Below are 56,427 nucleotides of genomic sequence, written 5' to 3'. Positions count from 1 at the left end.
GCCGTGCCTCGTGATGATCCGACGGTCCGTGATGGTGTAGCTGGAGGTGATCCAGCGCAGGAACGGGATGAGCACCAGGAACAGGAACAGCACCAGCGCCACGGCGATCGCCACCCACGTGGCCCACGGCTGCCACGCGGGCGGCAGCAGCGCGATGGACACGCCGAGCCCGGCCCCCAGGAGGATGAGGATCAGCGCGGGGCCGATCAGCGCCTTGACGTGGGTGTGCATGGAGGCGATGACCACCTCGTCGCGCCCGAGCTGGTCCTTGTCGATAGCCATAGCGCCCAGTCTGGCACGCGCCACCGACGAATCAGCCCAGCTTCGCGTGCACGACGTCGCCCACGGCGAAGGTCTCGATGCCGGTGGCTGTGGTGACCTGCAGCCGCCCCCACTGATCGACGCCCCTGCCGGTCCCTGAGACGCGGCGGTCGCCGTCGAGGATGACGGTCAGCTGCGCCCCGACGGAGGCGCACCGGGCCTCGTACTCCGCGCGCAGGTTGCCCCGCAGCTGCCAGGACCGGTAGAGCCGCTCGAAGTGGCTCAGCACCCCGGCGACGATGCGGTTCTGGTCCGTCGGGAGTCCCTCGAGGGCGAGCGATGTCGCGTTGGGCACGGGAAGCTGGTCCGCCGACAGGTCCACGTTGATCCCGATGCCGACGACGGCACGCGCCCCCTCCGGGTGCTCGATCCGCTCCGAGAGGATGCCGCAGACCTTGCGGCCGCGGATGAGGACGTCGTTGGGCCACTTCAGCGACACCGGCGCCGCGCCGTCGGCGAGCTCGGCCACCGCCGACGACACGGCCATGCCCGCCAGCAGCGAGAGCCAGCCCCACTGTGGGAACTCCGGCTGAGGGGTCAGCAGCAGCGACATCGAGATCGACGCCCCCGGCGGGCTCACCCACTGGCGGTCCAGCCTCCCGCGCCCGGCCGTCTGTTCCATGGACACCAGGACGGCACCCTCCGTCGCCCCCGCACGCGCCCGCGCCGCGAGGTCCGCGTTGGTGGAGCCGGTGGTCTCCACCACGTCGACGGAGCGCCACAGTGTCGCGGCGGGGAGCAACGCCACGATGCGGCCGGCGTCGGAGAAGGTGGGAGTCACCGCCACATCGTAGCCCGGGGGCACAGGGCCGGCGGGGACGAGACGACCTCCTCAACGAGGGCAGCACCCCACATGGGAGCGGCACGAAACCTGGGGCGATTCACCCCCAGCCATCCAACAATCTGAGCGGCCACCGGGACTGACCGGTTCCGCCGCTATGGTGTCGGCATGGAGATCGACATCCACACCACTGCCGGTCGGATCGCCAATCTCGGAGTGCGCATCGACGAAGCCGTGCACGCCGGTTCGGCCGAAGCGGTGGAGAAGCAGCATGCCAAGGGGAAGATGACCGCCCGAGAGCGGATCATGGCCCTCCTCGACGAAGGAAGCTTCGCCGAGTTCGACCAGTTCTCACGTCACCGCACGACCGCCTTCGGGATGGACGCGCGCCGCCCGTTCGGCGACGGCGTCATCACCGGCACCGGGTCCATCCACGGCCGCCCGGTGTGCGTGTTCAGCCAGGACGTGACCATCTTCGGCGGCGCCCTCGGCCAGGTGTACGGCGAGAAGATCGTCAAGATCCAGGACTTTGCGCTCAAGACGGGAGTGCCGATCATCGGCATCAACGAGGGCGGCGGCGCGCGCATCCAGGAGGGTGTGGTCTCGCTGGCCCTGTACGGCGAGATCTTCAAGCGCAACACCCGTGCCTCGGGCGTGATCCCGCAGATCTCGCTCATCATGGGCGCGGCGGCCGGCGGCCACGTGTACGGCCCGGCGCTGACGGACTTCGTCATCATGGTGGACAAGACCTCGCAGATGTTCATCACGGGCCCGGAGGTGATCAAGACCGTCACGGGCGAGGACGTCTCCATGGAGGAACTCGGCGGCGGCCGCACCCACAACACCAGGTCCGGCAACGCCCACTACCTGGCCGCGGACGAGAACGACGCCATCGAGTACGTGCGCGAGCTGCTCACCTACCTGCCGCAGAACAACCTGGAGGACGCCCCCGTCTTCGACGACGACCACGCGGACCTCACCATCACGGACCACGACCGCGAGCTGGACCTCCTCATCCCGGACGCGGCGAACCAGCCCTACGACATGCGCGAGGTCATCCGCAACGTCCTCGACGACGACGAATTCCTCGAGGTGATGCCCCTGTTCGCCGGCTCGATCATCGTGGGCTTCGGCCGCATCGAGGGCCGCTCGATCGGCATCGTCGCGAACCAGCCGACGGTGTTCGCGGGCTGCCTGGACATCGATTCGGCCGAGAAGGCCGCCCGGTTCGTCCGGACGTGTGACGCCTTCAACATCCCGGTGCTCACGTTCGTCGACGTGCCCGGCTTCCTGCCGGGCGTCGGCCAGGAACACCAGGGCATCATCCGCCGCGGCGCCAAGCTGATCTACGCCTACGCGGAGGCCACCGTGCCGCTGCTGACCGTGATCACGCGAAAGGCCTACGGGGGCGCCTACGTCGTGATGGGGTCCAAGCATCTGGGTGCCGACATCAACCTCGCCTGGCCCACCGCGCAGATCGCCGTCATGGGCGCGCAGGGCGCGGTCAGCATCCTCTACCGGAAGCAGCTCGCTGGCGCGGAGAGCCCGGAGGTGGAGCGCGCCCGGCTGGTCCAGGAGTACGACGACGAGCTCACCAACCCCTACGTCGCGGCGGACCGCGGCTACATCGACCAGGTCATCTACCCGCACGAGACGCGGGCCCAGGTGATCCGCGCGCTGCGGCTGCTCCGGACCAAGCGCGAGGTCCTCCCGCCGAAGAAGCACGGGAACATCCCGCTGTGACCGGGCACCTGGAGTTCCGGGGCGCGAACCTGACCGAGGAGGAGATCGCCGCCGTCGTGGCGGTGATGACCGCCTCGTCGGGCCCTGAGCAGCTGCATTCGGCTGACGCACGCCCCACGGCGGGCGGCTGGACGTCCTACTACCGCACGGTCCGCTCACCGCTGGTCGGGGGGCGCGACGCGTGGCGCACCTACCACCGCATGTGACCATGCGGCTGATCCTCGCCTCGAAGTCGCCGGCTCGGCTCACGGTCCTGCGCCGCGCCGGCCTCGAACCTGAGGTGATCGTCTCCGGATTCGACGAGCGGCAGATCGCCGACCCCGTCCCCGCCGCCCTGGCCGGCCGGTTGGCCGAGTGCAAGGGCACTGCGGTTCTGCCGCACCTGGAGGGCGACTTCGTGCTGCTCGCCTGCGACTCGGTGCTCGAGTTCGAGGGCCGCTCCCACGGCAAGCCACGCTCGGAGGAGGCCGCCGTCGAACGCTGGCAGCGGATGCGCGGCCGGGAGGGCCTGCTGCACACCGGCCACTTCGTCGCGGTGCGGCGCGGCGCCGAGGACATCCGCTACACGCGGGTGGGATCGACCCTGGTGCGGTTCGCGGACCTTCCCGACGACGAGATCAGGGCCTACGCCGCCACCGGGGAGCCCCAGCGCGTGGCCGGCGGCTTCACCATCGACGGCCGCGGTGGCGCGTACGTCACGTCGATCGAGGGGGATCCCTACAACGTGGTGGGCGTCTCGCTGCCCATGTTCCGCCAGATGGTGATCGACGCCGGGGTGCCCTGGCAGTCCCTGTGGCGTTGAGCCCTGCGGGTACAGTGGCGGGCGTGAACCGGATCGCTCTCGCCCTGGCGTGCGCGCTCGCTCTCACCGGCTGCACCGCGTCCCAGGCCACCACCCCCGCGCCCTCGGCCACTGCCGTCGCGGTGGCGTCGGCGCCGCCCGACGGCGTGCTCCTGTCGGATCTCGGCTTCACCAACGCTCCCCCCGGGTTCTCCCTCCCCGCCGGTGCCGCCGTCGAGCAGCGGATCGACAGCCCCAACAACGTGACCGTCATGCTCACCTCGCCGGGCGCGCCGGAGATCATCGCCTACCTGCGCCGCGAGCTGCCCGCCATGGGCTTCACCGTGACCGCGGACGCCAACGGATCGCTGCTGTTCGAATCGGCCGGCCACGACGGCGCCTTCACCGCCACTGGTGACCTGGCCGCGCTCAGCCTCCGCACAGACCGCGCCTCGTAGGCTGACCCCATGGAACTGCTGACACTCGCCGCGTACGCCGCGGCCGGGTTCACCGCGGGCGCGGTGCTGTCGATCATCATCTCGGTGGCGATGCGCTTCGTCGTGCGTCGCAGGACGGGGCTCGGGTTCGTGTCGCGGCGCCTCAAGGTGCCCCAGCGTCTCTTCCTCACGCTGCTCGGCGCCGGGATCGGCGTGGGGCTGGCCACCGCGACGACGCCCACGCACGCCGCCCCCGAGTGGCGCCCGGTCTTCATGCAGGGGTTCCTCATCGTCATGATCCTCGCCGGGGCCTATCTGGCCACGGGTGCGATGAAGGCCGTGGAGGACGCGATCGTCGCCCGGGCACGCGCGGACGAGGGGACCCCCCACTTCCGGCGGGTCCGCACGCAGATGCAGGTGATCACCCAGGTGCTCATCGCGGTGCTGTGGATCTGCGCCGTCGCCTGGGCCCTGTTCACCTTCCCGCAGTTCCGCGCCATCGGGGCCTCCCTCTTCGCCTCCGCGGGCCTGCTCTCCATCGTCGCGGGGCTCGCGGCGCAGTCGTCGCTGTCCAATGTGTTCGCCGGCATGCAGATCGCCTTCAGCGATGCGCTGCGCGTGGGGGACCTGGTGGTGTTCGACACGCAGATGGGCACCGTCGAGGAGATCACCCTCACCTACGTGGTGGTGCGCACCTGGGATGACAGGCGGTGGATCGTACCCAGCACGGCCTTCACGACGAAGGCGTTCGAGAACTGGACGCGCGGCGAGGCGCAGATGCTGGGCACCGTGGAGCTGGACCTCGACTGGCTGGTGCCGGTGGAGGCGATGCGCGTGGAACTCACCCGCATCGTGCAGGCCAGCGCCCTCTGGGACGGCCGCAGCGTCAACCTGCAGGTCACCGACGCCGTCGGGGGGCCGGTGCGCATCCGCGCCGTCGTCTCGGCATCCTCGTCCGGCGAGCTGTGGGATCTGCGCTGCCACGTGCGCGAAGAGCTCATCGGCTGGGTGCAGCGGCACGCCGTCTACGCGCTGCCGCGCACCCGGCTGGAGCCCGAGACCACGACGGCGCCGTCGATCGAGGAGAGGGAGGAATACGTCGAGCAGGTGCTCACCGAGTGGGAGCAGGAGAAGGCGCTCGAGGAGTCGGCGAAGGAGACCGTCGTCATGCCTCCGATCACGCAGGACTCCCCCAAGCCCATGCCGCGGTCCTGGTTCCAGGCGTTGCGGGACCAGCGAGGCGTGGACTAGAGAGTCAGCGCCACGTCGCGGGGGTCATCCAGGGCGAGGCGCACCATGGACTCGAGACGCGGTTGTCGCGGCTCGGGAAGCGCGCCGACCGGGAACCAGGCCACCTCCGTGGACTCGTCGTCGGCCACCCGCGCCTCGCCGCCGATCCACCGGGCCCGGAAGCCGTGGTCCAGGTACTGGCAGCGGTCGCCATTGCTGTAGGTCAGCGGCTCGTTGACCACCAGCCACAGCATCCGCTCCACCTCGATGCGCACACCGGCCTCCTCCAGCGCCTCCCGGGCGGCCGTCTCGGCCGGGTTCTCGCCGGGATCGACGATGCCGCTGATGAGGGCCCACTCACCGGTGTCGGCCCGTCGAACCAGCAGAACCTCGCCGTCGCGCAGCACCGCGACGTTGGCGCCCATGAGCCAGAGCTGGGCGGTGCCGATGTGGCGGCGGAGATGGGCGATGAAGGGCGGAACCGGCATGGGCCCAGTGTCACAGGCTGTGGACGCGGCGTCCATGCACCTGCCGCGCGGATACACTCGCGTCAAAGCCGAATACAGGAGGGTCCAGAGTGGGCAACGTCGCCATCTCGAAGGTTCTGATCGCCAATCGTGGGGAGATCGCCGTCCGTGTCATCCGAGCCGCCCGGGACGCGGGCATAGCGTCGGTTGCGGTGTACGCGGATTCCGATTCAGAGTCCCTGTTCGTCAAGCTGGCCGACGAGGCGTTCGCCCTCAACGGTGCCACCCCAGCGGACACCTACCTCAACATCCCCAAGCTCCTGGATGTGGCTCAGCGCTCCGGCGCGGACGCCGTGCATCCCGGATACGGCTTTCTCGCCGAGAACGCAGGCTTCGCCCAGGCGATCATCGACGCCGGCCTGATCTGGATCGGCCCGCCGCCCGCCGCCATCGATTCGCTCGGGGACAAGGTCAAGGCACGCCACATCGCCCACAAGGTGGGGGCGCCGCTGGTGCCGGGTACCGCCGACCCGGTGGCCAACGCCGACGAGGTGCTCACCTTCGCCCGCGAGCACGGCCTCCCCATCGCCATCAAAGCCGCCTTCGGCGGCGGCGGTCGCGGCCTCAAGGTGGCCCGCACCATGGAGGAGGTGCCGGAGCTGTTCGAGTCCGCCACCCGCGAGGCGGTCACGGCGTTCGGTCGTGGGGAGTGCTTCGTCGAGCGCTACCTGGACAAGCCCCGGCACGTGGAGACCCAGTGCCTGGCGGACAGCCACGGCAACGTCGTCGTCGTGTCGACGCGCGACTGCTCCCTGCAGCGCCGACACCAGAAGCTCGTGGAGGAGGCCCCCGCGCCGTTCCTCACCGAGGACCAGGTGACCCGGCTGTACGAGTCGAGCAAGGCCATCCTCAAGGAGGCGGGGTACGTCGGGGCCGGCACCTGCGAGTTCCTCGTCGGCCTCGACGGCACCATCTCGTTCCTCGAGGTCAACACCCGCCTTCAGGTGGAGCATCCGGTCTCCGAGGAGGTCACCCGCATCGACCTGGTGCGCGAGATGTTCCGCATCGCCGCCGGCGAGGAGTTGGGCTACACGGACCCGGAGGTGATCGGGCACTCCATCGAGTTCCGGATCAACGCCGAGGACGCCGGCCGCAACTTCATGCCCGCCCCTGGCACGCTGGTGAAATGGCACGCCCCGTCGGGCCCGGGCGTCCGGGTGGACGAGGGCTACCACGTGGGCATGACCGTCCCCGGGGCGTTCGATTCGCTCGTGGCCAAGGTGATCATCACCGGCGCGGACCGCGATCAGGCCCTGGCCCGCTCGCGTCGCGCCCTGGCCGAGTTGAAGATCGAGGGCATGCCCACCGTCGTCCCGTTCCATCAGGCCGTGCTGAACGAGCCCGCCTACACCGCGCCGGACGGCGTGTTCGCGGTGCACACACGCTGGATCGAGACGGAGTTCACAGGCGAGATCGCCGCCTACACCGGTGTGCTGGGCGAGGCCGAGGACCTGCCGGAGCCGGAGGTCGTGACGGTCGAGGTCAACGGCAAGCGCGTGGAGGTCAAGCTGCCAGGCGGCTTCGGAGCCCGTCCGGCGGCGTCCAAGGCCGTGAAGAAGCCCGCCAAGCGCGATCGTGGGGGCAGCAGGGTGTCGGCCCCGTCGGGGAACGCACTGGTCACGCCCATGCAGGGCACCATCGTCAAGGTGTCGGTGCAGGAGGGTCAGCAGGTGGGCGAGGGCGAGACCATCGCCGTCATCGAGGCCATGAAGATGGAGCAGCCGCTCAACGCGCACCGTGACGGCGTCATCGTCGGACTGAAGCTGGAGGCCGGGCAGGCCGTGAGCGCGGGTGAGGTGCTCTGCGAGATCGTCGACGCGGAGTGAGGTCGCCTTGGGGCCGGGGCTATTTGATCGCGCACGCCTCGTGTCGCGCGTCCAGACCGGCCACGACCCCGGCGGCTTCTCCCTGCTGATGGGCCTGTTCGACGACTAGTTCGTGAGGAGCGCGCCGTCGCGGCTGTGCAGGCGGCGTGCGGCCTCCGCGATGGACCCGGACATCGACGGGTAGACCGTGAAGGCCTGGCTGAAGTCCTCCACGGTCACCTTCTGCGCCACCGCGATCGACACCGCGTGGATCAGCTCCGACGCGCGGGGGGCCACCACGACGCCGCCGATGATGATGCCCGTCGTGGGCAGGCAGAACAGCTTGACGAAACCGTCGGTGAAGCCCTGCATCTTGGAGCGCGCGTTGGAGGCGAGCGGCAGCAGCACCGACGCGACCCGCACCTCGCCGGAGTCCGCCTGCTCCTGGGTGATGCCCACCGTGGCGATCTCCGGGGTGGTGAACACGTTCGACGACACGCGCCGAAGGTCCAGCGGCGTCACCGCGTCGCCCAGTGCGTGCCACATGGCGATGCGGCCCTGCATCGCGGCCACGGAGGCCAGCGCGAACACACCGGTCACATCACCGGCCGCGTAGATGTTGCGCACGCTGGTGCGCGAGACCCGATCCACCGAGATGTGGCCCGACGGCGTCATCGCGACGCCCGCCTCCTCCAGCCCGAGCCCGGCGGAGTTCGGGATGGCCCCCACCGCCATCAGGCAGTGGGAACCGCGCACCTCCCGGCCGTCCTCGAGCGATACCACCACGTCGTCACCGTCGCGCCGGGCCGCGTAGGCGCGACACTCGCTCATGATCTCCATGCCGCGGCGCTCGAACGCGCGTTGCAGCACTGCAGCCGCGTCCTGGTCCTGCCCGGGCAGCACCTGCCTGCGGGAGGACACCAGGACCACGTCGCAGCCGAGGCCGTCATAGGCGGAGGCGAACTCGGCCCCCGTGACGCCGGAACCCACGACGATGAGCCGCTCCGGCACCTCGGTGAGGTTGTAGACCTGCTTCCAGTTGAGGATCCGCTCCCCGTCGCACTGCGCATCCGGCAGCTCCCGGGGGGTGGTGCCGGTGGCCATGAGCACGACGTCGGCGTCGAAGACCTGCTCCCCGGACTCGGTGGAGGCGACGACGCGGGTGGGCCCGTCCAGGCGCGCGGTGCCGCTGACGAGATGGACCCCGTCCTGCCGCAGGCGCTGCGCGATGTCGGCCGACTGGGCCCGGGCGAGCTTCAACACGCGCTCGTTGACCTCACCCAGGTCCACCCGGACGATGTCCTTGACGTCGGGGGCGGCGATGTGGAGCCCCAGCTGCCGGGCGCTCTCGATGCGCACCATGATCTCGGCGGTGGCGATGAGGGTCTTCGAGGGCACGCAGTCGCTGAGGACGGCGGCTCCCCCGAGCCCGTCCCGCTCGATGAGGGTGACCTCCCCGCCGAGCTGATTGCCCACGAGGGCCGCCTCGTAGCCGCCTGGGCCTCCGCCGATGATCACTACCTTGGTCACGGCCCCATCTTCCCATAGCGCCGCTGGCCCGAACGGCGCTCGCCTATGCTGGACCGGGTGAGTGAACCCTTCGACCTGGCGGCCGAGGCCGCAGACTTCCTCCGCTCCCGATTCGACCTGGACCGCATCGACCTGGCACTGGTGCTGGGTTCCGGGTGGTCCTCGGGAGCCGACCAGCTGGGCGAGCCCCTGGGCAGCATCGAGCTTGCCGCGGTCCCCGGCTTCAGCAGGCCCGTGGTCAGCGGCCACGGGGGTCAGCTGCTGTTGTCGCGCACGTCGTCGGGAAAGGTGGCCGCCACGTTCACCGGGCGCACCCACCTCTACGAGGGCCGCGGGGTGGACCCGGTGGTCCACGGCATCCGCACGTCGGCGGCCTGGGGCGCCCCGACGCTGGTGCTCACCAACGGGTGCGGGGGGCTCAACCCCGCCTGGGTGCCGGGCACCGTCGTGCTCATCGCGGACCACATCAACCTCACCGGCGCCACGCCACTGCGCGGTGCGACGTTCATCGACATGACCGAGGCCTACTCCAGGCGCCTGCGGGATCTGGCCCGGCGCGTCGAGCCGGCCCTGCCGGAGGGCGTCTACGTGCAGTTCAGCGGTCCACAGTACGAGACCCCGGCGGAGGTCCGGATGGCCGGGGTGCTCGGCGGAGATCTCGTGGGCATGTCAACCACGCTGGAGACCATCGCCGCCCGCGAGTCGGGCATGGAGGTGCTGGGGCTGTCCCTGGTCACCAACGCGGCCGCCGGCCTCAGCGGGTCGGCACTCGATCACTCGGAGGTGCTTCAGGCGGGGCGCGACGCGGGCCCCCGGCTCGCCCGCCTGCTCTCAGGCATCGTCGGGGAGCTGTGATGAGCGAGCTGTTGACGATCGCGCAGGCATGGCGCGACGCGGACCCGGACCCTGAGACGGCCGCTGAGCTCGACGAGGTGGTGGTGCGCGCCCAGGCCAACGACGACGCCATCCGCGCCGCCGCTCTCGCGGACCTGGCCGCCGCCTTCGCCGGCCCGCTCGAGTTCGGCACGGCGGGTCTCCGCGGCCCCATCGGCCCCGGGCCCGCCCGGATGAACCGGGTGGTGGTGACGCAGGCCGCCGCCGGCTTCGCAGCGTGGCTCGCCGCCAACGGTCACAGCGGCGGGCGGGTCGTCGTCGGCCACGACGCCCGGCACAAGTCGGAAGAATTCGCGCTGGATACCGCGGAGGTTTTCGCCGGCGCGGGGTTCGAGGTGATGTGGACCGGTGAGCCCATCCCCACGCCGGTGGTCGCTTTCGGCATCCAGCACTTCGGCTGCGTCGCCGGGGTGGTGGTCACCGCCTCCCACAACCCGCCCGCGGACAATGGCTACAAGGTCTACCTCGGCGACGGCTCCCAGATCGTGCCACCGGCGGACGCCGGGATCGCGGCGGAGATCGCTGCCGTCGCAGCAGGAGGGTGGGCCACCCTTCCCCGCTCGGATGCCCGCCGCGACGTGACCGCAGAGCTGCTCGATGCGTACGTGGAACGCGCGGCCGCGCTCTACCCGGCCGGGTCCCCGCGGGACCTGGTGTGGGTGCACACCGCCCTGCACGGCGTCGGGGCCAAGACCATGCGCCGCGTCGCCGAGGCAGCGGGTTTACCCGCCCCCGTCGAGGTGACGCAGCAGTCCGAGCCCAACGCGGACTTCCCCACGGTCGCGTTCCCGAACCCGGAGGAGGAGGGCGCCATCGACCTGGCGCTGGAGCTCGCAGCGTCCGAGGGCGCGGACGTGGTGATCGCCAACGATCCGGATGCGGACCGCTGCGCGGTGGCCGCCGTCGTCGACGGTGGGTGGCGGATGCTCACCGGCGACGAGCTGGGCGCCGTCCTCGGCCACGACGCCATCGCGGGCGGGGTGCCCGGCACGTTCGCCAACTCGGTGGTGTCCTCGACGCTGCTGGCGCGCATGGCGAAGGCGGCCGGCAGAGCCCATGTGACCACCCTGACGGGCTTCAAGTGGATCGGACGCGTGCCGGACCTGGCCTTCGGCTACGAGGAGGCCATCGGCTACTGCGTGGACTCCGGGACGGTGCCGGACAAGGACGGCATCACGGCCGCCGTCACGGTGCTGCGGATCGTCGCGGACCTCAAGGCCGCCGGCCGGACGCTGGCGGACCTGCTGGACGACATCGCGCGCCGGTACGGCCTCACCGCGACGTCGCAGCTGGCCGTGCGGGTGGCGGACCTCTCCCTCATCACCGACGCCATGGCGCGGCTGCGGGCAAACCCGCCCGCGACGTTGCTCGGCTCACCTGTCGCGGTGACCGATCTCGCGGAGGGATCGGAGGCACTGCCCCCCACCGACGCCGTCGAGCTGACCGGTGACCGGGTGCACGTCGTCGCGCGGCCCTCGGGCACCGAGCCCAAGCTGAAGTGCTACCTGGAAGTGCGCCTCGACCCCGAGGAGTCCGCCGACGTCGCGGCTGCGCGCACGGTCGCGGCGGGGCGCCTGGCCGAGCTGCGGAGGGAGATGGCGGCGGCGCTCGGTGTCATGGATACAGTTGACGTATGACGAAGCTGCGCTCCGGTCTTCTCGCACTACTGTTGGCCCTCGGGGCCGCCTGGCTTGGGGTGATGCCGGCGGCGGCCGAGGAATCGGCCCCCATCACCCGCTACGACGTGGATGTGCAGCTCGCCGAGGAGGGGGTGGCGAGCGTCACCATCGATTTCACCATGGACTTCTCCGTCCTGCGGGCGCGCGGGCCGTACATCCTGCTGCCCACGCTGCAGGAGGACGGCGCCAACCCGGACGAGAACTACGTGTTCGACTACTCCGGCATCCAGGTCAGCTCGGACACGGGCGCCAACACCGAGGTGTTCGTCGAGAACTCCAACGACATGCTGAGCCTTCGCGTCGGCAATGAGAACATCTGGAACTCGACTCCGGAGGACTACAGAGTCTCCTACGACGTGACGGGCCTCATCGCCACGGACCACCCGGAGAGCGGGCTGGACGAGTTCAACTGGGACGTCATCGGCCCCGCCTGGCAGTCCCGATTCTCCAACATCACCGTCGACGTGACCGGGCCGGCGGACCTGGCGGACGTCGCGTGCTTCTACGGCCCGAGCGTCACCACACCCTGCGAAGCCGACCAGTCGGGGAACACGGCCACGTTCGCCCTGGACGCGCTGCCCCCCCGGACCTCGATGCAGGTCGTGGCCGGTTTCCCCGCAGGGACCTTCCCAGGTGTGGTGCAGGAGAAGGCGCGCCGCGTCACCGTGGACAACGCGTTCGAGCTCACGCCCGGCACCGGCGCGGTGACCGGCGCCGGCCTCGTCGCCGCCGTGGCGGGGCTCATCGCTGTGCGTCGTCGCCACGCCCGTGATGACGTCTACCTGGGCCTCACACCGGGCCTCACCCCCCTGTCGGGGCAGGAGGAGCGGATCGGGCAGAGCAGTGGAAAGTTCCCGGTCACGGTGCAGTTCCACCCACCCAAGGGGGCGACGCCCGGCGAGATCGGCACGCTGATGGATACGACGGCGGACAACGTCGACGTATCCGCCACCATCGTGGACCTGGCCGTGCGCGGGTACCTGCGGATCCACTCGCAGTCGAAGAGGGACTTCACACTCGAAGCGCTCAACGGCCCTCCCGGCCCGCTGGAGCCGTTCGAGGACAAGCTGCTGCGCGACCTGTTCCAGGGACGCAGCGTGCGCACCTCGAAAGAGCTGAGTAAGGCCAAGTTCGCCCAGGTGCTGCCTGAGGCCCGCAACGGCCTCTACGCCTCCGTCGTGCGCAAGGGCTGGTTCAAGGGCAACCCAACGACGGCGCAGATGGTCCCGATCGTCCTGGGCGCCCTCATGATCGGCGGTGGGCTGCTGGTCACCTTCGTCGCGGCCAGCGTCGGTTGGGGTCTCATCGGCATCCCGCTTGCCGTGTTCGGCCTGGGTCTGATCGTGATGTCGGGCAAGTTCCGCAAGCGAACGGCCACCGGATCCGCCTACCTGGCGCAGGCCAAGGGCTTCGAGCTGTACCTCCGCACGGCCGAGGCGGACACGCTGCAGTTCGAGGAGGGCGAGGACATCTTCAGCAAGTATCTTCCCTACGCCATGGTCTTCGGCGTGGCCGAGCGCTGGTCCAAGCTGTTCGCGGATCTCGGCGCGCAGGGGCTCTATCAGGCCAACACCGGCTGGTACGTGGGCGCGGACCTCATGCACGGCTACTACTTCGCCAGCGCCATGAACAATCTCACCCACTCGATGTCGGACGCCATGCAGGCCGCCCGGATGGACGGCATGAGCCAGTCCACCGGCGGCTCGAGCGGGTTCTCGGGGTTCAGCGGTGGCGGCGGCTTCGGCGGCGGTGGCGGCGGCTCCTGGTGAGGATCAGCCTGCGATCGGCGCCCAGCTCGGCCCGGTGGAGCCGAGCGCCTCGTCCAGCTTGGTGAACAGCGGCGACGGCTTGGCCAGGGGCGTTCCCGCCACGATCGGACGAGACTCCCAGACGGCCTGTTGAGCGCCGTACTCGCCCTGCAGCGTGGGATAGGTGAGATCCTCCTCCGTCACGTCGACGATCTGCGGCTGCGCCGCCCACACCCCCTCGCCGCCGAGCGCCTCGAACACCTTCTGCGCCGAGTGCGGAAGGTAGGGCGTCAGGAGCGTGTTGCAGTCCGAGACCACCTGGAGCGCGACGTGGAGGACGGTGTCGCGGCGGGCCACGTCCTCCTTGAGCTTCCAGGGCTCCTGGTCCGAGAGGTACTTGTTGGCCAGCCCCACGATCCGCATGGCCTCCGTGATGCCGGCCTTGAAGCGGCGAGCGGCGATGTGCTCCCCCACCACCTCGAAGGCGGCAGCCGACCCGCTGAGAAGTGCGTGATCCGCCTCTGTCAGCTCGCCCGCCGCCGGGATGGCCCCGACGTTCTTGTGCGCCATGGACAGTGACCGGTTGACCAGGTTGCCCCACTCGTTGGCCAGTTCGAAGTTGATCCGCCGCACGAACTCGTCCCAGGTGAAGTCCGTGTCCTGGTTCTCCGGGCCCGCCACCGCGATGTAGTACCGCAGCGCATCCGGGCCGAACTCGGCCAGGAAGTCGCCGACGAAGATCGAGGCGCCCCGCGAGCTGGACACCTTCGATCCCTTCATGGTCATGAACTCCGAGCTCACCACCTCCGTGGGTAGCTGCAGCTCCCCCAGAGTGTCGCGGATCGTGCCGCCGTGCACGCCCTGACCGTTGGCGCCCAGCAGGATGCCCGGCCAGATCACGGAGTGGAAGACGATGTTGTCCTTGCCCATGAAGTAGTAGGAGCGTGCCGCGGGTGAGTTCCAGAAGGCGCGCCACGCATCCGGGTCCCCGGTGCGCCTGGCCCACTCCACGGACGCGGAGAGGTAGCCGATGACGGCGTCGAACCACACGTAGATCCGCTTCATGGGCGCGTCGCGCCAGCCGTCGAGCGGCACGGGGACGCCCCAGTCGAGGTCGCGGGTGATGGCCCGCGGCCGGATCTCGGCGAGCAGGTTGTGGGAGAACTTCAGCACGTTGGGGCGCCAGTCCTCACGGCTGTCGATCCACTGACCCAACATCGGCGCCAGGGCGGGCAGGTCCAAGAAGAAGTGCTCCGTCTCGACGAACTGCGGCGTCTCGCCGTTCATCTTCGACTTCGGGTTGATCAGGTCCGCGGGGTCGAGCTGGTTGCCGCACTGGTCGCACTGGTCGCCGCGGGCGTTGTCGTAGCCGCACAACGGGCAGGTGCCCTCGATGAACCGGTCCGGCAGGGTGCGTCCGGTCGACGGCGAGATGGCGCCCATCTGCGTCTTGGCCGTCACGTAGCCGTTGTCGTGCAGAGCGGTGAACAGTTCCTGCACCACCCGGTAGTGGTTGGGGGTCGTGGTGCGGGTGTACAGGTCGTAGGACAGGCCGAGTCCCTGCAGATCCTCGACGATCTGCCGGTGGTACTTGTCGGCCGTCTGTCGCGGGGTGAGACCTTCGGCGTCAGCCTTCACCTGGATGGCGGTGCCGTGCTCGTCCGAACCGGAGACCATGAGCACGTCGTGGCCGGCCATCCGCATGTACCGTGCGAACACATCCGAGGGGACACCGAAGCCCGAGACGTGTCCGATGTGACGGGGGCCGTTGGCGTAGGGCCAGGCGACGGCGGCAAGAACGTGACTCATGCGCGCCATCCTATCGGCGCGGCGACACCCCGCTCGCCTGGGCGAATCGCAGGCGCCAGCCCACCGGGAGCTCCAACCAGAGCGCGGCGTACAGGATGCCGTCTGCCTGCCAGCGGGTCAGCCCGGCCCCTGCGCCCAGGGTGTCGACGCCGAGGAGGTCGAGGCTGTCGCCGGGCGGCCACGGCGCTCGCGCGGACACGGTCCCGTCGACGGTGTGCGCGACGAACTCGTGGTGGAGGGGGGCGGCAGGGGGATCGGCGACGGCGGCGCGGGTGAGTCTGATGAGCGCGGCCTTGGTGCGCGGCGGGGCGGAACCCGGCACTGGCCTGGGCGCACCGGGTGCCTCCGCGTCCAGGGAGAACAGGTCCGGCTCCGGCTCCTTCTGTCCCACGGAGAAGTCACTGCGGCCGGCCGGGCGTGCCGTCGCCGGGAAGCCCGGGCCCGCGTCGACGGGCTCACCTCGCTGGAAGGCGGTGGCCGCGGCCCTGGCCCGAACGTCTGCCGCCTCGTTCATGGCGTGGCCGGCGTGGCCCTTCACCCACTCGAACTGGACCGATCTTCCCTGGAGGGCCAGATCGAGTTCCTTCATGAGCTCGACGTTGAGGACGGGCTTGCCGTCACCCTTCTTCCAGCCCTTGCGCTTCCATCCCGGCAACCACTTCGTCAACGAGTTGATGACGTATTGGGAGTCGCACAGGATTCTCAGCGGCTCATCCAGGTGCGCCGTCGAACGCAGCAGGTCCAGCACCGCCATGAGCTCGCCCATGTTGTTGGTGCCGTGGTCCCAACCGCCGGCCGCCCAGATGTCGTCGCTGACGTACCACGCCCACCCCGCCGGTCCGGGGTTCGACAGGGCGGAGCCATCCGCGGCGGCGACAATCACGCGCCCGAGCCTAGTCGAATCGCTCACGTCCATTGCCCGAACGGTTGTCAGACATCCAATCTCTCAGTGAGATGGGTCGTGGAAACACTGCCGTTGCCACCAGGAGTCCAGATATGTCCTTGTCCAGATCCACTCATCCTCTGCTGCTCGCGCTGGTCGCGGTGCTCGCCCTCGTCGGCATCACGATGCCCACCGCACGCGCTCAGGAGCCCACTCCTGTCACGGACCCGGCCCAGCGCGTCGTCGCGGAGGGCCCCACCGGTCGAGTTCTGCTCGACCTCATCAGCCCGAGGGCCACCTACGCGGCCGGGGACGTCATCTCACTGCAGTACCGCTTCGAGTCGAAGATCGACGCCACCCAGAACGTGGTCGTCACCTCCGAGACCGTCGCCGACGCGTCGCGGTGCAGCTGGCGCAACCTCCCCGGACAGCTGACGGGGAAGTACAACTGCACCGTCGATCCACGGCCCAGCTACACGGTCACGGCCGACGACGCGGCGGCCGGACGCGCCGACATCACGACCGTCTGGACCACCACCGACCCTGCCACCGGTGGCACCACCGGCCGCATCGTCCACACCAAGGCCATCGCGGTCACCGACGCCGATCCGACGCCCGGCGCGTACCTCTCCGTGACGATGAGCCGCACCGACACCCTGGGCGCCCCCGTGTACGAGGGCCAGCTCCTGACCTACAGCTTCACGTACACCAACACCGGCCCGGTCGCCATCACGGCCTTCCCGCGGAGCTCCAGCATCGACGGAGTCGCCGTGAGCCCCGCCGGCGGCGCCTGCCGGTGGGCGGACCTCCGGCCCGGGCAGTCGGCCACGTGCACCTCAGGATGGCACCTGGTCACAGCCGACGATGTGGCCGCCGGCTCCTTCACCCCCACGACCCTCTGGCAGGCGACGGCCGACCGCGCGGGAACGGTCATCCTGCAGGACGGCATCGTCGTCACGGGCGACGCGGTGACGACAGCGCCCGGGGCCCCCGAGTTCCGGGAGGGCGTCGCGACGACCCTGGCAGTGGCCGGATCGTTCGGCTTCACGTGCCACCGGATCCCTGCCCTGACCGAGGCTCCGAACGGATGGCTGCTGGCCTCCTGGGACGGCCGCCCCGGCGGATGCGGGGACGCCCCCCAGGCCAACAGCATCGTGCAGCGCATCTCCACCGACGGTGGCGCCACCTGGGGACCACTGACGGTCATCGCCGGGGGCCGCACGGCCGCGCCGAAGTACGGCTACTCGGACCCGTCCTATGTCGTCGACCGGGAGACCGGCACCATCTTCAACTTCTTCGTCAAGTCCTACGACCAGGGCTGGGGCGGGTCCCGGGCCGGCACGGATCCGGACGACCGTAACGTCCTGCACGCCGCGGTCGTGCGGTCCACGGACAACGGCCTCACCTGGAGCGAGCCGGCGGTCATCACGGCCGACATCACCGACGAACCCGACTGGACGAGCCGTTTCGCCGCGTCCGGCGAAGGCATCCAACTGCGGTACGGGCCGCATTCCGGCCGCCTGATCCAGCAGTACACCGTGCGCGACGGCGGTGTCATGCGAGCGGTGAGCGTCTACTCCGACGACCACGGCCTGACCTGGCGGGCCGGCGTCCCCGTCGGCTCCGGCATGGACGAGAACAAGGTGGTGGAGCTGTCGAACGGGGACGTGATGCTCAACTCGCGGTCCTCGGACTCCACGCTCGCGCGCAAGGTCGCGATCTCTGCCGACGGCGGCGTCACCTACGGCGACATGGCCGTGGACCACACCCTCATCGACCCCCGAAACAACGCCTCGATCATCCGGGCCTTCCCGGACGCACCCGCCGGGTCTGCGAGGTCGCGGATGCTGCTGTTCTCCAACGCCGCCAGCACGGCCGGCCGCGTGAACGGCACCGTGCGGCTGTCCTTCGACGACGGGCAGACGTGGTCGGCGTCGAAGGTGTTCGAACCGGGCGCCATGTCCTATTCCACGCTGACGCCGCTCAGCGCCCCCGGGACCTACGGGCTGTTCTACGAGGGCGCGGGCTACGCCATGCGCTACATGCAGATCTCACTCGACTGGATCGGCGCACTGCCCGTGACGCTCGGCAACGGCGCCGATCCGGTGGTGCACCGCGGCACGACGTCGCTCACCTACACCCTCACCAACGTCGGGGACCGCGACCTCGCCGGGCTCGGCGTCGAGCCGCACCTCCCGACGGGCTGGGAGCTGAAGGCGGTCTCCCCCGCAACCGTGGACCTGCCGGCAGGCGAGTCCGCCGACGTCGAGGTGTCGATGGTGGTACCAGCGACCGCGGACCCGGCGTCGCACCGGATCACGGCGACGGTCACCGACGGTGACCGCACCGCCTCGGGGAGCATCGCGCCGGAGCTCCGGCTGCGGCCCCACGAGAACGCCTCCCAACCGGTGAGCCTCACGCTGCTCGGGGACGTGCAGGCGCAGCAAGGCGAAGAGGCTGGACGGATGCTCGACGGCGACCCGGCCACGCTGTGGCACACCCCGTGGTCCGGCACCGTGTCGCTGCCGCTCGATGTCGACCTGGCGGTCGGCGGCGACCCCGTGGATCTGGCGTCTCTGGCCCTCCTGCCGCGCCAGGCGGGCACCAACGGGCGGATCCGCGGCTACGAGGTCCACGCCGGCTCGGACGTCGACTCGCTGGTCAGGGTGGCCGAGGGTGTCCTTCCGGACTCCGCCGACGTCCAGGTCATCCCGCTGACCGGACGGGCAGGGGTCGTGCGGCTGCGTGTGCTCAGCACCTACGGCAACCCCGCCGACCGCTGGGTGTCCCTGGCCGAGCTGTCCGTGACGCGCGCCGTGCCGGACGACGAGCCGGGCCGCCGCTGAGCCGAGCACTGGGGCGGGATCGGTTAGGCTCGGACGATGAGCGAGTCGCCGATCCCGCCCCAGCCCCCCGTTCCGGACACCAAGGACTGGACCTGGGTCACCGAGCGGCCGTGCCCCGAGTGCGGGTTCGACGCGACGACGGTGACGCCGCAGAACCTGCCGTCCCTGATCCTCGATGCCTCGGCCCGCTTCCAGAAGGCCGTAGATCGACGAGGTGCCGAGGCACGGCCGGAACCCACCACGTGGTCGGTGATCGAGTACGGCCGGCATGTGGCCGACGTGTTCGAGGTGATGACGGCGCGCCTCCACCTCATCCTCGACAGCGACGGCGCGGGCGCTGAGTTCGCGGACTGGGATCAGGACGCGGCCGCCGCGGAGGAGGAGTACTGGCTCTCTGACGCCAACGCCACCCGCATCCTCATAGCCGAGCGCGCCCAGGCCGCCGCCAAGGCGTGGGCCGAGCCCCAGGGGGCGGAGTGGGAGTGGACCGGGCTGCGCAGCAATGGGTCGCGGTTCACCACGCTCTCGCTCGGCAGGTACTTCGCCCACGACCTCGTGCACCACCTGCACGACGTGGGAGCCTGACCTCAGTGCAGCAGGCCATGCCGGCGCGCGGCCGCGACCGCGGCGGTGCGCGACTCGGCCCCCAGCTTCGCGAACGCGTGCACCAGGTGGGTCTTGACCGTTCCCTCTGAGATGAACAGGCCCTTGGCGATCCCCCGGTTCGTCACGCCTTCGGCAACCAACCGGAGCACGTCGAGTTCCCGTGCGCTGAGCGTGGGCACCCCCTGGGCCATGCGGTCCACCACGCGGCCTTCGAGGTCGCTCGAGAGCACGAGCCGTCCCTGCGCCGCATCACCGATGCCCCGGATGATCTCCTCGGGCTCCGCATCCTTGAGCAGGTAGCCCGCGGCACCGGCGAGCACGGCACGCGCGATGTCGGAATCGTTGTCGTAGGTGGTGAGGATGAGCACAGCCGGGCCGCCCTGGCGCGAGCGGAGCGCAGTCGTGACGCCCACGCCGTCGAGGCCGGGGCCGAGCCGCAGATCGCACAGCACCACGTCCGGCGCGGTCTCCACCACCATGGTGAGTGCCTCCTCGCCCGAGGCGGCCGCCCCCACCACATCGATACCCGCGGCGCCCCCCAACAGCGCCTCGAGCCCGGAACGCACCACGGGGTGGTCGTCGACGATCAGGATCCGGATCACAGCGGAAGCCTCAGGGACACGGCGGTACCCCCACCGGGCTCGCTCTCGACGTCGACGCCGCCGCCGAGCCGCGTGAAGCGCTCCCGGAGGGCACGCAGGCCGTAACCGCCGTCCGGTCCCGCGACGACCGGGAGCGCGGGATCGAAACCCACACCGTCATCGACGATGTCCAGGTGCACCTCGTCACCGGCCCGGGCCAGTTCCACGCCGATCCGTCCGGCGCGGGAGTGCGTCCGCACGTTCGCCAACGCCCCCTGGGCCCCGCGCAGGAGCGCCACCTCGACGGGAGTGGCGAGGCGCGGAAGATCCGGATCGACGGTGACCGCCCAGTCCGCACCCAGCGCCTCGGCCACCTCGGCCGTCAGCCGGTTGAGCGGGGCGGCCAGCCCTCCGGCCCCGGGCTCGTCCGGGGCCAGCGCCAACACGACGCGACGGGACTCGGCGAGATTGTCGGCGGCCGTGCTCTCGATCTGCTCGAGGAGCCGCGCCGCCGACGCCGGGTGGGCCTCCCGTTGGGCGGCGCGTGCCAGCAGGATGATGGAGGAGAAGCCCTGCGCCAGGGTGTCGTGGATGTCGTGGGCGAGGCGCTGCCGCTCCGCGAGCACGCCGGCTTCTCGCTGCACGCGGGCGGTCTCGTCCTCCGCACGCAGGACCTCGGCCAGCAGCCGCCGATGCTCCGAGGCCTCGTGCTCGAAGAGGAGCGTGCCACGCGCCAGCCCGAGCGCCACCAGCGCTCCCACCATCGGGCCGCGGACGGCGCCCACGGTCTGGGCGCCGCCCATGCTGAGCACGGTGATGATCACCGCGAGCGTCACGGCCGTGAGGAGCAGCGCCGCGAGGATGGGCAGGACGGCACCGGCGAGCATCCAGAGTGGGAAGACCACCCAGAGGAAGTCCGGCGACAGCCACATCAGCCACACCGTGCCGAGGAAGAGAAGACCCACCCAGACCGCGCGGCCGGTTGGCCCGAGACTCGGATGAAGGGCGAGCCCGACGACGAAGACCACCAGCACCGCCGCGTCGACGACCAGGAGCGGCCATGAGGCTCCGTCAGCCAGCGCGAGGACGGTGGCCACGGCGAGGAGTCCGGCGAAGAGCACGGCCTGGCCCAGCCGGAGCCACCAGGAGGCCGACCACGTCGGCGGGTGTTCGCTCGTCGTCACGCCCCCACGGTAGCGGGGACGGGTGCGGCGACGAGGGCTCGGCGCAGGATGACGAACAGGTAGACGAAGGTGCCCGTGATGACCATGTGGCCGAGGCCGCCGATGCCGGCCCACATCGGCGAGGTGGCGATCGGGATCTCCAGCACCTGCAGGGTCCCCTTGACGACCATGGCCCCGAAGGTGAGCCCCAGTCCGACGTTCCAGAGGAGCGTCGCCAGCATCGTGGGCTTCTCCGGGAGAGAGAACGCCCTGGCCAGCGCGAGGATGACGAGCAGCATGAGCGTGCCCAACGCGAGAGCGTGCGTGTGGGCGGTGGACAGCTGGGTGTCTCCGGTGAAGTCCGTGAACCTGGTCATCTCGCGCCAGTAGAGGCCGGAGCCCATTCCGAGGGCCGTCCAGGCGGCGGCCGAGGTGAAGAGTCGATTCAGCATGGTTCGATCCTGCCTGGAGGGTGCGGTGGTCGTCGCGCGCGGGGCATCCACCGTCCGATGGATCCGGGTCAGGGCCGGGTCATCGTGACGGTCCGGTACCTCTGCGTGAATCCCGCCGCGACGGCGGCGGCGAGCGCCTCCACGTCGGTGGAGTCGATGTCCAGCGCCCAACCACGGGTCAGCGGCACCGCGCCGGGCCTCCCGGCAGGGTCCGCGTCGGCGGTGAGGACGACGGTCGTGTGGCGCACCCGCAGGTCCATCTCCGCGAAGGCGGCGACGGGGCCGTCCGCGACACAGCGGACGCGGGCAGGCGCGCCCGACCAGCCCTCCACGGCCGCCAGGGCCTCATCGAGTGGCATACCCGGGTCACCGATCGCGAGCGTCACCGCGTCGGTGAGCCACCACCCGCCCAGACGGGCACGCCTGGCGGCGGGGCGCATTCGCTGGAGTGCGCGCTCCACATCGTCGGGACGCGACACCGGCAGCACCGTGCGCTCGGGCACGGTGCGGATCGACTCTGCTTCCGCCCGCGAAACCCACACCGCGGGACGGTCCTCCGGCAGGAGCACCAGCCACTGGTCGTTGGCGGCAAGAAGGTGCCCCACGACGTCGCCCACCGCCCCCTCGCTCACGCGGCGCAGGCTCACCCGGGCCGCGCCTGCCGGCACCTCGACGATCACCGGGCAGCGGCGTAGGCCGGGGCGATGACCTCGGTCACGATCCGCTCCCGCTCATCGTGCGGAAGGAACGCGGCGCGCATGGCGTTGACGGTGACGCGTTCGACGTCGTGCAAGGTCCAGCCGAAGGTGTCGCTGAGCAACGCGAACTCCCGCGACATCGTGGTGGCGCTCATGAGCCGGTTGTCGCAGTTGACGGTGAGATTGAAGTCGAGGCGGTGCAGGAGGTCGACGGGGTGCTGGGCGAGCGTCGTCGCGATGCCGGTCTGCAGGTTCGACGACGGCGACACCTCCAGGGCGATCCGGGCGTCGCGCACATAGGCTGCGAGCCGGCCGAGGCGGGCGCCGTCGTCGGTCACCTCGATGTCCTCCACGATGCGCACGCCGTGCCCCAGCCGCGCCGCGCCACAGACCTGGACGGCCTCCCAGATGGACGGGAGCCCGTACGCCTCACCGGCGTGGATGGTGAAGAACATGTTGTGCTGCTTGAGGTGACGGAACGCCTCTGCGAACCTCGACGGTGGGAAGCCGTCCTCGGCGCCGGCGATGTCGAAGCCGCAGACCGAGTCGTCGCGGTAGGCCAGCGCCACGTCCGCGACGTCGGTGGAGGGTTCGGTGTGTCGCATGGACGTGAGCATCTGACGCGCCACGATGGGCCGACCGGCGCCCGAGGCCACCGCCATCCCTGAGGCAAGCCCATCCCTGACCGCCTCGACGACGTCCTCCAGGGACAGCCCCTGCTGCTGGTGCTGCCGCGGTGCGTAGCGCGCCTCGGCGTAGACCACTCCGTCCGCAGCCTGGTCGACGACGAATTCGTGCGCCACCCTGGACAGCTGCTCGGGTGTCTGCATCGCGGCCACGGTGTGCTCGAAGGTCTCGAGGTAGCGCACCAGTGACCCGGAATCAGCGGCGTCGAAGAACCACTGACGCAGCGTGTCGGGCTCCGCAGCGGGAAGCTCGTGTCCATTGGCCGCGCAGTGCTCGATCACGGTCTCGGGACGGAGCCCACCGTCGAGGTGATCGTGGAGCGCCACCTTGGGCAGCGGGCGCAGTTGGTCGATGGCGAGCATGGCGCACACGCTACCCGGTCCCACAGACCCCTTGTCATGCGCTCACGTAGGGCGACGGCGACAAGCCAGGGAGGCGACGGCGACGCGGAGCGTCGAGTCAGGATGGCGGCGACGCGACGGCGTCGAGATCCTCCGGGCCGAAGGCCTGGGGCAGCATGTCGGCCAGTGTGAGGACGCCAGCGGGCGTCTCCATCACCAGGCCGCGACCGCCGTGCTCGTACAACAACTGCCTGCAGCGGCCGCACGGTGTGATCACGTCCCCGACGCCGTTGACGCAGGTGAACGCCAGCAGGCGACCTCCCCCGCCGGCAACCAGGTCCGAGATCAGGCCGCATTCCGCGCAGAGCGTCACGCCGTAGGCCGCGTTCTCGACGTTGCAGCCGCTGACCACGCGACCGTCGTCCACCAGAGCGGCCGCGCCGACGCGATAGCGCGAGTACGGCGCGTACGCCCTGCCCGCGACGTCGATGGCCACGGCGCGCAGCGCCTCCCAGTCCACCGGCATCAGTGGGTCTTCACGAAGTGCGCACCGTCTGCCGCCGGGGCCCGGACGCGACCCACCAGCCCCGCCACCGCGATGATGGTGGCCAGGTACGGCAGCATTTCGATGAAGTCGCTCGGGATGGGCAGCTGCATCAGCTTCGTCGTCTGCGCGAGCGCTCTGGCGAAGCCGAAGAACAGCGCCATCAAGGCGGCGAGCACGGGATTCCATCGCCCCATGATGACCGCGGCCAGCGCGATGAAGCCGTTGCCCGCGGTGGGGTTGTTGTCCTGGAAGGCGCCCACGGACCCGATCGTGAAGTAGGCGCCGCCGAGACCCGCGAACAGGCCGCCGAGCAGCACCGCGGAGGTCTTGGTCCACAAGACATTGATGCCGACGGTGTCCGCCGCGTGCGGATGCTCGCCCACGGAGCGCACACGAAGCCCCCAGATGGTGCGGAACAGCAGGAACCACACCACGGGCACGGCCAGCAGACCGAGGTAGGTCAAGGGCTTCTGGGTGAACAGGATGGGGCCGAGGAACGGGATGGATTCGAGGCCTGGGATGCGCAGCATCTGCATGGGCTGCACTGTGCTGAAGGCGGCCATGTCCTTGACGACGAGCTGCTGGTAGATGAATCCGGTAAGGCCGGCGGCCAGCAGGTTGATCACCACGCCGATGATGACGTGGTCCACGAGATATCGGAGGGTGAAGAGCGCCAACACGCCGGCCATCAGCGTGCCGGCGAGTGCCGCGGCGAAGAGCGCCGCCACGAACGACTGCGTGATCGAGAACGTCAGCGAGGCCGAGAACGCGGCCGTGAGGAACATTCCCTCGATCGCGATGTTGACGACGCCCGCGCGCTCGGCGAGCACCCCGCTCAGCACACCGAAGAGCAGCGGCGTTGCGTACTCCAGCGTCAGGTTCAGCTGGCTGGTGAGCGTGAACGGCAGGGTCGAGCTGGCCGCGGCCCACACGATGAACCCCACCAGGACACCCGCACCGGCCAGCGCTCCGGCCACCGTGCGGATCCTGTGGCTGAGCCGCCCGGAGATGAAGCCGATGCCTGCGCCGAGCACGAGCAGAGCGCACAACAGGACCGTCGCGGTGCCCGGCAACTCGAGGGTTGGCAGCTTGACGTCTGCGAAGGCGTCCGAGAGGGCGATCCGGCCGGACTTGTCCACCGTGAGCGCCATCCACAGCAGGAGGACGCCGACGACCGTGATGAGCACGCCGGTGGAGATCCGCTGGGCGCGCTTCTCAGGGGACTCGACGATGACCCTCTCCACCGTCGTGGGAATGATGTCGACGCTCACGGGTGAGCCACCTTTACGGTCGGGACGGATTCGTGCTTGACCTTGCGCTCCCTGAGGAACGGCAGGAGCCACACGACGAACGCGGGGGCGGCCACGAACAGGACGATCAACGCCTGGATGAGGTCGGTGAGCCTGTCGGGGGTGTCCGCCATCGTCACCATGGTGCGCCGCGACGCCTTCAGGGCGCCGAACAGCAGGCCGGCGAGCACCACGCCGAGTGGGCGGGACCGGCCGAGCAGCGCGACGGTGATGGCGTCGAACCCGAGGGTGCCGATGATGGTGCCCGTCATCTGGGGCGGGAAGCCGGTGAGGAGCTCAGGCGCCGTGACCACCAGAACGCCCGCGAGGCCCGCGAGCCCGCCGGCCAGGCCCATGGTCAGGACGGTCACGGTGGAGACGCTGGCGCCGGCGGTGGCCGCGGCATGGGGATTGAGCCCGACCGCCTTGAGGTGGATGCCGAACTTCGTCCGCTCCAGCAGCCACCAGACCGCAATGGCGGCGATCAGTGCCAGGAGGAAGCCCACGTGGAGGCGGGTGCCGTCGATCCGGGGCATGGTGGCCGTCCATGCGAGTACCGGGGAGATGGGATCCGCCCGCCCGGGCGCCTGGAAGGCCTTCTGCAGCATGAAGAACGCCAGCAGGTTCACCGCGACGTAGTTCATCATGATGGTCACGATCACCTCGTGGGCGCCGGTGCGCGCCTTCAGAAGGCCGACGATCCCTCCCCACACCGCGCCCGCCAACAGGCCGACGACGATGACGAAGGGAAGGTGGATCGCCAGGGGTAGACCCTTGACCGTGAATCCGACGAAGGCTCCGGTGAGGGCCGCGACCATGGCCTGCCCCTGGGCCCCGATGTTGAACAGGCCGGCGCGGAACGCGACGGCGACGCCGAGGCCTGCGCAGATCAGGGGGGCGGCTTCGGCCGTGGTGTTGGTGATGGCCACCCAGGAGCCCATGGAACCGATCCACATGGCGTGCAGCGTGGAGGCCACCTTGTCCCAGCTGGCCGACAGCGCGTCTCCCGGCGAGGCGAAGAAGTAAGCCCATGTCGCGGCGATCTCGACGTCCGTGAACACCATCACGACGGAGCTGACCAGGAAGGCCAGGACCAGCGAGGCCAGGGTGATCATCAGCGTCGACACCCACTCGGGACGCCTCCTGGCGGGCTGGACTTCGGTCATGCTCGGGCTCCCTCGATGGTGGCGACGGCTTCGTCGTGCGGGATGCCGGCCATCATGAGTCCCAGCACGTCACGGGGGGTGTCCGGCGTGACGACGCCGACGATCCGGCCGCGGTACATCACGGCGATCCGGTCCGCCAGGGATTCGACCTCGTCCAACTCTGTGGAGACGATCAGCACCGCTGTCCCCCGATCCCGCTCCTCGACGATCCGGCTGTGCAGGAACTCGATGGCACCGACGTCGACGCCGCGCGTGGGCTGGCTGGCGATCAGCAGCGTCAGGGGCCGCGACAGTTCGCGCGCCAGGACCACCTTCTGCTGGTTTCCGCCGGAGAGGGACCTGACCTCCTGCTCGTGGCCGCCGCCTCCCCGGATGTCGAACTCCTTGATCCGGGCGTGCGCGTTCGCCGTGATCTTCTTGAGGTCCAGTGCGCCGAATTTCGAGTGGGCGTCGAGGTTGTTGAGGACCAGGTTCTGCGCGATGGAGAACTCGCCGACGAACCCGTGACGGTGCCGGTCCTCCGGCACATAGCCGAGGCCCGCCTTGATGGTGTCCGCGGGTTTGCTGTGCGTGATGTCCACGCCGTCGAGCGTGACGCGCCCGGAGAGCGGCCTCATCGTGCCCAGGAGGGTCTCCACGAGCTCGGTCTGCCCGTTGCCCTGGACCCCGGCGATGCACACGATCTCCCCGCCCCGCACCGTGAGGGACAGGCCGTCGACGGCGACCGCCCCCGACGGGCTGGCCACGGTCAGGTCCTCGATGATCAGGCGCTCGGCCCCGGGCTCCGCCGCCTTCTTGTGCACGGTGAGATCGACGGCCCGGCCCACCATCATCGAGGCCAACTCGGCCTCGGAAGTGCCGGGCTCTGCCCGACCCACCACCCTGCCGCGGCGGATCACCGTGATGTCGTCTGCCACCTCGAGGACTTCGCGCAGCTTGTGGGTGATGAAGATGATGGCGCGGCCCTCGTCGCGCAAGGTGCGCATGACGGCCATCAGCTCGGTGATCTCCTGGGGGGTGAGGACAGCGGTGGGCTCGTCGAAGATGAGATAGGCGGCGTCGTTGGCGAGCGCCTTGAGGATCTCAACCCGCTGTTGGATGCCGACGGGGAGGTCCTCCACGAGCGCGTCGGGGTCGACGTCGAGGTTGTAGCGGGTGCTGAGCTCGCGGACGAGGTCGCGAGCCGCCGCGATGTCCAACAGGCCGGCCCGGCCCGGCTCGTGCCCGAGCACCATGTTCTCAGCGACGCTGAACACGGGGATGAGCATGAAGTGCTGGTGGACCATGCCGATGCCCGCGGCCATGGCCTGCTTGGGATTGGTCAGTCTGAGCTGGGTGTCGCCGAGCCGGATCTCACCCTCGTCGGGTTGGAGCAGCCCGAACAGGATGTTCATCAGCGTGGACTTGCCTGCGCCGTTCTCGCCCAGCAGGCAGTGGATCCGTCCCGGTACCGCATCGATGCTGATGGCGTCGTTGGCGGTGAGTGAGCCGAACCGCTTGGTGATCCCGTGCAGGGACAGCACCGGGGCCTGCTGCGTGGTAGTCGTCACTGACTGCTCCTCCTTCGCCTCCATCGGCGTGACAGAAAGCGTAGCGGGTGGGGTGTGGACACCTGCGAAACCGACGGGAGGGGCGCCGAAGCGCCCCTCCCGCAGTACCGCTCGGCTAGCCGCCCAGAATCACTTGGGCTGGCTCGGCGAGGTGATGGTGATCGCGCCGCTGATGATGTCGGCCTTGATGGCCTCGAGCTCCGCCTTCAACTCGTCCGAGATCTTGGACTCGAAGTCGTGGAACGGGGCCAGCGAGACGCCGTCGTTCTCGAGGGTGCCCACGTAGGGATCCGAGGAGAAGGTGCCCTCCATGGATGCCTTGATGGCCTCGAAAACCGCCACGTCCATGCCCTTCTCGACGGAGGTCATGATCTGCGGGCCGAACTCGGCGGCGGACTCGTAGCCGTCGGTGTCCACCCAGATGGCGTTGACCTTGCCAGCGGACTCCTTGGCGGCCTGCAGCGCGCCGAGGCCGGCCGGGCCGGCGACGGGCAGGATGATGTCGGCGCCCTGTGCGATCAGGGTGCTGGCGGTGTTCTTGCCGCCCGGGATGTCACCGAACGGGTTGTTGCCGCCGACGAACTGGCCGTCCTGCTTGGCCTCGTCCCAGCCGATCAGCGTGACGTCTCCGCCCTTCTGCTCGTTGTAGTAGGAGATCCCCTGCGCGAAGCCGTCCATGAAGATGCTCACGGTGGGGTACTTGGCGCCACCGAAGGTGCCGACGGTGCCGGTCTCGGTCATGCCGGCTGCGAGGTAGCCGGCCATGAAGGCGGGCTGGGCGGTGTTGAAGATGAGGCCCTTGGCGTTGTCCACGCCCTCGAAGGACGAGTTGTCCACGATGGCGAAGTCCACATCGGGATTCTGCTTGGCCGCGGCCTCGGTGGCGTTGGCGAGCGCGAAGCCCACGGTGACGATGACGTTGCAGTTGGCGTCGATCATCGACTGCACGTTGCCGGCGTACTCGGCCTCGGCGTTCGACTCGATCTGCTTGGTCTGGATGCCGAGCTCATCCTTGGCGCGCATCATGCCGTTGTACGCGGTCTCGTTGAAGGACTTGTCATCGAAACCACCCGCGTCGGAGACCATGCACGCGGTGAAATCGGCGTTCTCGGCCGGGGCCGAGGAGGCCGCGGACTCCGAAGCGCTGGCCGATGCCGAAGCGGTGTCGGTGGCCTCAGCGGTCTGGGTGGTGGCGCTCGGCGGCTGGGCGCAGCCGGCCAGAGCGAGAGCCGACGCCGCGGACAGCGCCACGAGGCTCAACAGGGGCTTCTTCACGAAGGATCCTCCTTGACGGATGATGGGTAGGCAGAAATCGACCCTACAGCCCGCGTATGGGCTGCCACGAACCAATAACTTGATCGTTATAAAGACGCAACAATGGGGAAGGGTCAGTCCGGTGCGACCTGACGCACCAGCGCCCCTGCGGAGCGCACCATGGCCACCGTCTGCTGCCGCCAGTCCACCTCCTGGCTCCGGTACGGCCCTGTGGCCAGGGAGATGACCACCGCCGCCGCGCGGAGCCTCAACTCGACGGGGTCCACCCGTCGATCGAAGACCGGCACCCACCGCGCCAGCAGGTCGCGCACCTTGGCCTCCTGCGGCGCCGTCATGCGCTGGATGGTGGACAGGTGGCCGATGAGGCACGCCAGGTCGTCTGCGCGGCGGCCGGGCCCGATGGTGTCGACGTCGAGGATGCCCACGACGCGGCCGTCGGCCACCCGCAACTGACCCTCATGGAAGTCGCCGTGCGTGGGCTCGTCGCCGAGCGGGAACGCTGCGAGTCCACTCGCGATCCGAGACGTCAGCCCGCTGAGTTCCTCCTCGAGCTCTGGCAGGGTGGCCGTCACCATGGCGGAGTAGTGCGCCACGGCCTCCGCCCAGGGGGGACGGCGCTCCAGCGTGGCCACGGAGGCGGGCATGGCATCCAGGAGCGCGACGAGTTCCTCCGGCGTGCATGGATCGCCGGGCTCGAACAGGGCCCGCGCGAGGGCGGTGCCCGGGAGTTCACGGAGGACGAGGAGGTGGTCCGCGGTGGCCAGCGCCACCTCCGGCGCGGGTACGCCGGCGCGGCGCAGCATCACGTGCTTGGCGTGGATGTCGGCGAAGACCCGCTCCCGCAGCACCTTGACGTAGAACACCTCCCGGGGATCGGAGACCACCACCTTGACCACAGCGCGACGGCGGGGCCGGTAGCCCACCATGGTGAGGGTGAGCTGATCGGGGCGCACAGGCCCAGCGAGCACGCCGCCGTCGTTGAGGGTCTCGGCCATGCTGTCGGGGAAGGCTGCGCGCGGAAGTCCCAGGAGGTCGGGGTCCTGCGGATACACCCACACCGCGACGCGGCGGTGTCCGTCGTCGAAGATCTCGGCCCGGGCGTCTGAGGGCAGGAGGTCTCCGGTGCGGGCGCTGACCCCGAGGAGTTCGGTCCGGTCCCCGTGGGGCCACCGGACGGTGGCCAGGTACGTGGCCGTCGTGGAGTGCTCGGGGGCCGCGTCGACGTGCTCGAGGGTCCAGGTGAGCAGTTCGCCGCCCTGATGCTCGACGGCGGCGCGGAGAAGGGGTTCGACGCGGGGGCCGGTGAGGAGCCGCAGCCCGTCGTCAGGCATCGGTCCCCTGGTCCGGGAGCGGATCGCGCCTGAGGGCGAACCAGGCGGCCCGGCGGCCGTCCATCTGGGTGGCTTCGAGGACGAAACTGCCCGGAGGCCCGTCGTGGCCGTGATCCGGAGGCAGGACGAACGAGGCGGTGTCTCCCAGCTTGGGCAGCTCCCCGAGGGTCGCCATGAAGAAGCCCGCCACGGTGTCGTAGGGGCCCTCGGGGATCACGAACCCCGTGAGCTCCGCGAACTCCTCGATGGTGGTGAGACCGTCCATCTCGTCGATCTGGCGCAGGGAGGGGTCGGCGGGGACGTCGTATTCGTCCGTGATGTCCCCGATCAGCTCCTCCATGAGGTCCTCGAGCGTCACGATGCCGGCGGTGCCGCCGTACTCGTCGCGCACGATGGCCAGGTGCGACCTGGCGCTGCGCATGGCGGTGAGCGCGCGGAGGATCTTGACGGTGTCCGGGAGGAACAGAACCTCGCGGGCGATGGTGGCGACGTCGCTGTCGCGGGCGGTGTCCTCGATGTCCATGAGGTCACGCACGTGGATGAACCCGACGATGCGGTCCGGTGAGCCGTCCGTGACGGGGTAGCGGGAGTGGGGGGCCCCGCGGACCTCCCGGTAGGCCAGCGCGATGGGCATGTCTCCCGGAAGGAAGTCCACCTCGGTACGGGGCACCATCACCTCCCGCAACGAGCGCTCGCCCGCGTCGAAGACCTCGTCCACGATGCGGCGCTCCTCCTTGCCGAGCGTGGCCGAGCTCACCACCATGGCGCGGATCTCCTCGTCGGTGACAGCATCGCGCGACAGCTTGGGGTCGCCACCCAGTATGCGCACGAGGGCGTTGGTGGAGAGGCCGAGGAACCAGATGATGGGGCGGGTCAGCGTGGCGATCCCGGACACCAAGGGCGCCAGGGCGAGGGCGAACGTCTCGGCGCGCTGCATCGCGAGCCGTTTGGCGGTCAACTCGCCCACCACGATGGAGAAGTAGGAGATCACCACTGTCACCAGGACCAGCGACAGGGTGCCGGCCACCGACCCGGCCACACCCCACCGGACGAAGGTCACGGCGAGGGCGTCTGCGATGGTCGCGCCACCGAACGCGGCCGACAGGAAGCCCGACAGTGTGACACCGATCTGGACCGCCGAGAGGAACCGGTTGGGGTTGCCCGTCAGCCGCTCGATGGCGCGGCCGCGCTTTCCCTTGCCGGCCAACTGCCTGACCTGGCTCTCGCGCAGGGTGATCAGGGCCATCTCGGCCGCCGCGAACGTGCCCCCGATGATGATGAAGAGGGCGATCAGGGATATGTCGGTCAGCACGCGGCTGGGCTCCTCGGTCAGCGGAAGATGACGGTGCGGTCACCGTCGGCCAGGACGCGGTGCTCGGCGACGAGCCGCACCGCCTCGGCCAGGGTCTGCGACTCCTGGGCCTGGCCCTTGCGCACCAGCTTGGCCACATCCATGGTGTGGTCCACGCGCACCACGTTCTGCTCGATGATGGGTCCCTCGTCGAGGTCTCCGGTGACGAAGTGGGCGGTGGCACCGATCAGCTTCACCCCGCGGGTGTGCGCCTGCCGGTACGGGTTGGCGCCCTTGAAGCCCGGCAGGAACGAGTGGTGGATGTTGACCGCCCGGCCCGCAAGGAATGTGCACAGCTCCGGGCTCAGGATCTGCATGTAGCGCGCCAGGACGACCAGCTCGACGCCTTCCTCCTCGACGAGGCGGCGCACCTCCTGCTCGAACTGCGGTTTCGTCTCCGCGGTGACGGCCCTGTGCGTGAACGGGACGCCGAAGAACTCGGCCATGGGCGCCAGGACGTCGTGGTTGGCCATGATCCCCACCACCTCGATGGGGAGGTCCCCCGCGCGCCACCGGAACAACAGGTCGTTGACCACGTGCCCCGCCTTGGACGCCAGGATCAGGGTTCGCACGGGCCTGGCGGCGTCGTCGACGCGGAACCGCGCGCCCAGATCCGCGGCCGCGGACGAGACGGCGGCGGTGAGCGCCTCCGGGTCCGCGCCGTGCACCTCGATCCGGGTGAAGAAGTGGCCCGTGTCCGGTGAGGAGAACTGCTGCAGCTCCGTGATGTTGCCGTGAGCCGCGACGATGCCGCCCGTGATCGCGTGCACGATGCCGGGCCGGTCTGGGCAGTCGAGCGTGACGACGAGCTGGTGCATGGGCGCCATGCTAGCGGGTCACCATCGGGCTGTGATTTTGGGCGATGACGCACCTGAACCGTTGACTCGTTACTCTGCGATCGCGCAACGACGCGTGGCTCAACCTGATGCAACGACGCACAGACCAGAGGAGACGCCCATCCATGCATGACAGCACACCCGACGTCCCAGCCGGTGAGATCCCGGCCGAGGACTTCCACCGAGTCCAGCGCTCGCCGGAGTTCGCCCACCTGAAGCGGACATTCCGGTCCTTCGCCTTCCCGATGACCGCAGTGTTCCTGGTGTGGTACTTCGCCTATGTCCTCGGCTCCATCTTCGCCAAGGACCTGATGATGACCAGCGTGGCCGGCAACCTCACCGTCGGCATCCTGTTCGGCCTCGGCCAGTTCGTCAGCACCTTCCTGATCACCTGGCTCTACATTCGGCACTCGGTCAAGAACGTGGACCCCCTGGCCAAGGCACTTCGTGAAGATCTGGAGGCGAGCGCGCGATGACACTCCTGGAGACCCAACAACTCGGCAATCCGATCATCAACATCGCCATCTTCGCCGCGTTCGTCGTGTTCACCATGGCGGTGGTGATCCGGGTGACCCGCGGCGGAAAGAAGAAGGCGGGCGACTTCTACACCGGAGGCGCCCAGTTCGACGGCCGGCAGAACGGCTTCGCCATCGCCGGTGACTACCTGTCCGCCGCCTCGTTCCTCGGCATCGTCGGTGCGGTGGCCCTCTACGGCTACGACGGCCTGCTCTACTCCGTCGGCTTCCTGGTTGCGTGGCTGGTGGCCCTCCTTCTGGTGGCCGAGCCGCTGCGCAACACAGGCAAGTACACGATGGCCGACGTGCTGAGCTTCCGCATGCGGCAGAAGCCGGTGCGCCTGGCCGCTGCCACCTCGACCCTGGCCGTGTCGTTCTTCTACCTGCTCGCGCAGATGGCCGGCGCCGGCGCGCTGGTGTCGCTGCTGCTGGGCATCGCCTCGCCCCTCGGCCAGAACATCGTCATCGCCATCGTCGGCCTCCTCATGGTCGGCTACGTGCTGATCGGCGGCATGAAGGGCACCACCTGGGTGCAGATGATCAAGGCGGTGCTGCTCATCCTGGGCGCCGGGGCCATGACCATCTGGGTCCTGGCGTTCGCCGGATTCAACCTGTCGACCCTGCTGGGCGAGGCGATCGCGACGTCCGCGGCTGACGGGTCCACCGTCGATCTGCTCGCGCCCATGCAGCGCTACAAGGATCCCCTGGCACTCATCTCGATGGGCCTGGCCCTCGTGCTGGGCGCCTCGGGCCTCCCACACGTCCTGATGCGCTTCTACACCGTCCCCACTGCAAGCGAGGCCCGCCGCTCGGTGACCTGGGCCATCGGCCTCATCGGCGCCTTCTACCTGTTCACCATGGTGCTGGGCTACGGGGCCGCGTGGCTCGTCGGGCCGAAGGCCATCTCGGAGATGCCCGGGGGGGCGAACGCGGCCGCCCCGGCGCTCGCGTACGAGCTCGGCGGAACCGTGCTGATGGCCGTCATCGCGGGGGTGGCCTTCGCGACCATCCTCGCCGTCGTGGCGGGGCTCACCATCACCGCGTCCGCGTCCTTCGCCCACGACATCTACAACTCGGTGCTCAAGGACGGCAAGGCCGACCCCGCCAAGGAGGTGCGGGTTGCCCGCATCACATCGGTGACCATCGGACTGGTGGCCATCGTGGGCGGCATCGTGGCCAACGGCCAGAACGTGGCGTTCCTGGTGGCGCTGGCGTTCGCGGTGGCAGCCTCGGCCAACCTTCCCTCGATCCTGTTCTCCCTCTACTGGAGGAGGTTCTCCACCGCCGGCGCGGTCTGGTCGATCTTCGGTGGGCTGATCACGGCAGTGACGCTGATCGTGTTCTCGCCCGCGGTGTCCGGCCTGCCCACGTCGATGTTCCCGAACGCCGACTTCGCCTGGTTCCCGATCGACAGCCCGGCCATCGTGTCGGTTCCGATGGGCTTCTTCCTCGGCTGGCTGGGCTCGGTCGTCAAGCCCGACGGACCGGAGGTGGCGGACCGGGCCGCGGAGATGGAGGTCCGCTCCATGACCGGCGCCGGCGCCGAGGGCGCGATCGACCACTGATCCCCCTCCGCACGCGCCAGAGGCCCGCCCCGACGATGGGGCGGGCCTCTGCGGCTGTCCGGGCTGAACTCAGATGAGGCCGAGTTCGGTGACCGCGTTGCGCTCGTCGACCAACTCGGCGACCGAGGCGTCGATCCTGCCGCGCGAGAAGTCGTTCAGCTCGAGGCCCTGGACGATCTCGTACTTGCCGTCCTTGACCGTGCACGGGAACGACGAGATGAGGCCCTCGGGGACACCGTAGGACCCATCGGAGGGGACGGCCATGGACACCCAGTCACCCTCCGGGGTGCCCAGCACCCAGTCGCGCATGTGCTCGACGGTGGCGTTGGCTGCCGAGGCGGCCGACGACAGGCCGCGGGCCTCGATGATCGCCGCTCCGCGCTTCGCGACAGTGGGGATGAAGGTGTTCTCCAGCCACTCCTGGTCCCCCACCAGCTCAGCAGCGTTCTGGCCGCCGACCTTGGCGTTGAACAGGTCCGGGTACTGCGTAGCGGAGTGGTTGCCCCAGATGGTCATGTGCGTGATCTCATCGACTGGACGGCCAACCTTGGCCGACAGCTGCGACAGGGCCCGGTTGTGGTCCAGCCGGGTCAGCGCGTTGAAGCGCTCGGCGGGGATGTCCGGGGCGTTGCGCTGCGCGATGAGCGCGTTGGTGTTGGCCGGGTTGCCGGTGACGAGGACCTTGACGTCGTCCGCCGCGGCGGAATTGAGCGCCTTCCCCTGGGCCGTGAAGATGGCACCGTTGGCCGACAGCAGGTCACCGCGCTCCATCCCCGCCTTGCGGGGCATGGCGCCCACGAGCATCGCCAGGTTCACGCCCTCGAAGACCTTGTTGGGATCGTCGCCGATCTCGATGTTGACCAGGTTGCCGAACGCGCAGTCCTGGAGCTCCATGACCACACCCTCAAGGGCCTTGAGCGCAGGGGTGATCTCGAGCAGGCGCAACTCGATGGGGGTGTCGCCAAGCAGCGACCCGCTGGCGATGCGGAACAACAGGCTGTAACAGATCTGGCCTGCGGCGCCGGTGACGGCGATCTTGACGGGAGCAGCAGTGCTCACTTCGTTTCCTCTCGTGACGTGCAATATCCACTGACGGCATTGACTCTACCGGTGCAGCGACCCGCCTCGCCGGGGGGGCCGGGACTCAGATGATGCGGAACACCCAGTGCGCGATCTCGATGAACACGACGGCTGCGAGCCACACCATGAGGGTGATCGCCAGCCAGCCGCCCTTCGCGAAAGCCAACGCCTTCGCCTGCGCCGAAGGTGGGAGGAGCAGGTTGCCCTCCAGGATGTTCCAGTGCGTCATGGAGGTGAAGACGAAGGTGGTGGACAAGGTGACGAGGATGCACCAGGGGCACAGCGCGCCGATGACGAAGGTGGACTGGAACAGCAGCCAGTAGGCGAAGATGACGCCCAGGAAATAGACCACGTTGGCGGTGAACATGAACCAGCGCGGGAACCGGGTGCCCGCCAGGGACGCGACCGCGATGGTCATCACGACCGGCTCGGCGATGAGACCGAGGAACGCGTTGGGGAACCCGAACACATTGGCCTGCGGGGTGGAGCCCACCGCCACGCAGTCGAAGATGGCGTTGATGGAACAGCTGAGCACCACCTCCGGATTCTTCGCGATGAGGATGGCGTCGTAGGACAGCACGAACGAGGCGATCAGGCTGAGCGTGGCGAAGACCAGCATCTCCAGGAAGAGGATGGTGCGCGAGCGTGGACTGGGACCCTCGAAGGAGTCTGGCATGGCGTCCTCGAGGGTGGCGGTCTCCTGCATGGGCACCATCGTAACCGGGCCGCTCATTACGACGGTGGCACGACGAACGCCACCACGATGATCCCGATGCCGATGGCGGCCATGACTGTCACGTCGATCCATCGCCGACGCACGGCGAGAAGCCCGGCCGTCCCGCGCGGCAGCGCCAGGCGCAGCAGGGCGCCGAGCAGGAGCGCGCCGCCGATCATCAGAGCCCCCCTGCGCCAGTGCCCGAAGGCCGCGTAGGCCACGCCGGCGCTCACTGCGGACAGCACCACCAGCAACGGCCACGGATTGCTCGGGTAGGAGTCCGCGGGCTTGTCCGGCCTATCCGGCATACAGCGCTTCCGCCCGGTCCACCACGTTGCTGAGCAGCATCGCCCGCGTCATGGGGCCGACCCCGCCAGGATTGGGCGTCACCCACGACGCCTTCTCCCAGACATCGGGCGCGAGGTCCCCCACGGTGCGACCGTCGACCCGGCTGACGCCCACATCCACGAGGACCGCGCCCTCGCGGATCATGTCGGCGGTGATCATGCCCGGCACGCCGGCGGCGGCCACCACCACGTCCGCCGCCCGGGTGTGGGAGGCGAGGTCCCTGGTGCCGGTGTGGCACAGGGTCACCGTCGAGTTCTCGCTACGTCTGGTGAGGATGAGGCCCAGCGGCCGGCCCACGGTGATGCCGCGACCCACGACACACACCTCCGCGCCGCGGAGCTCCACGCCGTGCCTGCGCAGGAGTTCGACGATGCCCCGGGGGGTGCACGGCAGGGTGGCCGGCTCGTTGAGCACCAGGCGGCCGAGGTTGATGGGATGCAGACCGTCGGCGTCCTTGTCCGGGTCGATGAGGGTGAGCGCCCAGTTCTCGTCCAGATGCTTCGGGATGGGCAGCTGCACGATGTACCCCGTCACCGCCTCGTCGGCGTTGAGCGAGCTGATGGCCTCCTCCAGCTGCGCGGCCGTGGCGTCGGCCGGGAGTTGCACCCGGATGGAGGCGATGCCCACCTCCTCGCAGTCGCGGTGCTTCATCTTCACGTAGCTCTGGCTGGCCGGATCCTCGCCCACCAGCACCGTGGCCAGCCCGGGCACCACGCCGCGGCCCCGCAGCACGGCGACGCGCTGCGCCAGCTCGGCCTTGATGGCGGCGGCCGTGGCCTTACCGTCGAGTCTCTGAGCGGTCACTGGGGCCTCCTGGTGGTCAGTGGAAGAAGTGGCGGGTGCCGGTGAAGTACATCGTCACCCCGGCCGCGGCGACGGCGTCGATGACCTCCTGGTCCCGCACGGAGCCGCCGGGCTGGACGATGGCCTTCACTCCCGCGTCCAGCAACACCTGCACCCCGTCGGCGAAGGGGAAGAAGGCGTCGGAGGCCGCCACCGACCCCGCGGCCCGCTCACCGGCCCGGCTGACGGCCAGGTGACAGGAGTCCACCCGGTTGACCTGGCCCATGCCGACGCCGACGGAGGCACCTCCGGCGGCCAGCAGGATGGCGTTGGACTTGGCGGAGCGCACGGCCCGCCACGCGAACTCGAGCTCGGCCAGGGTCGCCTCGTCCGCAGGTTTCCCCGCGGCGAGCGTCCAGGCCGAGGGCGCGTCGCCCGGCGCGTCGATGGCGTCGGCCTGCTGCAGCAGCAGGCCCCCGTCGATCTCGCGCAGCCCCATGCCGGAGTTGTCGGCGTCCTGCGCCAGCAGGATGCGCAGGTTCTTCTTCGCGGCGAGCACGTCGACGGCGCCCTCCTCGTAGCCGGGCGCGACGATGACCTCGGTGAACACCTCGGCGACCTGCCTGGCCATCTGCACGCTCACCGGCCGGTTAGCGGCGATGACGCCGCCGAACGCGGACACCGGGTCGCACTCGTGGGCCAGGCGGTGAGCCTCCGCCACGTCCGTACCCACCGCGATGCCGCAGGGGTTGGCGTGCTTGATGATGGCGACGGCGGGGTCTGCGAAGTCGTAGGCCGCGCGGCGCGCGGCGTCGGCGTCGACGTAATTGTTGTAGCTCATCTCCTTGCCGTGCAGCTGCGTGGCGTCCGCGAGCCCGTCGGTGCCGTCCCCGTTGCGGTAGACCGCCGCCTTCTGGTGGGAGTTCTCGCCGTAACGCAGGTCCGCGACCTTGTGCCACGTGGCGCCCACCCAGGACGGGAAGCCCGAGCCGCCGGAGGTGTCGGTCAGCACGTTGCCCATCCAGGAAGCCACGGCCACGTCGTAGGTGGCGGTGTGCACGAACGCGGCCGCCGCCAGCTGCTTGCGCTGCTGGAGGGTGAACCCGCCCGCTGCCAGGGCGGCGCGCAGCATCGGGTACTGCTCGGCGGAGGTGATCACCGCGACGCTCTGGTGGTTCTTGGCCGCGGCCCGCACCATGGTGGGGCCGCCGATGTCGATCTGCTCGACGCACTCGTCCTCGGAGGCGCCGGACGCGACCGTCGCGGCGAAGGGGTACAGGTTGGTGATCACGAGGTCGAAGGGCGCCACGCCCAGCTCGTCGAGCTGGCTGCGGTGAGTCTCCAGGCGTCGATCGGCGAGAATGCCGGCGTGCACGTGGGGATGCAGCGTCTTGACGCGGCCGTCGAGGCACTCCGGGAATCCGGTGACCTGTTCCACGGGCGTCACCGCGACCCCCGCGTCCGCCAGTGTGCGGGCGGTGGAGCCTGTGGACACGATCTCCAGGCCCGCGGTCTGAAGCTGACGACCCAGGTCCACCAACCCGGTCTTGTCGTACACGGAGACCAACGCTCGGCGCAGCGGGATCTGATCGGTCACTGGTTCTCCTTCGTCCATGCGGCCACAGCCTCCACCAGGAGGCGCCGCTCGACCACCTTGATGCGTTCGTGAAGCGAGTCCACATCGTCCCCGGGCAGCACGTCGACCGCGCGCTGCAGCAGGATCCTACCGGTGTCCACCCCGGCGTCGACGAGGATGACAGTGGCCCCGGAGACCTTGACACCGGCCCGCAGCGCGTCGCGCGGCCCGTGGATGCCGGGGAAGCTGGGCAGGAGGGCCGGGTGGGTGTTGATGGTGCGGCCGCCGAAGCGTGACAGGAACGCCGGGCCGAGCAGCTTCATGAATCCGGCGGAGGCCACCAGATCCGGGTCGAAGGAGCCGACGAGCTCAGCCAGTTCCGCGTCCCACGCACCCCTGTCCGCGCCCCGGGCGAGAGGATGGGCGAGCGCGGGAATGCCGCGCTGACGGGCCCGCTCCAGGCCGTAGGCGTCGGGCTGGTCCGAGATCACCGCGACCACCTCCGCATCCACCGCGCCGGCGTCGACGGCGTCCAGAAGCGCCTGGCACAGCGTGCCGGAGCCGGAGAGCAGGACGACGACGTGGGTGGTCACGCGCTCATCCTAGGGGGCGTCGGATCAGCCCGACGATCAACCCCGTCGTCATGCCCGAGAGCCCAAGGATGGTGGGCGCGAAGATCGCCAGCTCCCCCACGCGCGCCCCGACCTCGACCAGTCTCTCCGCCCCCAGGCCCCCCGAGCCGAGGGCAGCCGCGACGGTCACCGCCGCGCCCGCCGTCACGCCGGAGAGGCCGCCCACCAGCGCCGTCTGATCGAAACGCGCGCGAGGCCTCGCCCAGGCCACCGCCAGCGCGGCCACGGCCCCCGCGAGCACGCCCACCAGGAGCCACCAGAACGCGACGGGTGAGCCCTCCGAGCCGACCGGCACCAGCCCGAAGGCGGGGATGGCCGGCAGGAGCCCGACGTCGGTGGTGGAGAGACTGATGAGGGATCCGTCGCCGACGGTCACGCCCGCACCCAGCATCCACGAGGCCGCCATCGCCACGAGGTTGGGCAGGTAGAGGAGGTGCAGGGCCGTAAGCAGCACGATCCCGACCGGCCCGGCGTCGAGGCCCTCGGCGATCGCGGTGATGGTGTCGCGGCCGCGGACCAGTGCCACGACCAGGACCACGGACGCGCCGACGAGCACCGTCAGCACCGCGCCGCCCAGCGCTTTCGGGACGGCCCGCAGCCACTCCGGCCAGTCCACCGAAGGGTCGTGGCCCACGCCGCGCGACGCTCCCCAGAGCCCGGACACCGTGCCCACCACCAGGCCCCCGACGACGGCGCGCAATGAGCCGGCGCCGACCGACGCGGCGAGGATGATGACCGCCGAGGCGTACACACCGGCGAAGGTGCCCCCCACGCGGAGGACGATCGCCTCGGTATCGGCCCAGATCCGGCCGGTGTCATCGGGCAGCGCCTGGGCCTGAGCCGCCTGCCTGGCGGCCAGCGAGGCGACGGGGAGGGCCAGGAAGACCAGCGCGGCGGTGAGGCCGAGGGGGGCCAGGGAGACGGTCATCCCCCCGATCTCGGTCGGCGCCCCGTGCGCCAACACGAGCACCTTGGTCGAGATATCGAGCGCTCCGGCGATCTGCGCGTCGGGGGAGGTGAGCCACCCCAGCACCGCGAGCGCGCTCAGCACCAGCCACCCGGCGAGGAGCACCGCAACGGGCCCGAGGACCGCGGGCACGTACCACGGCCAGGGCCACTGCCTGGGTGACGACGGCTGTGTGGCGTCGACGTCGATCGCGACCGTGCGGTGGGTCGGCGTCCGTTTCGCCATGCGCGTGTCCCCCTCTACTTCGTCGCCCGCCTTTGCCCGCGGCGGTAGTGTGGCCCCACGAAACCCGCAGTGGAACACCGATGGGAGGTGACCCGATGTCAGAAGACGAGCAGCGCCGGCCCCGGAGGGCCCTACCCTCCGACGAGGACACCTCCCCCCCGCCGGACATGGACGATACCTCAGGCGACGACATCTTCCGGCCGCGACGCGGCTCCGGAGAGGATCGCGCCGCGGCACTCGGAGAGACCCCCATCCCCGCCCCGGTCTTCCCGCGCTCGGCCGGCGAGTTCGCCGAGAGCCCCGGGCCCGCCCCGCGTCGCTCCGCCTTGTCCTCGCAGACCCCGGTCGAGGCTGAGGGGCCCGCGGTGGCCACCACACCGGTCCCGCTCCCCACAGGGCTCACGACATGGCTGCTGGGCGGCCTCGTCGGGGCCCTAGTGGTGGGTCTCATGGCCTTCTTCATCACCCGCGGCGCGCAGCCCACGGACCCCGCCAGCGCCTCGCCCTCCCCCAGCGCCAGCGCGTCGGCGAGCCCGAGCCCGACGGTCGCGGCGGGGGTCGAGGAACTCCTCACCGGGGAGGACCTCACCGGCGTCGCCCCCGCGGCCTCGTGGGCCATCACGCACACGAGCACCGAAGCCGCGGAACACGAGGGCCGCGTGGCGTGCCTCAGCACGGAGGCCGAGGAACAGAACCCCACTTCCTCCCTTCAACGCACGCTCGCCACCTCCGACGCGGACCAACTGGCCGCGTTGCACCGCATCGAGACCTATGCCTCGCCGGCCGCGGCGCAGCAGGTGTTCACCAACCGGACCGGAGCCCTCGCCGGCTGCAGCGAGATCCCCGCGCGCATCGCCCGGGCCAGCACCGTCGAGGGGATGGGCGACGAGGCGTTCCAGATCACCATCGCCTTCGAGAACGAGCAGGCCCAGTTCCACACGGTGCTGCTGACCCGGGTGGGTGCTACGGTCCAGATCCTGGACCTGGCCCGCAGCACCGCCGTTGAGGCCAATCTGCTGGCCGAGGCGCTGATCCGCCCCCAGGCCACCCTGTGCGAGCTCGAGGGCGCCACCTGCGCCGCCGCACCCACCACCACGCCTGCCGTGGTCCCGCCCGTGGAGCCGCTCGGATGGCTCATCCCGGCGGACCTGCCGCGCATCCGCGCCGGCGCTGGGCGCTGGACCGCGTCCACGCCTTCGGATCTGACCAGTGCGGGGATGGGGTGCGAGAACATGACCCTGGCCACCGAGCCCGGCCCCACCGAACGTCGTCAGGCTACCTACCTACTGACCCAGGACGATCAGGCGCCCGGCACGTTCGGCCTCGATGAGCTGCGCTTCACCTTCGCCGACGCCGCCGCCGCCTCCGCCTTCGCGGCCAAGCTCGGCACCGCGATCGCCTCCTGCAAGGACCGCGTCAACACCGCCACAGTGAGCGAACTCCCCGGCGTGACCGGGACCGGTGAGGCGGGCCTGGCGGTGTCGTCGCGGATCTTCGCGCTCACCCAGGCGACTGCGGACCGGCCGGTGCCGTATCAGCTCATCGTCAGCGTCGCAGGACCCACAGTTGCGTACAGCATCGCGACCATCACGGACACCTACCGGTTCACCGATTCCCAGCTGGCGGAGTTGGCGCTGCGGATCCCGGTGCGCGCCAGCCAGGGCTGACGGCGGGGCGGACGCGTCAGACCAGGCTGTGCCGCAGTCGGGCGATGGCGTCGCGCGCCAGCGCTGCGGTGAGTGAGGGCGTCTCCCCCACCAGCACTCCAGCGGCCTCCATGGCCTCCTTCTTGGCGGCGGCCGTGCCGGACGAGCCGGTGATGATGGCGCCCGCGTGACCCATGGTCCTGCCGGGGGGCGCCGTGAATCCGGCCACGTACCCCACCACCGGCTTGGTGATGTGGTCAGCGATGTAGGCGGCCGCGCGCTCCTCGGCGTCCCCGCCGATCTCGCCGATCATGACGATGAGGTCCGTCTCCGGATCCTCCTCGAAGGCCTGCAGCACGTCGATGTGCCGCGTGCCGACCACGGGGTCCCCGCCGATGCCGACGGCGGTGGAGAACCCGTGGTCACGCAGTTCGTACATCATCTGATAGGTCAGCGTGCCGGACTTCGACACCAGCCCGATCCGCCCCGGACCGGAGATGTGGGCGGGGATGATGCCCACATTGGACCGTCCGGGCGAGATCAGCCCGGGACAGTTGGGGCCGATGATCCGGGTGCCGGACTCCCTGGCCGCCGCCTGGAACTCGATGGCATCGTGAACGGGGATGCCCTCGGTGATCACGACACAGAGGCCGATCTCGGACTCGACGGCCTCCAGGACGGCCGCCTTGGCGTACTGCGGGGGCACAAACACCACGGACACGTCCGCGTGCGTGGCGGCGACAGCCTCCACCATGGACCCGAACACCGGTACCGGATCCTCCTCGAAGAGGACGGCCTCGCCGGCCTTGCCCGGAGTCACGCCACCGACGATGCGGGTGCCGGACATGATCATGCGCTGCGTGTGCTTGCGCCCCTCCTTGCCGGTCATGCCCTGCACCAGGACGCGCGACGAGTGGTTGATGAAGATCGACATCAGGCCCTCAGTTCCCTTCGGCGGCGAAGCGGGCGGCGGCCCGCGCGGCCTCGTCCATGGTGTTCTTGACGGTGATCAACGGATGATTCGCCTCGGCGAGGATGGCCTTGCCCACGTCCACCGAGTTTCCGTCGAGGCGGACCACGATGGGCAGGCGGGCTTCGTCGCCCAGCATGTCCAGGGCGTGCACGATGCCGTTGGCCACGTCGCTGCACGCCGTGATGCCACCGAAGATGTTGACGAAGACGCTCTTGACCTGCGGGTCGCTCATGATGATGCGCAGGCCGTTGGCCATGACGGTGGCCGATGCACCGCCTCCGATGTCGAGGAAGTTCGCGGGGCGCGGGGCGCCTGGCAGTTCCTCGCCGGCCGCGGCGACGACGTCGAGGCTGCTCATCACGAGGCCGGCACCGTTGCCGATGACGCCGACGCTGCCGTCGAGCTTGACGTAGTTGAGGTCCAACAGGCGCGCCTGCCGCTCGAGATCCACGTCCCCTGTGCTCTCCTCGTACTGCGCGCGCTCCGGATGCCGGAAGTCCGCATTGCTGTCCAGGGTGACCTTGGCGTCCAGCGCGATGATGCGCCCGTCGCCGGTCCTGACGAGTGGATTGATCTCCACGAGGGTGGCGTCGGCTTCCTTGAACACACGCCACAGCAGCATCAGGACTTCCGAGACTGGGGCGTGGTCCTCAGGAAGGAAGCCCGCCTCCGAGACGATCCGCTGAGCCACCGCCGACGAGATCCCCTGGACGGGGTCCAGTTCCATCTTCACCAAGGCCTCGGGACGCTCCACCGCCAGCGTCTCGATGTCCATGCCGCCCTCGATGCTGCACATCGCGAGGAACCCGCCGGAGGCTCGGTCCAGCAGGATGGAGAAGTAGAACTCCTCGGCGATGTCCGCGCCGGGGCTGAGCATCACGGTGTCCACGGTGTGTCCCTTGATGTCCAGACCGAGGATTTCGCCGGCCGTCCTGGCTACGGCGTCCGCGCCGCGGGCCAGTTTCACCCCGCCGGCCTTGCCGCGGCCTCCTGTCCGCACCTGCGCCTTGACCACCACGAGGTCCGATCCCAGCTCGGCGTAGGCGGCCACGGCCTCCTCGGGGGTGGTGGCGGTGCGCCCCGGCAGGACGGGCACGCCGTAGCGTTCGAACAGGTCGCGCGCTTGATACTCGAGGAGATCCACGGTGGTCCTTCGGTTGGGTCGTTCAAACGCCGCCAGACTATCTGGCGGATGAGAGGAGGGGAAGTGCCCGGCGGACCACTCCGACCCCGATTTTGAGAGATTCCTGAGAACTGTTAAGGTTTCGACTCGGAAGCCTTCAGGGGAGCAATTCAGGCACGAGGAGCCAGGTGAACGACGACACCACAGCGGCACACGCCCGCCGCGCGGCAGAACTCATCGACGACGTCGTCGAGATCGATGCCCACCCCGCCCGTCGCTCCACCTCCCCCCGCAGCTTCGCCTTCAGCCGGCGCATCGTCGCGCTGGGCGTCGCCGCAACCCTGTCCGTGGGCGCGCTGTTCGCCTTCGCCTTCACCTCGCGCGGCGGGGACGTCGACGCCGCCGGCGAGTCCATGGATGCTGCAGTACCGGCCGCGGCCGCCTCGGCAGCCGCGATGGGGTTCGCCGACCGCTCGCAGGAGGTCAGCCGCTCAGCCGTCCGCTCCAACCTCAGCGAAGCCGTCGCCGACGAGAACGCCAAGGCGCGCGCAGCTCAGCTCGGCGCCTCTGTCGAGTCCGCCACCCAGGCCGAGTGGATGACCAACTCGACAGAGCGCCAGCGCCTCATGGATGAGGACATGCAGCTGGTCGCCGCCCAGAGCGCCAAGCTCAAGAAGGAAGCCGAAGAGGCCGCCCGCCGCCTGGAGGAGGCCAAGAAGGCCGCCGCAGCCGCAGCGGCTGCTGGAGCCGCCAAGGCAAAGCTCACGTCGGAGGACGTGACGAACCTGACCAGCAAGGGCGGCTCGATGCCCGTCAAGTCCAACTACCGCGTCGGGGCCGGCTTCGGCGCCACCGGAAGCTGGTCGCGCTACCACACCGGCCAGGACTTCCCGGCCCCCGTCGGTACCCCCATCTACGCCGTCGCCTCCGGTGTCGTGCTCAGCCCCACCGCCGGCGGCTGGGCGGGCATCAACGTCGTCATCCAGCACAGCAACGGTGGCTCCACCCTGTACGCCCACATGAGCCGGAAGGCTGTGAGAGCTGGCCAGACCGTGCGTCCCGGCCAGCTCATCGGCTACGTAGGCACCACGGGCCGCTCGTTCGGCGCGCACCTGCACCTCGAGTACTACAAGCCGGGCGTGACCCCCGGAGACGTGTACTCGGCCTCCAACCCGATGAGCTTCCTGCGCTCCCTCGGCGTCGGCTGAGGCCTACAGCTTCTCCATCGGGGCGTGCTTGAGGCTGAGCCTCTTCGTCCCGGCGGAACCGAAGTCCACGTCCACCTTGGTGGCCTCCCCTGCGCCGTGCACGGCGATCACGGTGCCCAGGCCGAAGCTGGCGTGCAGCACCCGGTCGTCGGCGGCCACGCTCATGACGGTCCGCACTGCCCCACTGCCCGAGCCGAAGCTCTGCATCGACGCCGTCGTCTGACGGTTGCGCGTGGCGGCCGAGCTCGCCCACGTCGTGGTCGCGGCGGCGGTCCGACGCCAGTCGAGCACGTGAGCGGGGACCTCGTCGAAGAACCGCGACGGCGGGTTGTACTGCGGAGAGCCGAAGATGACGCGCACCTGCGAGCGGCTCAGATAGAGCCTCTTCCTCGCCCGGGTGATGCCCACGTAGGCCAGGCGCCGCTCCTCCTCCAACTCGGACGGGTCGGTCAACGCCCTCATGTGGGGGAACATGCCCTCCTCCATGCCCGTGAGGAACACCGTGTCGAACTCCAGGCCCTTGGCGGTGTGCAGCGTCATCAGCGTGACCACACCCTTGCCGTCCTCGTGGTCCGGCACCTGGTCCGAGTCCGCCACCAGCGCGATGCGCTCCAGGAAGGCGGGCAGCGAGTCGTCCGGCTCCGGCATGCCTGCCACGAGACCGGACTCGACGGCGTCGTCGTCCAGGTCGATGGTGTTGGCCGCCGCGACGAATTCGGCCGCCACGGACACCAGCTCGATGAGGTTCTCGATGCGCGTGGTGTCCTGCGGGTCCGTGGACGCCTCCAGTTCGGGCAGGTAACCGGACTCCTTGAGGATCGACGTGAGCACCTCGTCGGCCGGTCTGCCCTGGGCCACCATGGCCCGATGCAGGTTCATGAGGTCCACGAAACTCTGGATCTGCTTCACTGAGCGCGAGGCGAGGCCCGGCGCCTCGGCCGCCCGCTGCAGGGCGTCGAAGAAGCCGATCCGCTCCCCCGTCGCCAGCGTCCCGACGGCGGCCACCGCACGGTCACCGATGCCGCGCCTGGGCACGTTGAGGATCCGCCGCACGGACACGTCGTCGGCCGGGTTCACCAGTGCCCTCAGGTAGGAGATGGCGTCGCGGATCTCGCGACGCTCGTAGAAGCGCACGCCCCCCACCACCTTGTACGGCATGCCGACGCGGATGAACACCTCCTCGAACGCGCGGGACTGCGCGTTGGTGCGGTAGAAGATCGCCGTGTCGCCGTACTGGGAGAGACCCGCGTCGCTCAGCCTGTCGATCTCGTCCGCGACGAACTGCGCCTCGTCGGTCTCGCTGTCGGCCACCCAGCCCACCACCAGTTCACCTTCACCCAGGGTGGACCAGAGCTGCTTCTCCCGGCGGCCCTCGTTGCGGGAGATCACGGCATTGGCGGCCGTCAGGACGTTCTGCGTGGAACGGTAGTTCTGGTCCAGCACCACGGTGCGGGCGCCCGGGAAGTCGTGCTCGAAGTCCAGGATGTTGCGGATGGTGGCGCCACGGAACGCGTAGATGGACTGATCCGAGTCCCCCACCACCATCAACTCTGCGGGCTCCACCAGGGGCGAGCCGGCCAGGACCCCCCCGACGTCGCCGGCGCACAGCTCCCGCACCAGCGCGTACTGCGCATGGTTGGTGTCCTGGTACTCGTCGACCAGGACGTGCCGGAACCTGCGGCGGTACTTCTCGCGCACGTCCGGGAACGCCTGGAACAGGTGCACGGCCGTCATGATCAGGTCGTCAAAGTCCAGGGCATTGGCGGCCACGAGGCGCGACTGGTAATCGGCGTAGGCGGCCGCATACACCTTCTGCGGCGGGGAGACCGCCTCCCGCGCCGCGCGCTCGAAATCGATGAGTTCGTTCTTGAAGGTGCTCACGGCGTTCATCACCGCACGCACGGGGTAGCGCTTGGGGTCGATCTCCTGGTCCCGGCATACCAGCGACATCAGCCGCTTGGAGTCCGTGTCGTCGTAGATCGAGAAGCTCTTGGTGATCCCGAAGCGGTCGATCTCCTGGCGCAGGATCCGGACGCAGGCCGAGTGGAAGGTGGAGACCCACATCAGTTTTGCCCGGTTGCCCACCAGATCCACCACACGTTCGCGCATCTCTGCCGCCGCCTTGTTGGTGAAGGTGATCGCCAGGATGGCGCCGGGATGGACGTCTCGCTGAGACACCAGATGGGCGATGCGCCGCGTCAACACCCTGGTCTTGCCCGACCCTGCGCCGGCCACCACGAGGACAGGTGAGCCCGCGTGCAGCACCGCCTCCCGCTGAGGCGGGTTGAGCCCCTCCAGCAGGTGTTCCTCGGTCACCGTCCGGGCCGACGCGCGACGCTCGGGACGCGCCTCGTCGGAGCGCGCGCGCGGCGATTCGTCCGGCTGGAACGCGGCGAACAGGTCGGGAAACAGTGAGTCACTCATGTCGGGGGCCAAGACTACCGTCCGCACTGCGGCCACCCCACGCCGATATGCTGACGCGCATGCGTGACTCTTTCGCACGGGGCCGGGCCATCCTCGGCCGCCTCACCACGGCCGTGCTGCTGCTCCAGATCCTCTCCATGGTGGCCCTGACCCTCGTGGAATCACTGCGGAAGAAGAAGCGCAGGCTGCGTAAGTTCCCCATCACGAAGCCCGAGCCCATCCACGTCGACGGCGACGAGATCACGGTCTACACCTACGGCGAACACGTCTACGACGCGATGATCGAGGCCATCGACGTGGCCGAGGATCACATCTACTTCGAGACGTTCATCTGGAAGGGCGATGCCGAGGGCGTGCGCTTCCGCGATGCGCTCGCGCGGGCGGCCCGTCGTGGTGTGCGAGTGCACGCGGTCTGGGACGAGTTCGCGAACCTCGTCGTGCCGCGCAGCTTCTACCGGGCGATCCCGGACACTGTCAACACGATGCCGCATCCGGCGTTCCCCCAGCCGTGGTCGCCGCGGAGCTGGGGCCGCGACCACCGCAAGCTGCTCACCGTCGACGGCAGGGTCGGCTTCATCGGGGGCTACAACATCGGCTCCCTGTACGCGACGGGTTGGCGCGACACCCACGCGCGGGTCGTCGGCGAGGGGGTGGCCGAGTTGGAGAACGCGTTCATCGACTTCTGGAACATGCACCCCAGCAAGGTGCGCGACCGGATCGAGGACAACCCCCAGCGGGAGTGGGAGCCAACCTTCCGCGTGCACCGCAACACCCCACGCATCCAGGTCTACCCGATCCGCAACATGTATCTCGAGGCGATCGACCGTGCGAGCCATCACATCTGGCTGACCCACGCCTACCTCATCCCCGACGACGACCTGGTGGGCGCGCTGCGCGACGCGGTGCGGCGCGGGGTGGACGTGCGCATCATCGTGCCGGCACGCTCCAACCACGTGGTGGCGGACTGGTTGTCCCGAGGCTTCTACACAGAACTGTTGCACTCGGGGATCCGCCTGTTCCTGTACCAGGGCGCCATGGTGCACTCCAAGACCGCCACCATCGACGGCCAGTGGTCGACGATCGGCACCGCGAACCTCGACCGGCTCAGCCTGTTGGGCAACTACGAGGTCAACGTGGAGATCACCGACGAGGCGGTGGCCGCCTACATGGAGGAGGTGTTCCTCACCGACGAGTCCAACTGCATCGAGGTGAGCGAACAGCGCTGGAGCGAGCGGTCCCTCGTCGCGAAGGCCACGGAACTGTTCCTCAGCCCGTGGCGTCCGCTGTTCTGATCAGACGAATACCGCGACGGCCGCGTTGACGAACGTGAGCCCGAAGATGCCCCAGAACTGGGCGTCGGACAGGGCCCGCTTCCGGCGGTTCACGAACACGAGCGCCGCGATGACCACGACGACGGCCAGCTTGATGCCCACCTTCACCTGGTTGACGTCAGCGTCACCCATCTCCGCTATCCCGACGAGCAGCAGCCCGGTGACCAGTTGGGTGAGCACGCCGTGCACCATGGCCGCGTTCACCGAGCGGCCGGGGCCCTTGATCTGCACGAATGCACCGCCGAACAATGCGGCGAATCCGACGAAGTGTAGGAGGAGCAGCAGATCTCGAAGAATGTCCATGTGGTGAGGCTAGCGCCACTCCCAGGGTCAGCCGAAAATGGCGCACTGCGCGCACGACACGGCGTGCCGGGTTGTCCATAGCCCCCTACATAGGGCATGCTGGACATATGGGAACAATCATCGCATACATCGTCATCGGTCTTATCGGCGGGGCCATCGCTAAGGCGATCCTGCCTGGACGCCAGGGCGGAGGGTGGGTCGTCACCATCCTGCTCGGCATCGCCGGCGCCCTCCTGGGCGGTTTCCTCGGAGGCCTGATCTTCAACGTCTCGTACTCGGAGATCTTCTCCGTGTCGGGCCTGATCTTCTCCGTCCTGGGCGCGCTCCTCATTCTCGTCATCTACGGTTTCGTCACCAAGAACAAGGTCTGAGCCTCGTAGCACGAAACGCACTGTCCGAAAGGGCGGTACCGGAGTTCCGGTACCGCCCTTTCGTTTTCCCACTCTCAGATCAGATGACGATCGGTGGCCCATTTAGTCAATTGATGCCGATTGGACAATTGCAGTTTGCGCAACACGGACGACACGTGCGTCTCAACCGTCTTGATCGAGATGAACAGCTCCCGGGCCACCTCCTTGTAGGAGTAGCCACGGGCGATCAGCTTCATCACCTCGCGTTCCCTGAGGCTCAGCCTGTCGAGCTCCTCGTCGATGCTGGACACATCGACCGCTCCTGAAAAGGCATCCAGCACGAATCCGGCGAGCCGCGGCGAGAACACGGCATCCCCGGCCGCGACCCGCGCCATCCCCTCGAGGAGTTCGTCCGAGGAGATGGACTTGGTCACATAGCCCCTGGCCCCGGCCCGGATCACGCCTATGACGTCCTGCGCGGCGTCCGAGACCGACAGCGCCAGGAACTTGACCTGAGGCTTCAGCGGAAGCACCTGCCTGATCACCTCGGCGCCGCCGCCACCGGGAAGGTGCACGTCGAGGAGCACCACATCCGGCTCCGTCCCCACGATGGCCGCGACAGCCGTGCCCACGTCCTCACCCTCACCCACCACCTCGCAGTGCTGGCCGATCTCGTGGCGCACCCCTGCGCGGAACATGGCGTGGTCGTCGACGATCACCACCCGCAGGAGACCTGCGCGGTCCTGGCTCATACCCCGATCTCCATCTTCACCTCTGTGCCCTGCCCCGGCCCGGAACGGACGGTGGCGCTACCCCCGTAGCGCTCCATGCGGGCCCGGATCGATTCTCGCACGCCCCTCCGGTCCTCAGGAACCGCACCGACGTCGAATCCCATGCCGCGGTCACGGACGAACACCTCGACGCCTCCCGCGTCCACCTCGGCGTAGACGTCCACCCGCGGCGCGCCGGAATGCTTGGCGGCATTGGTCACCGCCTCCCCGACTGCGAGGATCAGCGCCTCCACGCGGTCGTCGACCTCGGCGTCGCCCACACACACGAGTTCCACGTCGACGGCGAAGTCCGCCTCCACCTCGGCCACCAGGTCCCGCAGGGCCGACCGCAGCGACGAGGCCCTCGTCGACTCCCCGTACAGCCACGTGCGCAGCTCCCGCTCCTGCCGCCGGGCCAGACCAGCCACAGTGGCGGCGTCGTCGGCCTGCCGCTGGATGAGGGCCAACGTCTGGAGGACCGAATCGTGCAGGTGGGCCGCCATGTCCGCGCGCGCCTCCGCGCGCAGACGCTCCGCGTCCGCCTGGCGGAGGCGGTTGCGCTGCTGATACAGCCACGGCGCCGCCACCACGAGCAGCCCAGCCAGCAGCACGCCGGAGGCGCCCAGAACGCCGGGGAGCTGGGACAGCCCGACCTGTGTGGCGAGGATCCAACTCGTGCCGGCCCCCACCAGCGCCAGGCCGCCCACGAGCCTGACCACGCTCATGGCCCCACCTCCGCGCGTGACGCGGGTCCAGAGGCCCATTCGCCCGCCCCGCTCCCGCGGCGCCACCCTCTCATCCACCTGTAGCCAGATCACGATGACCCCGACGCCACCGACCACCATGGGCCAGAACAGCCCCGTGGGGATGACTCCCCCGGAGACGAAGAGCCACAGCAGCCCCACCACGAGCATTCCGCCGGCGATGAGGACGCCCGAGTCCGCGGCCGCGAGGTCCTCGGCCCGCTGTGGGCGCATGCCGCTGCGGCTGGCTGCGGCCAGCCCCGTCGGCTCCGCGTCGGCCGCGCCCCGGGGCATCAGCACCCACAGTGCCCCGTAGGCGAGCACCCCGGCGCCGGAGAACAACGCCATCACGAGGAAGCCCAGCCGCACATGCGACACCTTGACGCCCAGGTGGGCCGCCAGGCCGGTGGCCACGCCGGCGATGACCTTGCCCTCGGCCTGCCGCCGCAGCGGCGCGCGCGCGGGCGCGATCGGGACCGGCAGCTCTGTCATGTCCCCCAGCCTGACACGCGGGCGCGGACCAGGCCAGCGCCAGGGATGCTTTCCAGGGTTGCCGCAGCCACAACTCAGGTGTCCCTCAGGGGGTCACCCGATATCCGACGGGCCGCGGTCACGGGAGACTGGGGGCATGTCCACGGAACTTGATCTCGGCTGGCTCGATCCGAGCCTCGGCGCGCTGCAGCGCCAGGAGGCCGGCGGCGGGTCCGGCCTCTGCCGCGCGGTCGCGGCCAGGATGGGCGTCGACGTGGTGCTGGTCAGGGTGGCCATCGCGCTGCTCGCGCTGAGCGGCGGCCTCGGTGTGGCGCTGTACGCGTGGGGCACTGTCCTCTCACGCGGATCCTCCGGAGTCCGGCCCATCGACTCCATGCTTCCCGCGTTCGGCCGATGGAGCCCGATGGCCCAGAAGGCCGTCGTGATCCTCACCTCGCTGGCCGCGGTCAGCCTGATCAGCCAGGTGACGCCACTGCCCTGGGGTCCTGGCGTGGTCCTGATGGCCCTGTTCGTCCTGGCTCGGCGCGGCCGGCTCGGCGGCGGCTGGGCCCCGCCCACGCCGTCGGATCGACGCCAGGAGGGGACCGTCGCCGCATCCGACGAGGACCTCGTGGCCCACTGGCGTTCGACGATGCAGGCTGCGGCCGGCGCGGGCCGTGGACCCGAACTCCTTCCCGTCGTCGATCTCTATGCCCCCGCCCCCGTGGCGGCGCACGCCCCAGGGCCGCGCGCCAGGCCCGCGTGGCTTGCCGGCGCCGGGATCCTCACGGTGCTGATCGCCACCGGTGCCCTCGTGGCAGTCCTCCTCGGTAGCCCCCGTCTGGCGCTGGGCCTCGCCCTCGCGGCGGCCGGCGCACTGGTGGTCGTGCACGCCGTGGCCACCCGGCGGCGGAGGGTGCCGCGCCCGCTACTGGCGGTGCTCGTGGTCGCGATGGTGGCCGCCGGTTGGCTCGCACCGCGTGCGGCCGCCCCCACCGCCGTCCCCCCCGTCGACTCGGCAGTGATGGTCATCGAAGCCATCGGCGAGGAGCGAGTGGTGGACCTGCGCGACAGCGACCTGTCCGGTGTGGAGCACATCAGGATCGAGGTGGCGGCCTCTGACCTGACGGTGCTCCTGCCAGGGAGCCCGCTGTCGGTGACCTCCGGGGAGTTACTCAGTGACGTCAACGTCTACGGCACCGGCGCGGAACCCCTGGAGCTCACGGTCACCATTGACGCCCTGCTCTCCCGCGTCACACTGGAGGAGACACGATGAACCGTCCACCGCTCGATCTGGCCGCCCTGGCCGTCGGCCTCGCCGCCGTCGGCTTCGGGGTCGTGCTGATCGTCTCGCCGAGCCTCTCGGCGCCCTTTGTCCAACCGATCCTCGCCGTCATCCTCGTGGCCGCAGGCGCGATCGGTCTCCTCTCCTCCCGCGGCCGCACGAATTCCCGAAAGGAACTTCCATGAAGCTCACCCGTCCCAGTACCGGCGCCATGATCGGCGGCGTCTGCGCCGGCATCGCGCGCTACCTCAACCTTGACGTGACCATCGTCCGGATCGCCTTCGTCCTCATCGCCGTCTTCGGCGGCAGCGGCATCCTGGCCTACCTCGTCCTGTGGGCCGTCATGCCGCGCGACGAGGGTGGCTCGCTGGCCGAAGAGGGCTTCGACAAGGCGCGCGCCTGGGTGGACAGCCGCAAGGCCAACGACCCTCAGCAGCCGCCGTACGACATCTGAGCCGCGTGGCTCACTCCCACTCGATGGTGCCCGGCGGCTTGCTCGTGATGTCCACCACCACGCGGTTGATGTGCGCGCACTCGTTGGTGATCCGGGAGGAGATCTTCTCCAGCACCTCATAGGGGAGCCGTGCCCAGTCCGCCGTCATGGCGTCGTCTGAGACCACGGGGCGCAGGACGATGGGATGGCCGTACGTGCGGCCGTCCCCCTGCACACCCACGGACCGGACGTCCGCCAGAAGGACCACCGGGAACTGCCAGATCGCCCGCTCGAGCTTCGCCACCGCCAGCTCGTGGCGGGCGATCGCGTCTGCCTGGCGGAGGATGGTGAGCCGCTCCTCCGTCACCTCGCCGATGATGCGGATGGCCAGGCCGGGACCCGGGAACGGGTGCCGCCACACCATCTCATCCGGAAGGCCGAGCTGCGCACCCACGGCGCGCACCTCGTCCTTGAACATCTGGCGCAGCGGCTCGATCAGGGTGAACTGCAGGTCGTCGGGCAGACCCCCGACATTGTGGTGGCTCTTGATGTTGGCGGTGCCCTCGCCGCCACCGGACTCCACCACGTCCGGGTACAGGGTGCCCTGGACGAGGAAGTCGATCCCCCGCTCACCGGCCAGTTCCCGTGCCGTCGCCTCGAAGGTGCGGATGAACTCGCGACCGATGATCTTGCGCTTCTCCTCCGGATCCGTCACGCCGGCGAGCGCGCCGAGGAACCGCTCCCGCTCGTCGGCCACCACGAGGTCCACACCCGTGGCCGCGACGAAGTCCTCCTTGACCTGCGTGGCCTCCCCCTCACGCAGCAGCCCGTGATCGACGAAGACGCACGTGAGCTGTGAGCCGATGGCCTGTTGGACCAACGCCGCCGCGACAGCCGAGTCCACGCCCCCGGACAGGGCGCACAGGACGTGCCGGTCCCCCACCGTGGCGCGGACGGCGTCGATGGCCTCGGTCACCATGTTCTCGGCGGTCCAGTCCGGGGTGAGGCCGGCGATGTTGAACAGGAAGTGCTCCAGCACCTGCTGGCCCCACTGCGAATGCATGACCTCGGGGTGCCACTGCACGCCGGCCAGCTTGCGGGTGAGATCCTCGAACGCCGCGACCGGCGCGCCCGCGGTGCGGGCGAGGACCCGGAAGCCCTTGGGCGCGCGGCTGACCGAGTCCCCGTGACTCATCCACACGTTGAGCGTGTTCGGCAGGCTTCCGAGGAGGCAGCCGCCGTCGTGGATCGACAGCGACGTGCGGCCGTACTCGCGCTGCCCCGTCTTGGCGACGGTGCCGCCGAGCGCCTGCGCCATCACCTGGAACCCGTAACAGATTCCCAGCACCGGGATGCCGGCCTCGAGGAGCCGGGCGTCGAGCTGCGGCGCGCCCTCCTCGTAGACCGACGACGGGCCGCCGGACAGGATGATCGCGGCGGGGCGCCGGGCCAGGATGGCGTCGGCGTCGAGCGCGGAGCTGACGATCTCGGAGTAGACGGAGGCTTCGCGGACGCGGCGCGCAATGAGCTGCGCGTACTGGGCACCGAAGTCGACGACGAGAACCTTCTCGTGCTGGGCAGTCATGCGCCCGAGTCTATTGCCTCGTCGCCGCCGATCAGTTTCGCCGTCCCGGGAATAACCCGGACCGGGGACAGGTTGGCGACGACATGAACATTTACCCTGACGTGACGGCCCTCATCGGGCGCACGCCCCTCGTGAAGCTCAACCGCATCGCCGGCGACAACGCGACCGTCCTGGCCAAGCTGGAGTTCTACAACCCGGCCAACTCGGTCAAGGACCGCATCGGCGTCTCCATCATCGACGCGGCCGAGGCCTCCGGCCAGCTGCAGCCCGGCGGCACCATCGTCGAGGGCACCTCGGGCAACACCGGCATCGCGCTGGCGATGGTGGGCGCGGCCCGCGGCTACAAGGTGGTGTTGACCATGCCGGAGACGATGTCCCTCGAACGCCGCGCGCTGCTCAGGGCCTACGGCGCCGAGCTGGTGCTGACCCCCGGCCCGCAGGGCATGCGCGGCGCCGTCGAGAAGGCTGAGGAGATCGCGGCGGAGCGTG

53 protein-coding genes and 1 pseudogene (2 of these 54 running past the window's edge) are annotated in these 56,427 nt (G+C 69.7%); 21 read left to right on the top strand and 33 right to left on the bottom strand.

The features are described from left to right. A protein-coding gene (locus tag ACX1D0_RS01575) for a PH domain-containing protein (protein WP_459019163.1) crosses the window boundary here: on the bottom strand, positions 1-282 show its 5' portion. The gene continues 216 nt to the left of window position 1, outside the view; 282 of the gene's 498 nt are visible here — the first part of the coding sequence; its start codon is at positions 280-282; its stop codon lies off the left edge, out of view. A gap of 31 nt (positions 283-313) precedes the next feature. Next, the gene (locus ACX1D0_RS01570; RefSeq protein WP_459019162.1) at positions 314-1,102 is read right to left on the bottom strand and encodes a biotin--[acetyl-CoA-carboxylase] ligase; all 789 of its coding nucleotides are present in this window, start codon (positions 1,100-1,102) and stop codon (positions 314-316) included. 168 nt (positions 1,103-1,270) lie between these two features. On the opposite strand from ACX1D0_RS01570, the gene ACX1D0_RS01565 reads away from it, so the two are divergent. The 5 genes from ACX1D0_RS01565 to ACX1D0_RS01545 are packed head-to-tail and all read left to right on the top strand — an operon-like array spanning position 1,271 to position 5,314. Next, positions 1,271-2,845 carry an acyl-CoA carboxylase subunit beta gene (locus tag ACX1D0_RS01565; RefSeq protein ID WP_459019161.1) on the top strand — a complete coding sequence of 525 codons (1,575 nt, stop codon included), beginning with the start codon at positions 1,271-1,273 and terminating at the stop codon, positions 2,843-2,845. Further along, the gene (locus ACX1D0_RS01560) at positions 2,842-3,051 is read left to right on the top strand and encodes an acyl-CoA carboxylase subunit epsilon (RefSeq protein WP_459019160.1); all 210 of its coding nucleotides are present in this window, start codon (positions 2,842-2,844) and stop codon (positions 3,049-3,051) included. The genes ACX1D0_RS01565 and ACX1D0_RS01560 overlap by 4 nt, the downstream gene beginning before the upstream one ends. A 2-nt stretch (positions 3,052-3,053) precedes the next feature. Further along, positions 3,054-3,647 (top strand): Maf family protein, encoded by a 594-nt coding sequence (locus tag ACX1D0_RS01555; RefSeq protein WP_459019159.1) that lies wholly within the window; start codon positions 3,054-3,056, stop codon positions 3,645-3,647. A gap of 23 nt (positions 3,648-3,670) precedes the next feature. Then, positions 3,671-4,084, top strand: a complete 414-nt coding sequence (locus ACX1D0_RS01550; RefSeq protein WP_459019158.1) for a hypothetical protein — start codon at positions 3,671-3,673, stop codon at positions 4,082-4,084. A 9-nt stretch (positions 4,085-4,093) separates the two neighbouring features. Next, complete coding sequence (locus ACX1D0_RS01545; protein ID WP_459019157.1) at positions 4,094-5,314, top strand: mechanosensitive ion channel family protein; 1,221 nt, start codon at positions 4,094-4,096, stop codon at positions 5,312-5,314. Here the strand turns inward: ACX1D0_RS01545 and ACX1D0_RS01540 are convergent. Then, positions 5,311-5,781: an NUDIX hydrolase gene (locus ACX1D0_RS01540; RefSeq protein ID WP_459019156.1), complete on the bottom strand. Its 471-nt coding sequence runs from the start codon at positions 5,779-5,781 to the stop codon at positions 5,311-5,313. The two genes, ACX1D0_RS01545 and ACX1D0_RS01540, sit on opposite strands and share 4 nt — an antisense overlap. Before the next feature lie 89 nt (positions 5,782-5,870). Here ACX1D0_RS01540 and ACX1D0_RS01535 point away from each other — a divergent pair, with 89 nt between their 5' ends. Beyond that, a complete protein-coding gene (locus tag ACX1D0_RS01535; protein WP_459019155.1) occupies positions 5,871-7,646 on the top strand; it encodes an acetyl-CoA carboxylase biotin carboxylase subunit in 1,776 nt (591 codons plus the stop codon). A 105-nt stretch (positions 7,647-7,751) separates the two neighbouring features. Here ACX1D0_RS01535 and ACX1D0_RS01530 read toward each other — a convergent pair whose 3' ends face one another. Then, positions 7,752-9,155 carry an NAD(P)H-quinone dehydrogenase gene (locus tag ACX1D0_RS01530; RefSeq protein ID WP_459019154.1) on the bottom strand — a complete coding sequence of 468 codons (1,404 nt, stop codon included), beginning with the start codon at positions 9,153-9,155 and terminating at the stop codon, positions 7,752-7,754. Between the two features lie 45 nt (positions 9,156-9,200). Between ACX1D0_RS01530 and ACX1D0_RS01525 the strand changes: the two genes are divergently transcribed. The 3 genes from ACX1D0_RS01525 to ACX1D0_RS01515 are packed head-to-tail and all read left to right on the top strand — an operon-like array spanning position 9,201 to position 13,497. Further along, positions 9,201-10,010, top strand: a complete 810-nt coding sequence (locus tag ACX1D0_RS01525) for a purine-nucleoside phosphorylase (protein WP_459019153.1) — start codon at positions 9,201-9,203, stop codon at positions 10,008-10,010. Beyond that, a complete protein-coding gene (locus tag ACX1D0_RS01520; protein WP_459019152.1) occupies positions 10,010-11,686 on the top strand; it encodes a phospho-sugar mutase in 1,677 nt (558 codons plus the stop codon). Before ACX1D0_RS01525 ends, ACX1D0_RS01520 begins: the two co-directional genes overlap by 1 nt. Then, complete coding sequence (locus ACX1D0_RS01515; protein WP_459019151.1) at positions 11,683-13,497, top strand: DUF2207 domain-containing protein; 1,815 nt, start codon at positions 11,683-11,685, stop codon at positions 13,495-13,497. Before ACX1D0_RS01520 ends, ACX1D0_RS01515 begins: the two co-directional genes overlap by 4 nt. Positions 13,498-13,500: 3 nt before the next feature. Here ACX1D0_RS01515 and metG read toward each other — a convergent pair whose 3' ends face one another. After that, positions 13,501-15,285, bottom strand: a complete 1,785-nt coding sequence (metG, locus tag ACX1D0_RS01510) for a methionine--tRNA ligase (RefSeq protein ID WP_459019150.1) — start codon at positions 15,283-15,285, stop codon at positions 13,501-13,503. Positions 15,286-15,295: 10 nt separating this feature from the next. Next, on the bottom strand, positions 15,296-16,168 hold the full coding sequence (locus tag ACX1D0_RS01505) for a ribonuclease H family protein (protein WP_459019149.1): 873 nt from the start codon (positions 16,166-16,168) through the stop codon (positions 15,296-15,298). A 113-nt stretch (positions 16,169-16,281) separates the two neighbouring features. Here ACX1D0_RS01505 and ACX1D0_RS01500 point away from each other — a divergent pair, with 113 nt between their 5' ends. Together ACX1D0_RS01500 and ACX1D0_RS01495 are read left to right on the top strand one after the other, a co-directional pair. Next, complete coding sequence (locus ACX1D0_RS01500) at positions 16,282-19,014, top strand: exo-alpha-sialidase (protein WP_459019148.1); 2,733 nt, start codon at positions 16,282-16,284, stop codon at positions 19,012-19,014. 36 nt (positions 19,015-19,050) lie between these two features. After that, positions 19,051-19,599, top strand: coding sequence for a DinB family protein (locus ACX1D0_RS01495; protein WP_459019147.1), 549 nt, complete (start codon positions 19,051-19,053; stop codon positions 19,597-19,599). Between the two features lie 2 nt (positions 19,600-19,601). Here ACX1D0_RS01495 and ACX1D0_RS01490 read toward each other — a convergent pair whose 3' ends face one another. The 13 genes and pseudogenes from ACX1D0_RS01490 to purU form a co-directional block, all read right to left on the bottom strand. Further along, complete coding sequence (locus ACX1D0_RS01490) at positions 19,602-20,222, bottom strand: response regulator (RefSeq protein WP_459019146.1); 621 nt, start codon at positions 20,220-20,222, stop codon at positions 19,602-19,604. Next, positions 20,219-21,385, bottom strand: a complete 1,167-nt coding sequence (locus ACX1D0_RS01485) for a sensor histidine kinase (RefSeq protein WP_459019145.1) — start codon at positions 21,383-21,385, stop codon at positions 20,219-20,221. The genes ACX1D0_RS01490 and ACX1D0_RS01485 overlap by 4 nt, the downstream gene beginning before the upstream one ends. Beyond that, positions 21,382-21,816, bottom strand: coding sequence for a DUF2871 domain-containing protein (locus ACX1D0_RS01480; protein ID WP_459019144.1), 435 nt, complete (start codon positions 21,814-21,816; stop codon positions 21,382-21,384). Before ACX1D0_RS01480 ends, ACX1D0_RS01485 begins: the two co-directional genes overlap by 4 nt. A gap of 68 nt (positions 21,817-21,884) precedes the next feature. After that, positions 21,885-22,496: a hypothetical protein gene (locus tag ACX1D0_RS01475; RefSeq protein WP_459019143.1), complete on the bottom strand. Its 612-nt coding sequence runs from the start codon at positions 22,494-22,496 to the stop codon at positions 21,885-21,887. Then, positions 22,493-23,563, bottom strand: a complete 1,071-nt coding sequence (locus tag ACX1D0_RS01470) for an adenosine deaminase (RefSeq protein WP_459019142.1) — start codon at positions 23,561-23,563, stop codon at positions 22,493-22,495. Before ACX1D0_RS01470 ends, ACX1D0_RS01475 begins: the two co-directional genes overlap by 4 nt. A 97-nt stretch (positions 23,564-23,660) precedes the next feature. Continuing rightward, positions 23,661-24,068, bottom strand: coding sequence for a cytidine deaminase (locus tag ACX1D0_RS01465; RefSeq protein ID WP_459019141.1), 408 nt, complete (start codon positions 24,066-24,068; stop codon positions 23,661-23,663). Further along, the gene (locus tag ACX1D0_RS01460) at positions 24,068-25,360 is read right to left on the bottom strand and encodes an ABC transporter permease (protein ID WP_459019140.1); all 1,293 of its coding nucleotides are present in this window, start codon (positions 25,358-25,360) and stop codon (positions 24,068-24,070) included. Before ACX1D0_RS01460 ends, ACX1D0_RS01465 begins: the two co-directional genes overlap by 1 nt. Further along, the gene (locus ACX1D0_RS01455; RefSeq protein ID WP_459019139.1) at positions 25,357-26,544 is read right to left on the bottom strand and encodes an ABC transporter permease; all 1,188 of its coding nucleotides are present in this window, start codon (positions 26,542-26,544) and stop codon (positions 25,357-25,359) included. Before ACX1D0_RS01455 ends, ACX1D0_RS01460 begins: the two co-directional genes overlap by 4 nt. Beyond that, a complete protein-coding gene (locus tag ACX1D0_RS01450; RefSeq protein ID WP_459019138.1) occupies positions 26,541-28,094 on the bottom strand; it encodes an ABC transporter ATP-binding protein in 1,554 nt (517 codons plus the stop codon). The genes ACX1D0_RS01455 and ACX1D0_RS01450 overlap by 4 nt, the downstream gene beginning before the upstream one ends. A 129-nt stretch (positions 28,095-28,223) precedes the next feature. Next, the gene (locus tag ACX1D0_RS01445; RefSeq protein WP_459019137.1) at positions 28,224-29,369 is read right to left on the bottom strand and encodes a BMP family lipoprotein; all 1,146 of its coding nucleotides are present in this window, start codon (positions 29,367-29,369) and stop codon (positions 28,224-28,226) included. Positions 29,370-29,482: 113 nt separating this feature from the next. After that, positions 29,483-30,700, bottom strand: coding sequence for a phosphotransferase (locus ACX1D0_RS01440; protein ID WP_459019136.1), 1,218 nt, complete (start codon positions 30,698-30,700; stop codon positions 29,483-29,485). Then, positions 30,643-32,033: pseudogene (locus ACX1D0_RS01435) on the bottom strand (CNNM domain-containing protein); the annotation flags it as partial. The pseudogene ACX1D0_RS01435 and the gene ACX1D0_RS01440, both read right to left, overlap by 58 nt. Continuing rightward, a complete protein-coding gene (gene purU, locus ACX1D0_RS01430; RefSeq protein WP_459019135.1) occupies positions 32,030-32,878 on the bottom strand; it encodes a formyltetrahydrofolate deformylase in 849 nt (282 codons plus the stop codon). The gene purU and the pseudogene ACX1D0_RS01435, both read right to left, overlap by 4 nt. Positions 32,879-33,012: 134 nt before the next feature. Between purU and ACX1D0_RS01425 the strand changes: the two genes are divergently transcribed. After that, entirely contained in the window at positions 33,013-33,363 is a 351-nt protein-coding gene (locus ACX1D0_RS01425) for a DUF485 domain-containing protein (RefSeq protein ID WP_459019134.1), read from the top strand. Next, on the top strand, positions 33,360-34,967 hold the full coding sequence (locus ACX1D0_RS01420; RefSeq protein ID WP_459019133.1) for a monocarboxylic acid transporter: 1,608 nt from the start codon (positions 33,360-33,362) through the stop codon (positions 34,965-34,967). The genes ACX1D0_RS01425 and ACX1D0_RS01420 overlap by 4 nt, the downstream gene beginning before the upstream one ends. Before the next feature lie 69 nt (positions 34,968-35,036). Here ACX1D0_RS01420 and ACX1D0_RS01415 read toward each other — a convergent pair whose 3' ends face one another. From ACX1D0_RS01415 to ACX1D0_RS01385, 7 genes are all read right to left on the bottom strand, one after another. Next, a complete protein-coding gene (locus ACX1D0_RS01415) occupies positions 35,037-36,026 on the bottom strand; it encodes a malate dehydrogenase (protein ID WP_459019132.1) in 990 nt (329 codons plus the stop codon). An 85-nt stretch (positions 36,027-36,111) separates the two neighbouring features. Next, on the bottom strand, positions 36,112-36,753 hold the full coding sequence (locus ACX1D0_RS01410) for a vitamin K epoxide reductase family protein (protein WP_459019131.1): 642 nt from the start codon (positions 36,751-36,753) through the stop codon (positions 36,112-36,114). A 26-nt stretch (positions 36,754-36,779) separates the two neighbouring features. Beyond that, positions 36,780-37,070 carry a DUF3017 domain-containing protein gene (locus tag ACX1D0_RS01405; protein ID WP_459019130.1) on the bottom strand — a complete coding sequence of 97 codons (291 nt, stop codon included), beginning with the start codon at positions 37,068-37,070 and terminating at the stop codon, positions 36,780-36,782. After that, positions 37,060-37,914 carry a bifunctional methylenetetrahydrofolate dehydrogenase/methenyltetrahydrofolate cyclohydrolase gene (locus tag ACX1D0_RS01400; RefSeq protein WP_459019129.1) on the bottom strand — a complete coding sequence of 285 codons (855 nt, stop codon included), beginning with the start codon at positions 37,912-37,914 and terminating at the stop codon, positions 37,060-37,062. Before ACX1D0_RS01400 ends, ACX1D0_RS01405 begins: the two co-directional genes overlap by 11 nt. Positions 37,915-37,930: 16 nt before the next feature. Further along, positions 37,931-39,508 (bottom strand): bifunctional phosphoribosylaminoimidazolecarboxamide formyltransferase/IMP cyclohydrolase, encoded by a 1,578-nt coding sequence (gene purH, locus ACX1D0_RS01395; protein ID WP_459019128.1) that lies wholly within the window; start codon positions 39,506-39,508, stop codon positions 37,931-37,933. Next, positions 39,487-40,062: a phosphoribosylglycinamide formyltransferase gene (gene purN / locus ACX1D0_RS01390; RefSeq protein WP_459019127.1), complete on the bottom strand. Its 576-nt coding sequence runs from the start codon at positions 40,060-40,062 to the stop codon at positions 39,487-39,489. The genes purH and purN overlap by 22 nt, the downstream gene beginning before the upstream one ends. A 4-nt stretch (positions 40,063-40,066) precedes the next feature. After that, entirely contained in the window at positions 40,067-41,293 is a 1,227-nt protein-coding gene (locus ACX1D0_RS01385; protein WP_459019126.1) for a cell division protein PerM, read from the bottom strand. Positions 41,294-41,388: 95 nt separating this feature from the next. Between ACX1D0_RS01385 and ACX1D0_RS01380 the strand changes: the two genes are divergently transcribed. Then, on the top strand, positions 41,389-42,960 hold the full coding sequence (locus tag ACX1D0_RS01380; RefSeq protein WP_459019125.1) for a hypothetical protein: 1,572 nt from the start codon (positions 41,389-41,391) through the stop codon (positions 42,958-42,960). Positions 42,961-42,976: 16 nt separating this feature from the next. Here the strand turns inward: ACX1D0_RS01380 and sucD are convergent, their stop codons facing one another. Both sucD and sucC read right to left on the bottom strand, forming a co-directional pair. Next, the gene (sucD, locus tag ACX1D0_RS01375) at positions 42,977-43,873 is read right to left on the bottom strand and encodes a succinate--CoA ligase subunit alpha (RefSeq protein WP_459019124.1); all 897 of its coding nucleotides are present in this window, start codon (positions 43,871-43,873) and stop codon (positions 42,977-42,979) included. Positions 43,874-43,880: 7 nt separating this feature from the next. Continuing rightward, on the bottom strand, positions 43,881-45,056 hold the full coding sequence (sucC, locus tag ACX1D0_RS01370; protein WP_459019123.1) for an ADP-forming succinate--CoA ligase subunit beta: 1,176 nt from the start codon (positions 45,054-45,056) through the stop codon (positions 43,881-43,883). A 167-nt stretch (positions 45,057-45,223) separates the two neighbouring features. Here sucC and ACX1D0_RS01365 point away from each other — a divergent pair, with 167 nt between their 5' ends. Continuing rightward, positions 45,224-46,243: a M23 family metallopeptidase gene (locus tag ACX1D0_RS01365; protein WP_459019122.1), complete on the top strand. Its 1,020-nt coding sequence runs from the start codon at positions 45,224-45,226 to the stop codon at positions 46,241-46,243. Positions 46,244-46,246: 3 nt separating this feature from the next. Here ACX1D0_RS01365 and pcrA read toward each other — a convergent pair whose 3' ends face one another. Further along, positions 46,247-48,667: a DNA helicase PcrA gene (pcrA, locus tag ACX1D0_RS01360; RefSeq protein WP_459019121.1), complete on the bottom strand. Its 2,421-nt coding sequence runs from the start codon at positions 48,665-48,667 to the stop codon at positions 46,247-46,249. Between the two features lie 59 nt (positions 48,668-48,726). On the opposite strand from pcrA, the gene ACX1D0_RS01355 reads away from it, so the two are divergent. Beyond that, on the top strand, positions 48,727-49,959 hold the full coding sequence (locus ACX1D0_RS01355; RefSeq protein ID WP_459019120.1) for a phospholipase D-like domain-containing protein: 1,233 nt from the start codon (positions 48,727-48,729) through the stop codon (positions 49,957-49,959). On the opposite strand, the gene ACX1D0_RS01350 is transcribed toward ACX1D0_RS01355, so the two are convergent. Next, on the bottom strand, positions 49,960-50,301 hold the full coding sequence (locus ACX1D0_RS01350; protein ID WP_459019119.1) for a hypothetical protein: 342 nt from the start codon (positions 50,299-50,301) through the stop codon (positions 49,960-49,962). 107 nt (positions 50,302-50,408) lie between these two features. Between ACX1D0_RS01350 and ACX1D0_RS01345 the strand changes: the two genes are divergently transcribed. Continuing rightward, the gene (locus ACX1D0_RS01345) at positions 50,409-50,672 is read left to right on the top strand and encodes a GlsB/YeaQ/YmgE family stress response membrane protein (protein ID WP_459019118.1); all 264 of its coding nucleotides are present in this window, start codon (positions 50,409-50,411) and stop codon (positions 50,670-50,672) included. A gap of 74 nt (positions 50,673-50,746) precedes the next feature. Here the strand turns inward: ACX1D0_RS01345 and ACX1D0_RS01340 are convergent, their stop codons facing one another. Then, entirely contained in the window at positions 50,747-51,403 is a 657-nt protein-coding gene (locus ACX1D0_RS01340; RefSeq protein WP_459019117.1) for a response regulator, read from the bottom strand. Beyond that, the gene (locus tag ACX1D0_RS01335) at positions 51,400-52,656 is read right to left on the bottom strand and encodes an ATP-binding protein (RefSeq protein ID WP_459019116.1); all 1,257 of its coding nucleotides are present in this window, start codon (positions 52,654-52,656) and stop codon (positions 51,400-51,402) included. Before ACX1D0_RS01335 ends, ACX1D0_RS01340 begins: the two co-directional genes overlap by 4 nt. Before the next feature lie 136 nt (positions 52,657-52,792). Between ACX1D0_RS01335 and ACX1D0_RS01330 the strand changes: the two genes are divergently transcribed. From ACX1D0_RS01330 to ACX1D0_RS01320, 3 genes are read left to right on the top strand one after another with little or no spacing between them, the layout of a single operon-like run. Beyond that, positions 52,793-53,911 (top strand): PspC domain-containing protein, encoded by a 1,119-nt coding sequence (locus ACX1D0_RS01330; RefSeq protein WP_459019115.1) that lies wholly within the window; start codon positions 52,793-52,795, stop codon positions 53,909-53,911. Next, positions 53,908-54,105, top strand: coding sequence for a hypothetical protein (locus ACX1D0_RS01325; RefSeq protein ID WP_459019114.1), 198 nt, complete (start codon positions 53,908-53,910; stop codon positions 54,103-54,105). Before ACX1D0_RS01330 ends, ACX1D0_RS01325 begins: the two co-directional genes overlap by 4 nt. After that, positions 54,102-54,374, top strand: coding sequence for a PspC domain-containing protein (locus ACX1D0_RS01320; protein WP_459019113.1), 273 nt, complete (start codon positions 54,102-54,104; stop codon positions 54,372-54,374). The genes ACX1D0_RS01325 and ACX1D0_RS01320 overlap by 4 nt, the downstream gene beginning before the upstream one ends. 10 nt (positions 54,375-54,384) lie before the next feature. Here the strand turns inward: ACX1D0_RS01320 and guaA are convergent, their stop codons facing one another. Then, positions 54,385-55,938: a glutamine-hydrolyzing GMP synthase gene (gene guaA, locus ACX1D0_RS01315; protein WP_459019112.1), complete on the bottom strand. Its 1,554-nt coding sequence runs from the start codon at positions 55,936-55,938 to the stop codon at positions 54,385-54,387. Between the two features lie 83 nt (positions 55,939-56,021). On the opposite strand from guaA, the gene cysK reads away from it, so the two are divergent. Then, positions 56,022-56,427, top strand: the start of a protein-coding gene (cysK, locus tag ACX1D0_RS01310) for a cysteine synthase A (RefSeq protein ID WP_459019111.1). Its footprint extends 524 nt past the window's final position; 406 of the gene's 930 nt are visible here — the first part of the coding sequence; its start codon is at positions 56,022-56,024; its stop codon lies beyond the right edge, outside the window.

The sequence above is a fragment of the Tessaracoccus pujii genome (assembly GCF_054483895.1).
Note: the sequence above shows the minus strand (reverse complement) of the source record. Positions and strands in the feature narration are given on the sequence as shown.

Excerpts from the sequence above, each read along its gene's own strand:
- ACX1D0_RS01515 (WP_459019151.1), top strand. The coding sequence starts at position 11,683 with ATGACGAAGCTGCGCTCCGGTCTTCTCGCACTACTGTTGGCCCTCGGG.
- ACX1D0_RS01500 (WP_459019148.1), top strand. The coding sequence starts at position 16,282 with ATGTCCTTGTCCAGATCCACTCATCCTCTGCTGCTCGCGCTGGTCGCG.
- purU (WP_459019135.1), bottom strand. The coding sequence starts at position 32,878 with ATGGCGCCCATGCACCAGCTCGTCGTCACGCTCGACTGCCCAGACCGG.
- ACX1D0_RS01565 (WP_459019161.1), top strand. The coding sequence starts at position 1,271 with ATGGAGATCGACATCCACACCACTGCCGGTCGGATCGCCAATCTCGGA.
- ACX1D0_RS01540 (WP_459019156.1), bottom strand. The coding sequence starts at position 5,781 with ATGCCGGTTCCGCCCTTCATCGCCCATCTCCGCCGCCACATCGGCACC.
- ACX1D0_RS01380 (WP_459019125.1), top strand. The coding sequence starts at position 41,389 with ATGTCAGAAGACGAGCAGCGCCGGCCCCGGAGGGCCCTACCCTCCGAC.
- ACX1D0_RS01495 (WP_459019147.1), top strand. The coding sequence starts at position 19,051 with ATGAGCGAGTCGCCGATCCCGCCCCAGCCCCCCGTTCCGGACACCAAG.
- ACX1D0_RS01470 (WP_459019142.1), bottom strand. The coding sequence starts at position 23,563 with ATGCTCGCCATCGACCAACTGCGCCCGCTGCCCAAGGTGGCGCTCCAC.
- pcrA (WP_459019121.1), bottom strand. The coding sequence starts at position 48,667 with ATGAGTGACTCACTGTTTCCCGACCTGTTCGCCGCGTTCCAGCCGGAC.
- ACX1D0_RS01385 (WP_459019126.1), bottom strand. The coding sequence starts at position 41,293 with ATGGCGAAACGGACGCCGACCCACCGCACGGTCGCGATCGACGTCGAC.
- ACX1D0_RS01440 (WP_459019136.1), bottom strand. The coding sequence starts at position 30,700 with ATGCCTGACGACGGGCTGCGGCTCCTCACCGGCCCCCGCGTCGAACCC.
- ACX1D0_RS01335 (WP_459019116.1), bottom strand. The coding sequence starts at position 52,656 with ATGACAGAGCTGCCGGTCCCGATCGCGCCCGCGCGCGCGCCGCTGCGG.
- ACX1D0_RS01350 (WP_459019119.1), bottom strand. The coding sequence starts at position 50,301 with ATGGACATTCTTCGAGATCTGCTGCTCCTCCTACACTTCGTCGGATTC.
- ACX1D0_RS01340 (WP_459019117.1), bottom strand. The coding sequence starts at position 51,403 with ATGAGCCAGGACCGCGCAGGTCTCCTGCGGGTGGTGATCGTCGACGAC.
- ACX1D0_RS01410 (WP_459019131.1), bottom strand. The coding sequence starts at position 36,753 with ATGCAGGAGACCGCCACCCTCGAGGACGCCATGCCAGACTCCTTCGAG.
- metG (WP_459019150.1), bottom strand. The coding sequence starts at position 15,285 with ATGAGTCACGTTCTTGCCGCCGTCGCCTGGCCCTACGCCAACGGCCCC.
- sucD (WP_459019124.1), bottom strand. The coding sequence starts at position 43,873 with ATGTCGATCTTCATCAACCACTCGTCGCGCGTCCTGGTGCAGGGCATG.
- ACX1D0_RS01325 (WP_459019114.1), top strand. The coding sequence starts at position 53,908 with ATGAACCGTCCACCGCTCGATCTGGCCGCCCTGGCCGTCGGCCTCGCC.
- ACX1D0_RS01525 (WP_459019153.1), top strand. The coding sequence starts at position 9,201 with ATGCTGGACCGGGTGAGTGAACCCTTCGACCTGGCGGCCGAGGCCGCA.
- ACX1D0_RS01425 (WP_459019134.1), top strand. The coding sequence starts at position 33,013 with ATGCATGACAGCACACCCGACGTCCCAGCCGGTGAGATCCCGGCCGAG.
- guaA (WP_459019112.1), bottom strand. The coding sequence starts at position 55,938 with ATGACTGCCCAGCACGAGAAGGTTCTCGTCGTCGACTTCGGTGCCCAG.
- ACX1D0_RS01455 (WP_459019139.1), bottom strand. The coding sequence starts at position 26,544 with ATGACCGAAGTCCAGCCCGCCAGGAGGCGTCCCGAGTGGGTGTCGACG.
- ACX1D0_RS01420 (WP_459019133.1), top strand. The coding sequence starts at position 33,360 with ATGACACTCCTGGAGACCCAACAACTCGGCAATCCGATCATCAACATC.
- ACX1D0_RS01480 (WP_459019144.1), bottom strand. The coding sequence starts at position 21,816 with ATGCTGAATCGACTCTTCACCTCGGCCGCCGCCTGGACGGCCCTCGGA.
- ACX1D0_RS01545 (WP_459019157.1), top strand. The coding sequence starts at position 4,094 with ATGGAACTGCTGACACTCGCCGCGTACGCCGCGGCCGGGTTCACCGCG.
- ACX1D0_RS01330 (WP_459019115.1), top strand. The coding sequence starts at position 52,793 with ATGTCCACGGAACTTGATCTCGGCTGGCTCGATCCGAGCCTCGGCGCG.
- ACX1D0_RS01555 (WP_459019159.1), top strand. The coding sequence starts at position 3,054 with ATGCGGCTGATCCTCGCCTCGAAGTCGCCGGCTCGGCTCACGGTCCTG.
- ACX1D0_RS01345 (WP_459019118.1), top strand. The coding sequence starts at position 50,409 with ATGGGAACAATCATCGCATACATCGTCATCGGTCTTATCGGCGGGGCC.
- ACX1D0_RS01405 (WP_459019130.1), bottom strand. The coding sequence starts at position 37,070 with ATGCCGGATAGGCCGGACAAGCCCGCGGACTCCTACCCGAGCAATCCG.
- ACX1D0_RS01520 (WP_459019152.1), top strand. The coding sequence starts at position 10,010 with ATGAGCGAGCTGTTGACGATCGCGCAGGCATGGCGCGACGCGGACCCG.
- ACX1D0_RS01465 (WP_459019141.1), bottom strand. The coding sequence starts at position 24,068 with ATGCCGGTGGACTGGGAGGCGCTGCGCGCCGTGGCCATCGACGTCGCG.
- ACX1D0_RS01320 (WP_459019113.1), top strand. The coding sequence starts at position 54,102 with ATGAAGCTCACCCGTCCCAGTACCGGCGCCATGATCGGCGGCGTCTGC.
- ACX1D0_RS01355 (WP_459019120.1), top strand. The coding sequence starts at position 48,727 with ATGCGTGACTCTTTCGCACGGGGCCGGGCCATCCTCGGCCGCCTCACC.
- purH (WP_459019128.1), bottom strand. The coding sequence starts at position 39,508 with ATGGACGAAGGAGAACCAGTGACCGATCAGATCCCGCTGCGCCGAGCG.